General features: G+C 39.7%; 51 protein-coding genes, 1 pseudogene and 1 riboswitch (2 of these 53 running past the window's edge). Of the genes and pseudogenes, 28 read left to right on the forward strand and 24 right to left on the reverse strand.

Features of this window, described 5'->3' with window-relative positions; genetic code table 11:
- From WBW42_RS04055 to WBW42_RS04070, 4 genes are all read left to right on the forward strand, one after another.
- Positions 1–523, forward strand: partial view of a methyltransferase gene (locus tag WBW42_RS04055; RefSeq protein ID WP_002116028.1) — the 3' portion only. It extends 491 nt beyond the left edge of the window; 523 of the gene's 1,014 nt are visible here — the last part of the coding sequence; the start codon falls outside the window, past its left edge; it ends in the stop codon at positions 521–523.
- Positions 524–544: 21 nt separating this feature from the next.
- Complete coding sequence (locus tag WBW42_RS04060; RefSeq protein WP_014207587.1) at positions 545–2,005, forward strand: amino acid permease; 1,461 nt, start codon at positions 545–547, stop codon at positions 2,003–2,005.
- Between the two features lie 266 nt (positions 2,006–2,271).
- A complete protein-coding gene (locus WBW42_RS04065; RefSeq protein ID WP_005064298.1) occupies positions 2,272–3,477 on the forward strand; it encodes an RtcB family protein in 1,206 nt (401 codons plus the stop codon).
- A gap of 3 nt (positions 3,478–3,480) precedes the next feature.
- Positions 3,481–3,639 carry a hypothetical protein gene (locus WBW42_RS04070; RefSeq protein WP_002116121.1) on the forward strand — a complete coding sequence of 53 codons (159 nt, stop codon included), beginning with the start codon at positions 3,481–3,483 and terminating at the stop codon, positions 3,637–3,639.
- Positions 3,640–3,763: 124 nt separating this feature from the next.
- On the opposite strand, the gene omp38 is transcribed toward WBW42_RS04070, so the two are convergent.
- Positions 3,764–4,804, reverse strand: coding sequence for an outer membrane protein Omp38 (gene omp38 / locus WBW42_RS04075; RefSeq protein WP_002116311.1), 1,041 nt, complete (start codon positions 4,802–4,804; stop codon positions 3,764–3,766).
- 379 nt (positions 4,805–5,183) lie between these two features.
- Here omp38 and WBW42_RS04080 point away from each other — a divergent pair, with 379 nt between their 5' ends.
- From WBW42_RS04080 to WBW42_RS04090, 3 genes are all read left to right on the forward strand, one after another.
- Positions 5,184–5,699 (forward strand): GspH/FimT family pseudopilin, encoded by a 516-nt coding sequence (locus tag WBW42_RS04080; protein WP_017400271.1) that lies wholly within the window; start codon positions 5,184–5,186, stop codon positions 5,697–5,699.
- A gap of 108 nt (positions 5,700–5,807) precedes the next feature.
- On the forward strand, positions 5,808–6,983 hold the full coding sequence (locus tag WBW42_RS04085) for a thiolase family protein (RefSeq protein WP_014207591.1): 1,176 nt from the start codon (positions 5,808–5,810) through the stop codon (positions 6,981–6,983).
- A gap of 129 nt (positions 6,984–7,112) precedes the next feature.
- On the forward strand, positions 7,113–7,556 hold the full coding sequence (locus WBW42_RS04090; RefSeq protein WP_005072758.1) for a VOC family protein: 444 nt from the start codon (positions 7,113–7,115) through the stop codon (positions 7,554–7,556).
- A 51-nt stretch (positions 7,557–7,607) separates the two neighbouring features.
- Here the strand turns inward: WBW42_RS04090 and WBW42_RS04095 are convergent, their stop codons facing one another.
- The 6 genes from WBW42_RS04095 to WBW42_RS04120 all read right to left on the reverse strand — a co-directional run bounded on the left by WBW42_RS04095 (position 7,608) and on the right by WBW42_RS04120 (position 15,418).
- Positions 7,608–7,961 (reverse strand): DMT family transporter, encoded by a 354-nt coding sequence (locus tag WBW42_RS04095; RefSeq protein ID WP_002116446.1) that lies wholly within the window; start codon positions 7,959–7,961, stop codon positions 7,608–7,610.
- Positions 7,962–8,043: 82 nt separating this feature from the next.
- Positions 8,044–8,529 carry a DUF934 domain-containing protein gene (locus WBW42_RS04100; RefSeq protein WP_017385604.1) on the reverse strand — a complete coding sequence of 162 codons (486 nt, stop codon included), beginning with the start codon at positions 8,527–8,529 and terminating at the stop codon, positions 8,044–8,046.
- Positions 8,522–10,165 (reverse strand): nitrite/sulfite reductase, encoded by a 1,644-nt coding sequence (locus WBW42_RS04105; protein ID WP_005064287.1) that lies wholly within the window; start codon positions 10,163–10,165, stop codon positions 8,522–8,524. The genes WBW42_RS04100 and WBW42_RS04105 overlap by 8 nt, the downstream gene beginning before the upstream one ends.
- Before the next feature lie 166 nt (positions 10,166–10,331).
- Positions 10,332–12,737, reverse strand: coding sequence for a glucose/quinate/shikimate family membrane-bound PQQ-dependent dehydrogenase (locus WBW42_RS04110; protein WP_005064285.1), 2,406 nt, complete (start codon positions 12,735–12,737; stop codon positions 10,332–10,334).
- A gap of 174 nt (positions 12,738–12,911) precedes the next feature.
- Positions 12,912–14,144 carry a carbohydrate porin gene (locus WBW42_RS04115; protein ID WP_075383779.1) on the reverse strand — a complete coding sequence of 411 codons (1,233 nt, stop codon included), beginning with the start codon at positions 14,142–14,144 and terminating at the stop codon, positions 12,912–12,914.
- Between the two features lie 155 nt (positions 14,145–14,299).
- A complete protein-coding gene (locus WBW42_RS04120) occupies positions 14,300–15,418 on the reverse strand; it encodes a CaiB/BaiF CoA transferase family protein (RefSeq protein ID WP_032056692.1) in 1,119 nt (372 codons plus the stop codon).
- A gap of 210 nt (positions 15,419–15,628) precedes the next feature.
- Between WBW42_RS04120 and WBW42_RS04125 the strand changes: the two genes are divergently transcribed.
- The 5 genes from WBW42_RS04125 to WBW42_RS04145 all read left to right on the forward strand — a co-directional run bounded on the left by WBW42_RS04125 (position 15,629) and on the right by WBW42_RS04145 (position 21,467).
- Positions 15,629–16,639, forward strand: a complete 1,011-nt coding sequence (locus tag WBW42_RS04125; RefSeq protein WP_002116561.1) for an AraC family transcriptional regulator — start codon at positions 15,629–15,631, stop codon at positions 16,637–16,639.
- A gap of 169 nt (positions 16,640–16,808) precedes the next feature.
- Positions 16,809–18,014 (forward strand): acetyl-CoA C-acetyltransferase, encoded by a 1,206-nt coding sequence (locus WBW42_RS04130; protein WP_032056693.1) that lies wholly within the window; start codon positions 16,809–16,811, stop codon positions 18,012–18,014.
- An 18-nt stretch (positions 18,015–18,032) separates the two neighbouring features.
- On the forward strand, positions 18,033–20,168 hold the full coding sequence (locus WBW42_RS04135) for a 3-hydroxyacyl-CoA dehydrogenase NAD-binding domain-containing protein (RefSeq protein ID WP_032056694.1): 2,136 nt from the start codon (positions 18,033–18,035) through the stop codon (positions 20,166–20,168).
- A 165-nt stretch (positions 20,169–20,333) separates the two neighbouring features.
- Positions 20,334–20,591 (forward strand): hypothetical protein, encoded by a 258-nt coding sequence (locus tag WBW42_RS04140; protein WP_001280981.1) that lies wholly within the window; start codon positions 20,334–20,336, stop codon positions 20,589–20,591.
- A 15-nt stretch (positions 20,592–20,606) separates the two neighbouring features.
- A complete protein-coding gene (locus WBW42_RS04145; RefSeq protein WP_032056695.1) occupies positions 20,607–21,467 on the forward strand; it encodes a patatin-like phospholipase family protein in 861 nt (286 codons plus the stop codon).
- 29 nt (positions 21,468–21,496) lie between these two features.
- Here the strand turns inward: WBW42_RS04145 and WBW42_RS04150 are convergent, their stop codons facing one another.
- Both WBW42_RS04150 and WBW42_RS04155 read right to left on the reverse strand, forming a co-directional pair.
- Positions 21,497–21,916 carry a GNAT family N-acetyltransferase gene (locus tag WBW42_RS04150; RefSeq protein ID WP_002116394.1) on the reverse strand — a complete coding sequence of 140 codons (420 nt, stop codon included), beginning with the start codon at positions 21,914–21,916 and terminating at the stop codon, positions 21,497–21,499.
- Positions 21,917–21,928: 12 nt separating this feature from the next.
- Positions 21,929–23,140: a class I SAM-dependent methyltransferase gene (locus WBW42_RS04155; protein WP_032056696.1), complete on the reverse strand. Its 1,212-nt coding sequence runs from the start codon at positions 23,138–23,140 to the stop codon at positions 21,929–21,931.
- A 128-nt stretch (positions 23,141–23,268) separates the two neighbouring features.
- Here WBW42_RS04155 and trhA point away from each other — a divergent pair, with 128 nt between their 5' ends.
- Together trhA and WBW42_RS04165 are read left to right on the forward strand one after the other, a co-directional pair.
- Positions 23,269–23,910, forward strand: coding sequence for a PAQR family membrane homeostasis protein TrhA (gene trhA / locus WBW42_RS04160; RefSeq protein WP_032056697.1), 642 nt, complete (start codon positions 23,269–23,271; stop codon positions 23,908–23,910).
- 132 nt (positions 23,911–24,042) lie between these two features.
- A complete protein-coding gene (locus WBW42_RS04165; protein WP_002116183.1) occupies positions 24,043–25,353 on the forward strand; it encodes an MFS transporter in 1,311 nt (436 codons plus the stop codon).
- A gap of 65 nt (positions 25,354–25,418) precedes the next feature.
- Here WBW42_RS04165 and WBW42_RS04170 read toward each other — a convergent pair whose 3' ends face one another.
- A complete protein-coding gene (locus tag WBW42_RS04170; protein WP_002116535.1) occupies positions 25,419–25,862 on the reverse strand; it encodes a hypothetical protein in 444 nt (147 codons plus the stop codon).
- A 131-nt stretch (positions 25,863–25,993) separates the two neighbouring features.
- Positions 25,994–28,714, reverse strand: a complete 2,721-nt coding sequence (secA, locus tag WBW42_RS04175; RefSeq protein ID WP_032056698.1) for a preprotein translocase subunit SecA — start codon at positions 28,712–28,714, stop codon at positions 25,994–25,996.
- 405 nt (positions 28,715–29,119) lie between these two features.
- On the opposite strand from secA, the gene WBW42_RS04180 reads away from it, so the two are divergent.
- The 3 genes from WBW42_RS04180 to WBW42_RS04190 all read left to right on the forward strand — a co-directional run bounded on the left by WBW42_RS04180 (position 29,120) and on the right by WBW42_RS04190 (position 31,373).
- Positions 29,120–29,770 carry a peroxiredoxin gene (locus WBW42_RS04180; protein ID WP_005309671.1) on the forward strand — a complete coding sequence of 217 codons (651 nt, stop codon included), beginning with the start codon at positions 29,120–29,122 and terminating at the stop codon, positions 29,768–29,770.
- 215 nt (positions 29,771–29,985) lie between these two features.
- Entirely contained in the window at positions 29,986–30,798 is an 813-nt protein-coding gene (locus WBW42_RS04185; protein WP_005804695.1) for an MBL fold metallo-hydrolase, read from the forward strand.
- Positions 30,795–31,373 (forward strand): dual specificity protein phosphatase family protein, encoded by a 579-nt coding sequence (locus WBW42_RS04190; RefSeq protein WP_032056699.1) that lies wholly within the window; start codon positions 30,795–30,797, stop codon positions 31,371–31,373. Before WBW42_RS04185 ends, WBW42_RS04190 begins: the two co-directional genes overlap by 4 nt.
- Before the next feature lie 29 nt (positions 31,374–31,402).
- Here WBW42_RS04190 and WBW42_RS04195 read toward each other — a convergent pair whose 3' ends face one another.
- The 5 genes from WBW42_RS04195 to WBW42_RS04215 all read right to left on the reverse strand — a co-directional run bounded on the left by WBW42_RS04195 (position 31,403) and on the right by WBW42_RS04215 (position 36,688).
- Positions 31,403–32,422, reverse strand: a complete 1,020-nt coding sequence (locus WBW42_RS04195; RefSeq protein WP_032056700.1) for an SPOR domain-containing protein — start codon at positions 32,420–32,422, stop codon at positions 31,403–31,405.
- Complete coding sequence (folC, locus tag WBW42_RS04200) at positions 32,413–33,699, reverse strand: bifunctional tetrahydrofolate synthase/dihydrofolate synthase (RefSeq protein ID WP_032056701.1); 1,287 nt, start codon at positions 33,697–33,699, stop codon at positions 32,413–32,415. The genes WBW42_RS04195 and folC overlap by 10 nt, the downstream gene beginning before the upstream one ends.
- The gene (gene accD, locus WBW42_RS04205) at positions 33,696–34,592 is read right to left on the reverse strand and encodes an acetyl-CoA carboxylase, carboxyltransferase subunit beta (protein ID WP_002116475.1); all 897 of its coding nucleotides are present in this window, start codon (positions 34,590–34,592) and stop codon (positions 33,696–33,698) included. The genes folC and accD overlap by 4 nt, the downstream gene beginning before the upstream one ends.
- Positions 34,589–35,392: a tryptophan synthase subunit alpha gene (gene trpA / locus WBW42_RS04210; RefSeq protein WP_002116163.1), complete on the reverse strand. Its 804-nt coding sequence runs from the start codon at positions 35,390–35,392 to the stop codon at positions 34,589–34,591. The genes accD and trpA overlap by 4 nt, the downstream gene beginning before the upstream one ends.
- Positions 35,393–35,638: 246 nt before the next feature.
- Positions 35,639–36,688 carry an AraC family transcriptional regulator gene (locus WBW42_RS04215; protein WP_005804700.1) on the reverse strand — a complete coding sequence of 350 codons (1,050 nt, stop codon included), beginning with the start codon at positions 36,686–36,688 and terminating at the stop codon, positions 35,639–35,641.
- Positions 36,689–36,809: 121 nt separating this feature from the next.
- On the opposite strand from WBW42_RS04215, the gene WBW42_RS04220 reads away from it, so the two are divergent.
- Positions 36,810–37,685 (forward strand): metal-dependent hydrolase, encoded by an 876-nt coding sequence (locus WBW42_RS04220; protein ID WP_032056702.1) that lies wholly within the window; start codon positions 36,810–36,812, stop codon positions 37,683–37,685.
- 8 nt (positions 37,686–37,693) lie between these two features.
- Here the strand turns inward: WBW42_RS04220 and WBW42_RS04225 are convergent, their stop codons facing one another.
- From WBW42_RS04225 to WBW42_RS04240, 4 genes are read right to left on the reverse strand one after another with little or no spacing between them, the layout of a single operon-like run.
- Entirely contained in the window at positions 37,694–38,689 is a 996-nt protein-coding gene (locus WBW42_RS04225) for a DUF2804 domain-containing protein (protein ID WP_498478395.1), read from the reverse strand.
- Between the two features lie 37 nt (positions 38,690–38,726).
- On the reverse strand, positions 38,727–39,239 hold the full coding sequence (locus tag WBW42_RS04230) for a DUF1543 domain-containing protein (protein WP_032056704.1): 513 nt from the start codon (positions 39,237–39,239) through the stop codon (positions 38,727–38,729).
- Between the two features lie 9 nt (positions 39,240–39,248).
- Entirely contained in the window at positions 39,249–40,478 is a 1,230-nt protein-coding gene (gene trpB, locus WBW42_RS04235; RefSeq protein WP_002116129.1) for a tryptophan synthase subunit beta, read from the reverse strand.
- Positions 40,453–41,121, reverse strand: coding sequence for a phosphoribosylanthranilate isomerase (locus WBW42_RS04240; RefSeq protein WP_032056705.1), 669 nt, complete (start codon positions 41,119–41,121; stop codon positions 40,453–40,455). The genes trpB and WBW42_RS04240 overlap by 26 nt, the downstream gene beginning before the upstream one ends.
- 126 nt (positions 41,122–41,247) lie before the next feature.
- A riboswitch (cobalamin riboswitch) is annotated at positions 41,248–41,454 on the forward strand.
- 24 nt (positions 41,455–41,478) lie between these two features.
- On the opposite strand from WBW42_RS04240, the gene WBW42_RS04245 reads away from it, so the two are divergent.
- From WBW42_RS04245 to WBW42_RS04255, 3 genes are all read left to right on the forward strand, one after another.
- Positions 41,479–43,329, forward strand: a complete 1,851-nt coding sequence (locus WBW42_RS04245) for a TonB-dependent receptor plug domain-containing protein (protein WP_080776812.1) — start codon at positions 41,479–41,481, stop codon at positions 43,327–43,329.
- Positions 43,330–43,424: 95 nt separating this feature from the next.
- Positions 43,425–44,003, forward strand: a complete 579-nt coding sequence (locus tag WBW42_RS04250) for a cob(I)yrinic acid a,c-diamide adenosyltransferase (protein WP_032056707.1) — start codon at positions 43,425–43,427, stop codon at positions 44,001–44,003.
- A gap of 74 nt (positions 44,004–44,077) precedes the next feature.
- Positions 44,078–44,791 carry a glycerophosphodiester phosphodiesterase gene (locus WBW42_RS04255; RefSeq protein WP_032056708.1) on the forward strand — a complete coding sequence of 238 codons (714 nt, stop codon included), beginning with the start codon at positions 44,078–44,080 and terminating at the stop codon, positions 44,789–44,791.
- A 28-nt stretch (positions 44,792–44,819) separates the two neighbouring features.
- Here the strand turns inward: WBW42_RS04255 and WBW42_RS04260 are convergent, their stop codons facing one another.
- The gene (locus tag WBW42_RS04260; protein WP_032056709.1) at positions 44,820–45,353 is read right to left on the reverse strand and encodes an META domain-containing protein; all 534 of its coding nucleotides are present in this window, start codon (positions 45,351–45,353) and stop codon (positions 44,820–44,822) included.
- A 208-nt stretch (positions 45,354–45,561) separates the two neighbouring features.
- Between WBW42_RS04260 and WBW42_RS04265 the strand changes: the two genes are divergently transcribed.
- The 3 genes and pseudogenes from WBW42_RS04265 (at position 45,562) to WBW42_RS04275 (ending at position 48,926) form a co-directional block, all read left to right on the forward strand.
- Positions 45,562–46,734: an acyl-CoA desaturase gene (locus WBW42_RS04265; protein WP_017385625.1), complete on the forward strand. Its 1,173-nt coding sequence runs from the start codon at positions 45,562–45,564 to the stop codon at positions 46,732–46,734.
- A 99-nt stretch (positions 46,735–46,833) separates the two neighbouring features.
- Complete coding sequence (locus WBW42_RS04270; protein ID WP_032056710.1) at positions 46,834–48,276, forward strand: protein adenylyltransferase SelO; 1,443 nt, start codon at positions 46,834–46,836, stop codon at positions 48,274–48,276.
- A gap of 68 nt (positions 48,277–48,344) precedes the next feature.
- Positions 48,345–48,926: pseudogene (locus tag WBW42_RS04275) on the forward strand (L,D-transpeptidase family protein).
- A 70-nt stretch (positions 48,927–48,996) separates the two neighbouring features.
- Here WBW42_RS04275 and WBW42_RS04280 read toward each other — a convergent pair.
- Positions 48,997–49,683: a response regulator gene (locus tag WBW42_RS04280; RefSeq protein WP_002116101.1), complete on the reverse strand. Its 687-nt coding sequence runs from the start codon at positions 49,681–49,683 to the stop codon at positions 48,997–48,999.
- Positions 49,684–49,704: 21 nt separating this feature from the next.
- Positions 49,705–51,363, reverse strand: coding sequence for a sensor histidine kinase efflux regulator BaeS (gene baeS / locus WBW42_RS04285; protein ID WP_032005542.1), 1,659 nt, complete (start codon positions 51,361–51,363; stop codon positions 49,705–49,707).
- A 132-nt stretch (positions 51,364–51,495) separates the two neighbouring features.
- On the opposite strand from baeS, the gene WBW42_RS04290 reads away from it, so the two are divergent.
- The 3 genes from WBW42_RS04290 to WBW42_RS04300 all read left to right on the forward strand — a co-directional run bounded on the left by WBW42_RS04290 (position 51,496) and on the right by WBW42_RS04300 (position 55,914).
- Complete coding sequence (locus WBW42_RS04290; RefSeq protein ID WP_032056711.1) at positions 51,496–51,873, forward strand: hypothetical protein; 378 nt, start codon at positions 51,496–51,498, stop codon at positions 51,871–51,873.
- A 289-nt stretch (positions 51,874–52,162) separates the two neighbouring features.
- Entirely contained in the window at positions 52,163–53,965 is a 1,803-nt protein-coding gene (locus tag WBW42_RS04295) for an acyl-CoA dehydrogenase C-terminal domain-containing protein (protein ID WP_005804712.1), read from the forward strand.
- A 167-nt stretch (positions 53,966–54,132) separates the two neighbouring features.
- Positions 54,133–55,914 carry an acyl-CoA dehydrogenase C-terminal domain-containing protein gene (locus WBW42_RS04300; protein WP_032056712.1) on the forward strand — a complete coding sequence of 594 codons (1,782 nt, stop codon included), beginning with the start codon at positions 54,133–54,135 and terminating at the stop codon, positions 55,912–55,914.
- 70 nt (positions 55,915–55,984) lie between these two features.
- Here WBW42_RS04300 and WBW42_RS04305 read toward each other — a convergent pair whose 3' ends face one another.
- A complete protein-coding gene (locus WBW42_RS04305; RefSeq protein ID WP_080776831.1) occupies positions 55,985–56,863 on the reverse strand; it encodes a LysR substrate-binding domain-containing protein in 879 nt (292 codons plus the stop codon).
- Between the two features lie 123 nt (positions 56,864–56,986).
- Here WBW42_RS04305 and WBW42_RS04310 point away from each other — a divergent pair, with 123 nt between their 5' ends.
- Positions 56,987–57,671, forward strand: partial view of a glutathione S-transferase family protein gene (locus WBW42_RS04310; protein ID WP_032056714.1) — the 5' portion only. Its footprint extends 26 nt past the window's final position; the window shows 685 of its 711 coding nt (coding positions 1–685); the start codon lies at positions 56,987–56,989; its stop codon lies beyond the right edge, outside the window.

The following is a 57,671-nucleotide window of genomic DNA, read 5'->3' on the forward strand; positions in this document are numbered from 1 at the left end:
GCTTACGATTTGTGCCCTTCCCGGTGTATTTAGTCAAAATCATCTAGATGTCGGAACTGCTGTTTTACTCCCTTATCTTAATCAGGTGAAATCAGGTAGAATTGCCGACTTCGGGTGTGGTGCTGGAATTATCAGTTGCTATTTGGCAAAAATAAATTCAAGTAATATTATTCATGCCCTAGATATTGATGCTTTCGCTTTACGGTCAACGGAAATGACTTTTAGTCGAAATGGAATAGGTTCAGACCAGTTGAGATTGCAGCCTGTTACAGGAATTGCAGACGCTCCAACAGAACTCGATGCCATTGTCAGTAATCCCCCTTTTCATCAGGGTATTCATACCAACTATGATGCAAGTGAAGGACTCTGCCAGAACGCTAAAAAACATTTAAAGGCATCAGGTGAGCTATGGATTGTAGCAAACCGTTTTTTAAACTATCCGATCTTAATTGAGAAGCACTTTGGTCAGTGCCAGATTAAAACTGATCATCAAGGCTTTAAGGTGTTATATGCCTGTGCATAACAAACTATGTAAGGAATCTCCATGAGCGAAACACATGCTCCTGAAAAACTCCAGCGTAAGCTTGGGGCTCGTCATCTGAATATGATCGCCATTGGTGGTTCCATTGGTACAGGCCTCTTCCTTGCTTCTGGATCAACCATTGCAAACGCTGGCCCTGGTGGAGCGCTACTCGCCTATTCACTCATTGGCATTATGATTTACTTCTTAATGACCAGCTTAGGTGAGCTTGCAACTCACACACCAACATCCGGTGCCTTTTTTACTTATGGCAGTCGTTATGTCGAAGAAGGCTTTGGTTTCGCTCTAGGCTGGAACTATTGGTATAACTGGGCAATTACGGTTGCATTCGAACTTGTTGCGGTTCAATTTATTATGAAGTTCTGGTTCCCTGATATTCCAGGGTTCTATTGGAGTGCCCTGTTCCTTATCGTTATCTTTCTGATCAATGCCATGACAGTAAAGGGATTTGGGGAAAGCGAATTCTGGTTTTCGATGGTTAAAGTAATTGCGATTGTTGCATTTATTATTATTGGCTTAGCCATGATCATCAAGATTATGCTAACTCCAGGTGTTGCAACCTTTGGTAACTGGACCTATAAAGAGGCACCTTTTGTAGGCGGTTTACAAGCCATGATTGGTGTAGCAATGATTGCCGGATTCTCTTTCCAAGGAACCGAAATGGTTGGGGTTGCTGCAGGCGAATCAAAAGATCCAAAGAAGACAATTCCACTTGCAATCAAACAGATTTTCTGGCGAATCTTATTATTCTATATCCTCTGTATTTTCATTATCGGCACTCTGATTGCCTATGATGACCCGAATTTACTGCAAGCAGCTGCCACTGAAGATATCGCACTATCTCCATTTACATTGCTTTATGAAAGAGTAGGTTTTGCTTTTGCTGCGAGTTTAATGAATGCTGTCATTCTTACTGCTATTTTATCAGCAGGTAATTCAGGCATGTATTCCTCAACTCGTATGTTGTTTAAAATGGCTCAAGAAGGCCGTGCACCAAAGTGGTTTGCAAAACTCGATGGTCGTGGCGTTCCAATGAACGCGCTATATGCAACGACGTTTATTGCTGCATTCTGTTTCTTAACGACATTTATTGGTGAAAAACAAGTATTTAACTGGCTACTCAATATGTCGGGTATGTGTGGTTTTATTGTTTGGTTAGGAATCGCGATTTCACACTATCGTTTCCGTAAAGGATACATTGCTCAAGGCTATAAATTAGAAGATTTAGCATATCGTGCCAAGTTTTTCCCATTTGCACCTTGGTTTGCATTTATTCTCTGTTCAATCATTATCTTAGGACAGAACTACCAAGCCATTTTAGGTGGAAAAATTGATTGGTTAGGCTTACTTTCAACTTATATTAGCTTGCCACTGTTCTTGATCATTTGGTTAGGTTATAAGTGGAAAAATAAAACCAAATTGATCTCTTACGATCAAATGAACGTCAAACCTGAGCAAGATTAAAACTGGTCATTAAAGTAAATCAAAGATCAAAAGCTTGATCTTTGATTTAAAAAGCGTAAAATGCCGTTCAGATTTTCAACGGCACTTTTAAATAAGGAGGACATCATGCCATTAGTACAAGGTAAAACAGATTAAATAATTTGGCACGATGTCAGCTCACGGACAAGTGTACAAATTCACACCACTTGTCCGAATGCTTAAACTTAGAACCTAGCATTCGCTAGGTTTTTTTATGCCTATTCGGACGGAAAAATAAGAGAAAAATTATGGGCATACAAAAAATATTAAACAAGGAGGCACTCTATGGTGTCCCTGTTAAAATTTTCACTCAAGATATAGATAGTGAAAGTATAGAACAACTCAAAAAAATGGCTCAGCTGCAATTCATCTATTCTCACATTGCAGTTATGCCTGATGTGCATGTGGGTAAAGGCGCTACTGTAGGTAGTGTTATTCCAACCAAACACGCCATTATTCCTGCTGCTGTAGGAGTTGACATTGGATGTGGGATGAATGCAATTCGCTTGAGTTTAAAGGCTTCACAATTACCTGATAACTTAAGTCGTTTGCGTGATGCAATTGAACGTAAAGTCCCTGTTGGCTTTGCTTTGCATAAACAAGTCAAAGCGAAAGCTTCTAGCATTATTCCACTTGAAAAATGCTTAGAACCAATTATCAAAAAGCATCCTGGTCTTGTCCGAATGCTTCGACAATTTGATGCAACATGGCAAAAGCAACTTGGGACTTTGGGTGGTGGTAATCACTTTATAGAGTTATGTATTGATGAGAATCAAGACGTATGGGTAATGCTACATTCAGGTAGCAGAGGGCTTGGTAATGTTATTGGTACTTACTTTATTGAGTTAGCCAAAAAAGAAGCTCAGCATCGCTTTGGCCATGTTCCTGATAAAGACTTAAGTTATTTTGCTGAAGGCTCAAAAAGTTTTGATGATTATGTAGAAGCTGTAGAGTGGGCACAAGAATATGCTTTTGAAAACCGCAAAGAGATGATGCGATTAATTTTAGAAGCGATCCGCCCTCCTCTCCCTTCTTTTCAAATGACAAAAGAAGCGATTAATTGTCATCATAATTATGTAAGCCGTGAAACACATTTTGGCGAAAATCTATTGATTACCCGAAAAGGTGCAATTAGAGCAGGCTTAGATGAGTTAGGTATTATTCCAGGTTCAATGGGAGCACGATCTTATATCGTTAAAGGCAAAGCAAATCCTGAATCATTTTGTTCTTGTTCTCATGGCGCTGGTCGCAAGATGAGCAGAAGTAAAGCAAAAGTTCTTTTTAATCAGCAAGATCTTATTGAACAAACCCAAGGTATTGAATGCCGTAAAGACAGTGGCGTTGTCGATGAAATTCCAAGCGCCTATAAAGACATTGATGAAGTCATGGCGAATCAGTCAGACCTCATTGAAGTCGTTCACACACTTAAACAAGTTTTATGTATTAAAGGTTAAAACATGAAAATTAAAGAAATGTCAAAAATCAAAGTCCGTAATCAAGTGGCTCTTTCCCCTTTACTTCACAAAGGTGGAATACATGAAACAGAGAAACCTCGTGCTCAACATCGTAGAGATAGACAAGACGCTAAACAGCAATTGAAGAAAGGTGTTTGGTAAATAATTTAAACCAAGATCGAAAGTAATTATTATTAAGGAGACATAGAAATGACTAAATATTTTAAAAATCGCAATAAAAAAAGCGACTCTAACGAGTCGCTTTTTTACTGTTCAAAAACTCAAATTATTGAGCTTGTTGACCAGGTTGAACAACTACAGTACGGCTACCAGTGATTGTCGCGAATACACGACGGTTCATAGCACGACCTTCTTTAGTTTTGTTGTCAGCAATCGGTTGATCCCAAGCGAAGCCTTGAGTAGACAAACGAGATGCATCAACGTTGTATTCGTTTACAAGAGCTGATTTAACAGAGTTAGCACGAGCTAAAGATAAACGTTCGTTCAATTTACGTGGACCAGTGTTATCTGTGTGACCTTCGATACGTGCAGTAGCGTTAGGGTATTCAGTTAACTTCTCAGCAACTTTAGCGATTTCTGGTTTGTATTGGTCTTTGATATTTGATTTGTTAGTATCAAAGAACACGCGAAGTTCCATGTTAAGATCTTCAGTTAACTCTTGTGGTTGTGGAGCAACTGGAGTTGGTTCAACTGGAGCAACTTCCACTACAGGAGCAGCAGGCTTCAAGTGACCACCAAGAACTACGTTCAAACCAGCAAGAGCTGTATAGTTCCAGAATTTTTCGTCAAAGTTATAAGTACCACGAGCTTCTGTACGAAGAGATAAAGCATCATTCAAGCGGTAGAAAGCACCTACACCTGCGTTACCTAAAGTACCTTCTTCGCCATCATGATATGCTAAACGAGCATCATCAAACTCATATTTGTAGTGACCAGCACCTAACAATACATATGGCTTAATTTTGCTGTCATAGTTTTTTGTGATTAAATCAGAAGTAACATAGAAATTACCATTGATTTGTTTTTGTTTGTATTCACCGTAGTTAGGATCTACATCACCTTTAACTTGGTTATATTCAGCTTCGAAACCTAACCATGGTGTTAACTCAATACCAAGAGCTGCACCAACGAATAAATCGTCTTGTAATTCAGGTCCGTTAGTTAACTCGCCTTTGTCACCACCATTGTTGTGTTGGCTGTCTTGGAAAGTGTAACCAAGCAATAATGGAGTAACAGTTACGCCAGCATTAGCAGCAGCTAATGGAGCAGCGACAAGCATAGCAAGTGCAATACGACTCAATTTCATGGATATCCTCCAGAGATAACAATTGTTGTTCAAGCTCAGCCTAAATTTATTGGCCCCTGAGATATTTTCACCCCAGTATTATTTTTAAGCTATTCACATTTGAATCATACAAACACTTGATAGACTTTCCAAGTGCTTGATAATTTTAATCAAGTAAATTATTGACAAAATTACTTACAATTTCCGTTGTAATTCGGTAATTTTTCACTCAACTAGCAAATATGAACAACTTCTTTCTTTCGCTTACGGTGATTTTACCAGTATTCTAGCATCCTGATAACCTTTATTTAATTTTGTGTTTCCTCACTATAAAAATCATTATAAATCATTGATAGAAAGCATAAAATCAAAATACCTATTTATATATTAAGGAATTTTAATGTTTAAATCTCCCGGTTTCACGTTGTTGGAACTCGCTATAACGCTCGCAATTCTTATGATTATGGCCACTATAGCGCTTCCTTTATATCATCAATTTATGGCTTCTGTAGAATTAAAAAATTCGTCTCGACTACTCACAATTCATATACAAAAAGCCAAATACGACGCAATTCTACGACATAAGAGTGTCGTACTTTGCCCAAGTGTTGATTTGTCTACATGTAATAGTAACTGGGATACAAGTCTTATAAGCTTTGTAGACACGAATCAGAATCTACAAAGAGAAAATAATGAAGAAGTATTAACCAATGTTGAATTTGCTCATCGCTACGGTTCTTTAAAATTTCAAAAGTTTGGAAAAAAACTAAATAGTATTGTATTTCAGGGCGACACAGGACTCCCACGCGAATCTAACGGCACTTTTACTTACTGTTCTTATAACCAGCTTAAAAACTTTAAATTAATTCTCAGCAAAATGGGACACACCCGTTTAGAAGACCTTAAAAATTGTTAGAACTCTACAGTCTAATGCAGAAGATATCTCTCTTTGATTTTTGCAATATACTGCCTAGGTTTTAAACATTTCTTATTTTGAGATTAAGAACAATCGGAGATTACAACAATGACTGACATCGTAATTGTAAATGGTGCTCGTACTGCCATGGGTGGTTTTCAAGGATCACTATCAGGACTTACAGCGCCTGAATTAGGTGCGGTAACGATTAAAGAAGCAATCGCACGAGCAGGTTTACAGCCTACTGATGTCGAAGAAGTTATTATGGGTTGTGTACTGCCTGCTGGCCTAAAGCAAGGCCCAGCACGTCAAGCGATGCGTAAAGCTGGCTTACCAGACTCTACAGGTGCAGTAACGATTAACAAGCTTTGTGGTTCTGGCATGAAAGCTGTTATGCAAGCCGCTGATATGATTAAAGCAGGTAGTGCTGAAGTTGTTGTTGCCGGCGGCATGGAGTCTATGACAAATGCACCTTATGTTTTACCAAAAGCACGAGCTGGCTACCGCATGGGCCATGGTGAAATTAAAGATCATATGTTCTTTGACGGGCTTGAAGATGCTGAAACTGGGCGTTTAATGGGTTCTTTTGCTCAAGATATGGCAAATACTCGTGGCTATACACGTGAGCAAATGGATGACTTTGCGATTCGCTCTTTGAAACGTGCTCAAACAGCAATTACTGAAGGTTATTTCAAAGACGAAATCGTTCCAGTTACCGTACCTAGTCGTAAAGGTGATGTCGTTGTTGATCAGGATGAACAACCTTTAAATGCCAAGATTGACAAGATTCCTTCACTCAAACCAGCTTTTGCAAAAGACGGTACGATTACCGCCGCAAATGCAAGTTCTATTTCGGATGGTGCGTCTGCATTAGTATTAACTTCAAGTGAAGTTGCAGCACAGCGCGGTTTACAACCACTTGCGAAAATTATCGCGACAGCATCAAACTCTCAGCATCCTTCAGAATTTACGATCGCTCCAGTTGGTGCTATTGAAAAAGTTCTTAAAAAAGCGGGATGGAATGCTCAAGACGTCGATCTTTGGGAAATTAACGAAGCTTTTGCTATGGTTACAATGTGTCCAATTGATGATTTCAAACTTGATGCAGAGAAAGTGAATATCAATGGCGGTGCTTGTGCACTAGGTCACCCTGTAGGTTCTACGGGCTCTCGTATTATTCTTACACTTATTCATGCACTGAAACGTACTGGCGGTAAAAAAGGTATTGCTGCACTCTGTATTGGTGGTGGTGAAGCAACAGCGGTTGCAATTGAACTCATTTAATCCAAATTCATTATTTTAAAATCCCACTTCGGTGGGATTTTTTATGAAAAAACTACAAAAAATGACCCACAAAATCACTTTTAAGTTTTAACTTATTCCTTTAAACGAAAACAACAATGGACAATAACAATGCAACTCAATCACTATCTCAATTTCCAAGGTCAAGCAGAACAAGCCTTTAACTTTTATAAATCAGTATTTGGTGGTGAATTCGGTATGTTAAGCCGTTATGGTGATATGCCAGCGCCTGAAGGTGTGACCTTATCGGAAGCCGACAAAAATCTGGTTCTACATGTTTCTTTACCAATTAATGAGTACACTGTGCTTATGGCCTCAGATACAAATGATCAGTTTTGTGCCCCTAACAGCGTTTTTACCCAAGGAAATAATCACTATATCTCGATCAACCTTGAAAAAGATGAGCAAGAAAAAGCAAAACAACTTTTTGATGCTTTATCTGTTAATGGTCAAATTGAAATGCCTTTAGAAAAAACGTTCTGGGGCGCATTGTACGGTGCTTTTACCGATCAGTTCGGTATAAAGTGGATGGTTAACTGCCAGCTCGATACCTAATATGTTCAATATTTAGCCCTTATAGAGATACTTAATATTTCTATAAGGGCTTTAAACATCGATATTGGAATATTGCGCAATAATCATTAAGCCTACAGTAATAAAACCAATTCCCACCCATCCTGCCACATCGATATTCTGACCAAGAAAAATCTTTGCCAAAAAAGCTGTTGCTAATACACCTATCCCAGACCAAAGCACATATAAGATTCCAGCTTGCATATATTTCAAAGCAATAGCAGCGCATGCAAAAGAAATAATATACAAGACCAGAGCAATACCCTGAGCTGTTTTATTGACTAAGCCATTCCCCTTAGCAGAATAAAATGTTGAGAGTACATCTGTCGCAATAGCAAAAAGTAGCCACCAAGCACCAGGATTTATTTTTGAAATTAAACCTAACATTGTTGTTCTTCAGTTGAGTCATTTAAAAATTATTCATAAAAAAAAGCTGAACCTGAGTTCAGCCTTTATATTTAAAAACTATTTAAGCGCCAGTTTGATAACTTGCTTGAGGTACGGCTGTTGAAGCTTGGTACGGGTTGGTAAAGTCTTGCAAACCAGCTGCCGCTTCTTGCACATCTTTACCTTCTTTAATCACAAAACTATCAAAACCTGAACGTTTTAAATAGTTTAAGACATCCTTAAACACATCACCAGTTGCACGCAACTCACCTTGGAAACCTTGACGACGTAGTAGTGCAGCGAATGAATAACCACGACCATCACCAAAACCCGCAAACTCAATGAAGATTGCATCAAGTTCATTTAATGGAAATGTGTGCTCTTCAGGTGAATCATTTACAGTCACATACAAAGCTTTTTTGCCTTGAACGTTAGCTAATTGATCGAGTTGAGCTGTTGTTACAACAACATCACCTTGGGGAATAACACCATCTTCAGCAATGATTTGATAAGTATTATCTGTAATCGTGCCATCTTTATAAAGCACTGGTAGAGCTGTATTAAGCATATGCACGCTCCTTAAATGGTTGAATTCCTACACGGCGATATGTATCAACAAAACGCTCACCTTCAGTACGTAGATCAAGATAAGTATTCAATACTTCTTCAATAACATCAGGCACAGCATCTGCTGCAAAAGATGGTCCTAAGATGTCACCGATCGATGCATCATGGTCTGAATTACCACCTAATGTAATTTGGTAGAATTCAGCACCTTTCTTATCTACACCTAAAATACCGATGTTACCTACGTGGTGGTGACCACAAGCATTCATACAACCAGAAATATTTAGATCCAAATGACCAAGATCATAAACTTTGTCTAAGTCATCAAAACGACGTGTAATCGCTTCAGCAATTGGAATTGATTTCGCATTTGCAAGTGAACAGAAATCACCGCCTGGGCAACTAATGATATCGGTAATAAAGCCGATATGTGCACGCGCCATATTTTGTTGTTCAAGCGCTTGCCATACATCGAACAAATCTTTTTGAGGTACATCCGCCAAAGCAATGTTTTGTTCGTGAGTCGTGCGAAGTTCACCAAACGTATATTTATCAGCAAGATCTGCAATAAAATTCATTTCTTCGGTGGTCATATCACCCGGTGCGATGCCTGCACGTTTTAAAGAAATCGTAACAATACGATAGCCCTTTACTTTATGTGCATGCGTATTGATGTTGAACCACTGTTTGAATTTTGGATGCTCAGCAAATAAAGCTGTGAAGTCTTCATCTGCTAAATCTTGGTAAGCAAATGGAGTGAACTCTTCATCCAGTTTTTTCAAGATTTCTGGCTGAATCTTTAATGCTTCACGTGTATGTTCAAATTCAGCTTCAACTTTTTGTGCAAACACTTCAGGAGTTAATGCCTTAACTAGAATTTTGATACGCGCTTTATATTTGTTATCACGACGGCCATGCAAGTTATAAACACGTAAAACCGCTTCTAAGTAAGCAATTAAATCTTCACGTGGTAAAAACTCACGAATCACACTACCGATGATTGGGGTACGGCCTAAACCACCACCAGCCATAATTTTATAGCCGATCTCGCCTGCTTCATTACGCACGATATAAACACCAATATCGTGGAATGCAGTTGCCGCACGATCTTTTTCTTCAAGTGCAGAAACAGCAATTTTGAACTTACGTGGCAAGAATGCAAATTCTGGGTGGAATGTACTCCACTGACGAATCAACTCACATGTTGGACGTGGGTCTGCAATTTCACCAGCAACCACACCTGCATATTGGTCAGTTGTCGTGTTACGAATACAGTTACCACTGGTTTGAATGGCATGCATTTGTACAGTTGCAAGTTCAGCCAAAATATCTGGCACATCTTCAAGCGCAGGCCAGTTCAACTGGATGTTCTGACGTGTAGATACATGTGCATAACCACGGTCATAAGCAGTTGAAACTTCAGCAACTTTACGTAATTGTTTAGAATTCATTAAGCCATACGGCACAGCTATACGCAGCATAGGCGCATAACGTTGCACATATAAACCATTTTGCAAACGTAATGGACGATATTCATCTTCAGAAAGTTTGCCAGCTAAATAGCGTTCTGTTTGATCACGGAACTGAGCAACTCGTTCATTAACCAGCTGCTGGTCGAAATCGGTATATAAATACATGGCGTATGGCTAGTAGATTCATTATTAAGGCGGATAGCATAGCGAGCTTTTATTCATCAATAAAATGCTTTTTTTGCATATTTAATAACGGTTTTATTGATAAGCTTTAATATAAATCGACATAAAAAAAGCCCGGATAAATCCAGGCCCTTTCTATAAAAGCTTTTTATTTGTTATCTGGTAAGGCATAAGCCACTAAATAGTCGCCCATTTTCGTACCAAATGAACCATGACCACCAGCCATGATTACAACATATTGCTTACCATTGATTTCATAAGTCATTGGTGTTGCTTGTCCACCTGCTGGTAAACGCGCTTCCCAAAGTTTCTTACCGTTAGTAACGTTAAACGCACGTAAGTAGTTATCTTGAGTTGCACCAACAAACATGACATTACCGGCAGTAGAAATTGAACCACCTAAACCAGGCACACCAATTTTCACAGCTGGTAACTGGAACAAGTTCGGCAAGCTGTCACGGATTGTACCAATACGTTTTTTCCATACCACTTCATGAGTTTTCAAATCAACGCCAGCTACATAGCCCCAAGCCGGCTGTTTACAAGGTAAACCAAGCGGAGATAAGAATGCGCTAATTTCAACACCATAAGGTACGCCGTACATCGGTTGTACGCCCTGCTCAGTTCCCGCACCTTTTGCAGTTTGTGCACGGTTTGGATCAGCAGGAATTAAACGACTGACGAATGGCAGACCAATCGGGTTCATTACAGCAACCTGACGATCAGGGTTAACTGACATACCGCCCCATTCAAACACACCTAAGTTACCAGGGAAAACTAAAGTACCGTTTTCAGATGGTGGCGTATAAATACCATCGTAATTTAGACGTTTGAAAGATACACGACACATGAGCTGATCAAGCATAGTGGCACCCCACATGTCTTTATCAGTCAATTTATCTTGTGGCGCCAAGTTCAAGTCAGAGAATGGCTGAGTTTTTGAATAGAACTCACCTTTAGTTTGTGGTCCACGTTTAACTGTTTGTGGAACTGGTTTCTCAGTTACAGGAACAATCGGTTGGCCATTACGGCGATCAAGCACAAAGGCATTACCTGTTTTCGTCAATACATAGATTGCAGGAACAGTTTGGCCAGCTTTGTTTTTGATATCAGCTAAAGATGGTTGAGATGGTACGTCCATATCCCATAAATCGTGATGGGTTGTTTGGAAGTTCCACACTAATTTACCAGTAGAAGCATTAATCGCTAACATTGAGTTTGCATAACGCTCTTTCAGCTCGGTACGGTCACCCCCCCAGATATCTGGTGTACCTACACCTGTTGGTACATAAACAATATCAAGTTTGGCATCGTATGCTAAAGGTGCCCACGCATTTGGTGAGTTATGAACAAAAGTAGTACCTTCGCCCGGCATTGCATTTGGATCTGCTGCGCCAGTATCAAATACCCAAAGAAGTTTACCAGTGTTAACGTCGTATCCACGAATCACACCAGATGGCTCTTTATTTGAGTAGTTATCTGTTACAGAACCAGCAATAACAACAGTTGAACCAGTCACAATACCAGGAGATGTTGGGTTATAACCGCCTGGATAAGCATATGGCATGAACTCTTGTAAGTTCACTTGACCATTTTGACCAAAGTCAGTACATGCTTTACCAGTGTCAGCATTTACAGCCACTAAACGGCCATCGTTGACTGGTACAAATACCTTACGTGGACATTGTGTAGAGCTAGATTTCTTGCTTTGAAGACTCGTTGCAAACTCAGTTGTGTTGTTTGCATCGTAATACATCACACCACGACAAGTTAAATGCTGGAACGATTTATCCGTTTTAAGTTTCGGATCAAAACGCCATTTTTCTTTACCTGTAGCAGGATCAATCGCAATTAACTGCTGGTGAGCTGTACAGATAAACATGTTGTTACCGATTTTAATCGGTGTAACCTGATTGGTCGTTTCGCCAGAGTCGTTATCTGTCTTAAGATCGCCAGTACGTAAAGTCCAGGCAACTTTCAAGTCTTTTACGTTTTGATCATTGATCTGTTTCAATGGAGAATAACGCACGCCTGCTTGAGTACGACCATAAGCTGGCCAATCGCTTTCCGCAACACCAGGCACGGCTTGAGCTGTTTCTGGTTGAGGTGTTTTGATTTCACCATTAATTTCTTGCGGATCATTGAAAATAGAATAAACCATCAACACGATTGCAATTGCTAAAGTTGAAGATAAGGCAACTTTACTTGATCCAAGGTTGTTGATTCCACGAGTTACAGCCGGAACCAATAACCATAAACCAAGAATACCTAAAATATCTAAACGTGGTGCAAGCGCCCAAAAGTCTGTTCCAACTTCCCAGACACTCCAGATAATAGTTCCTAGCATTAATGCAGCATAAACCCACAAAGCAGTAGAAGCACGCTTGTAGAGTTGCCATGCAACAATGAGGAGTAATACTCCAGCTATAATGTAGTAAATTGAACCGCCTAATGTAGCGAGCCAAATACCTCCAATTAACAGGAATAACGCCAGTAACCCAATAATAATTACGGTAAAAGTCGTTAAACCTGATCTTGAAGTAGGTTGATTCATAAACCACCTCTTATCAATCATCATTTTTATAGGAAAGATGTGCCAAGAACCTTATAGAAAAATGGCATCACCAATACATCTAAAACAAATTCAGGCATCAAGAAAAAACGGAAGGTCAGGATAATTCAATCAATGATTTAGCCCTCGACAATCCGTTTTTCGGAGTAATTACGCTTAGAATGCAGTTGAGAATTTAATACCGCCAACCCAAGTGTTATCACCATTTTTTAATGCACCAACATGACGAACATATTGCACATTTGGACGAATAGTTAACCAGTTAGTGGCATGAATACCGTAGTAAAGCTCGGTATTGTATTCGGTGTCATATTCTTTAGTTTGAACATCGTTCCAATCATCATTGATATGGATACGAGCCACACCGAGTGCCAACTCATCTTGAGGACGTTGATTGAGCAAACCTTTATAGACCAAGCCTACATTTTGCATGTTATCAATTTTGTTGGTATCAGAATCGTGGAAAGTCAGGTTCACAAAACCTGTCAAACCGCGATCTGTTTGATCAGCAGGCTGGAATAATTTTTGTTTTGCAGTTACCCACACCCCTTGTTTATGAGATGTTTGGGCCTTATTCGTAATTTCTTCAGCGTCAGCAGTGCTGTAGTAATAACCTAAACGGTATTCACCAGCCATACTTTGAGCGCCTAATTTAGGTGACCAAACTACTTCGGCAGGAATAATTGCACCGTGAGAACCATCAGTACTTAAGTTAAAACCTTTGCCTCGATCCAAATTTTCTGGGTTGTATTCATATACACCAATTTGGGTATATAAGTCAGGTTGCAAGTTATATTTAACACGCATTGCCCATTGGCTTACTGGCCAGTTATACCACTGATCACCCACCCAGTTACCGACTTGTGAACCACAAAGGGCCAAGTTCTGGAAATCACAGTCAAAACTGTTAAAGTCTTCACCTTCACCAAAACGACCGACTTTCACATCTAACTTCTGATCAAGGAATTTCTTCTTGATCCACAAATCTGTTAAACGCCAAGTTTGTTCACGCCCCCACACTTCTTGTACTGAGCTTAAGTGCCCTGCTAAAGCTGGTGAATGTTCAGAAAGCGACTGCCCATCACGATAAGTTAATGTGATTTGAGCTTCAGTATCTTGCCAACCTAAAATTTTATTTAGGTCAAAATGAGTTCCTAGTGCAAGTTGCCCCGTATAAGCACTACCATGCGTAGACGTATTTTTTGAATCTAAAATACCGGCATATTCGCCGGTATATCCAAAAGAAAAATCATAACCTTGTGCTTGTAACGCGGTGCGTTGACCGTTCCAATCACCCAACATCCAAGGACTATTTGGGTCGAATGCAGCAGCAGCTTGTGCATGCTGTATAAAAAGAGTAATTGATAAAACGGATAAACAGGAAGCCATCAAGGATTTATGTGTTTTCATGTTTACATACCTTTTATGTCTTTGTTTATAAAGGGTACGCTAATTTTATGTAAAGAAATTATTCAAAATGTTAATCGATTGATTAATCTAATAATAATCTTAATACACATTGTACGAAAAATAGCCCCAGCTCTTTACCACTGCCCTTCACCAAGTTTTTGACCTATAAAGGAATATCTCATTTTCGATCTTGAAAACTTAATTGGACAAGCCAATTGTGGTTCTGTATCCGCTGTATTATTTTGCAAAGGTACATCCACAATCCATCCACGTTCTTGTGCTAAAGGCGAGTTTAAGGACTCAGTTAGGCTTAAAACAGGTTCTACACACACATCAAGATTTGCAAAAATTTCATGCCATTCTTTAAATGATTTCGTTTTAATTTTCTCTTGAATGGCTTGTTTAACTTCTTGTCGGTCTTCGACATCTAAGGAAGCACCTTTTTGTAATAATAAAGGCAATTCAAGCGCCACTGATAAACCAGACATAAATTGTGGCTCAAGACTACCTATTGAAAGATAACGACCATCTTGAGTCATATAATAGTCATAAAAAATACCGCCATTGAGCATGCCATGCTCTGGTGCCTGTTCAACCTGTGCAGCAAGTGTCGCTGATGCGGCCATACTATTGAGGCTAGCAACACAATCGGTCATGGAAATATCAATATATTGTCCCATTCCACTACGTCCACGTTCGACAACCGCCGCTAAAATTGCAATGACCGCATGAAGTGAACCACCTGCAATGTCTGCAACTTGAATACCGAGTGGTGGCGGACCACTGTCTTGTCGGCCGCTATATCCAGCAATACCTGCTAAAGCTAAATAGTTAATGTCATGCCCAGCTCTGTCTTTATAGCTCCCTGTTTGTCCATAACCTGTAATTGAACAATAAATGAGACGTGGGTTAATTTCGGCAAGTGTCGCGTAGTCTAAACCGAGACGACGCATAACATCAGGTCGGAACTGCTCTATGACAATATCAAACTCAGAAATTTTGGCTTTAATCAGATCAATACTCGTCTTATCCTTTAAATCCAGAACAATCGACTGTTTATTTCGGTTTAGATAACTATGTGCCGTTGCTTGACCATTTGCATATGGTGGCATGATTCGGATTAAATCAGGACGTGATGGAGATTCGATATGGATGACTTCTGCTCCCATATCGGCCAAATACATTGTGGCAAAAGGTCCAGGTAAGAGCGTCGAGAAATCGAGAACTTTAAGTCCATTTAATGCTGTCGTCATCGTATTTTTAACCACTATTATTCGAATTTTCTTTTATATTAGTTAAGCAAATATACTAAAACAATGTCATGTTCAGCCATTTACCTTGATCATTTCGGCAATTTAACATGTAAAAAGTGCTTTTACTCTGTTGTAAATCGCCAATTTATTTTTTTAGACGGTCATTTAGGTCAATTTAAAGTGAACATCAAAGAGACTGAAGGATTCAATATGAGTCGCGATACGATTAGCATCCACTTCGTGAATGCGGCTTTGACAGGCGTAAAACGCCTTGGCATGGATGTTGAAATGCTCCTTTCACATGTGGGTATTGAAGCGGAATTATTACGTCAACCTAAAGCTCGAATCTCACCAGAACAATACACTCGTTTTATAAAAATGTTGTGGATGGTCACACAGGATGAACACGTTGGATTTGACGTACAACCGCGTCGTCTGGGCACTTTTGCCATTATGTGTCAGTTGATTATTCACGCAAAAACATTGGGCCAAGCCCTTGAACTGTCATCTCAATTCTACAAATTATTTGGCGATGAATGGTCTGTAACTCTAGAGCGTGACAAACATGAAGCACGCCTAGTTCCCCTCATTCCAAAAACTTTAGATCCAGACCATTTCATTACTGAAAGTATGCTTATGATTTGGCACGGTCTAGCATCATGGTTGATTGAACGCCGCTTGCCATTAGAACGTGTTCATTTTAGCTATCCACGTCCTGCACATGCAGATGAATATGATGCATTATTTTTTGCACCAGTTATGCAGTTTGATGCACCGCGTACTGAAATTACCTTTGCAGCTGATTATCTTGATTTACCAATCCGCCAAGATGAGAAAACGCTAGAAGAATTCTTAAAAGCAGCACCTGCTCAGCTTTTAGTAAAATTCAAAAACACCAACTCGCTAACTTCTCGTATTCGTGAAGTACTTAAAAGCCAAATTGGTGAAGAAATGCCAACGCTTAATGACGTTGCATCAATGTTGTATTTATCTCCGCAAACTTTACGCCGCCGCTTGGCTGCCGAAGGTAAAAGCTACCAAGGCGTAAAAGATGCTTTACGCCGAGATGCTGCGATTCACTTGTTACTTAACCCAGAATTAACACTTGAAGACGTTGCTCAACAAGTTGGTTTTAGTGAAACCAGTACGTTCCACCGCGCATTTAAAAAGTGGACGGGTGTAACTCCTGGCCTATATCGCCAGCTACATGGTTATCACTAACTCTTAAATCTCTTTAGTTTCACATTTAGCCCAAGTTCAACTTGGGCTTTTTTGTATTTCTATTGGCAAAAATCATCACCTGACTGGTGCGCTTATCGTCATTGCGTTGCCTTTTAAAACCAGTACACTCAAAACACAACAAAGTTTAAGTAATAAAAAAGGAACTGTTATGAGCGAGGCTTATATTATTGATGCCATTCGCACACCACGCGGAAAAGGAAAAAAAGATGGCTCTCTTTACGAAGTAAAACCAATTACCTTACTCACCACCTTATTAAATGAATTACAGCAGCGCCATCAACTCGATACGTCTAAAGTCGATGACATTGTTTTGGGCTGCGTAACACCAATTGGCGATCAAGGTGGTGATATTGCCAAAACTGCAGCGATTGCAGCAGGTTGGAATGATGATGTTGCTGGGGTGCAAATCAATCGCTTTTGTGCATCAGGCTTAGAAGCAGTCAATATGGCAGCAATGAAAGTCCGCTCTGGTTGGGAAGATTTAGTGGTTGCTGGTGGCGTTGAATCAATGTCACGCATTCCAATGGGTTCTGATGGCGGACCATGGGCTCTAGATCCAGAAACAAATCTTAAGTCATCATTTGTTCCACAAGGTATCGGCGCTGACCTCATTGCAACCCTAGATGGCTATAGCCGTGAAGATGTTGATAATTTTGCTGTAAAGTCACAACAAAAAGCGGCAGCAGCTCAATCAAATGGTTATTTCAATCACTCAGTCGTACCAGTAAAAGATCACGCAGGTGTGGTGATTTTAGATAAAGATGAATTTATTAAAGGCAATACCACACTCGAAGGACTAACGAAGCTCAACCCAAGTTTTGAAATGATGGGCCAAATGGGCTTTGATGCAGTCGCTTTACAAAAATATCCAGAAGCACAAAAAATAAATCATGTTCACCATGCAGGTAACTCATCAGGCATTGTCGATGGAGCAGCTGTAGTTTTATTAGCTTCTGAAAAAGCGGTAAAAGAACAAAACTTAAAACCACGGGCTAAAGTTTTAGCGACCGCACTGGTTGGTACTGACCCAACCATTATGCTGACTGGCCCTGCGCCTGCTGCACGTAAAGCTTTAGAAAAAGCTGGGCTTACGATTGATGATATTGACCTATTTGAAGTCAATGAAGCATTTGCGGCAGTTGTTATGCGTTTTATTAATGAGCTCAATGTCCCTACTGAAAAAGTCAACGTAAATGGTGGTGCGATTGCTTTAGGTCATCCATTAGGTGCAACAGGTGCCATGATTTTAGGTACTTTACTTGATGAGCTTGAACGACAAGATAAAAAGCGCGGTTTAGCGACGCTCTGTGTTGGCGGTGGGATGGGTATTGCCACCATTATTGAACGCGTATAAAAATTAGGGATATAAAAGATGAGTGCAATTCAATACGAAAAACATGCCGACAATATTGTCATTTTAACGCTTGATTCAACTGGTCAATCTGCGAACACTATGAATGCTGAGTTTCGTGACTCGCTTGATGAAGCAACTCAGAAACTTAAAGCAGAAACAGAACTTTCAGGTGTTATTTTCCGCTCGGCTAAAAAAACTTTCTTCGCAGGCGGCGATCTAGATGAACTAATTCAAGTTCAGCCTGAGCATGCAACTGACTTTTTCAATATGGTTGAGAAGTTAAAAGGTCATCTAAGAACGATTGAGACACTAGGGATTCCCGTGGTTGCAGCATTGAATGGCACGGCACTTGGCGGTGGTTGGGAAATCGCCTTAAGTTGCCATCACCGTATTGCAATCAATGACCTGAAAAGCAAATTTGGCCTACCAGAAGTCACTTTAGGTTTGTTACCAGGCGGCGGCGGTATTGTGCGTATGGTACGTCTCCTCGGACTTCAAAATGCGTTCCCATTTTTAATGGAGGGCAAACAGTTCGGTGTTGATAAAGCAAAATCTTTAGGCTTAATTCATGACACTGCCGAAAATGAGCAAGAACTTTTAGATAAAGCAATTGCTTGGATCAAGGCCAATCCAAAATCTCAGCAGCCTTTTGATGTGAAGGGTTATAAAATTCCAGGCGGTGATCCAAAAACTCCAGCAGTTGCACAAGTTCTTGCAATTGCACCAGCCATGTTAAAAGACAAAACCAAAGGTTGTTACCCTGCCCCTGAAGCAATTATGGCTGCCGCTGTTGAAGGTGCTCAAGTCGATGTCGATACTGCTCTGCGTATTGAGTCTCGCTACTTTACTCAGCTTACCACAGGCCAAATTTCTAAAAATATGATCGGCACTTTCTGGCATGGTCTAAATGCAATTAAGTCTGGTGCGAGCCGCCCTGCCGACGTTGCAAAATGGCAAGCCACGAAAGTGGGTGTTTTGGGTGCAGGCATGATGGGTGCAGGGATTGCATATTCAACAGCCATAAAAGGCATTCCAGTTGTACTTAAAGATGTATCTGTTGAAAATGCTGAGAAAGGCAAAGCATATTCACAAAAGCTCTTAGATAAACGTGTATCACAAGGCCGCATGACCTCAGAAAAACGTGATCAGGTTTTATCGCTCATTACGGCTACAGCTTCTGCTGAAGACTTACAAGGTTGTGATTTAATTATTGAAGCTGTATTTGAAAACCAAGAGCTCAAAGCTAAAGTCACTCAAGAAGCCGAGCAATATCTAGCATCTAACGGTGTGATGGCATCAAACACCTCAACCCTACCAATTACGGGTTTAGCTCAAGCAAGTAAGGATGATAAAGCTTTTATCGGTCTGCATTTCTTTAGCCCTGTCGACAAAATGCAGTTGGTTGAAATTATTAAAGGTAAAAACACCTCCGCAGAGACGCTTGCCAAAGCTTATGACTTTGTACAACAAATTGGAAAAACACCGATTGTTGTTAATGATAGCCGTGGTTTCTTTACCAGTCGTGTGTTTGGTACGTTCATTCAAGAAGGTATGCGCCTGCTTGCTGAAGGCGTCCACCCAGCGCGTATAGAAATGGCTGCACTGAAAGCGGGTATGCCAGTTGGCCCCCTCGCTATTCAAGATGAAGTATCTTTAACATTAACCGAACATGTTGCCAGTGAAGCACGCAAAGCTCTTCAGGCCGAAGGAAAAGATTTACCTAAAACTTCTGTAGATGAAGTGGTTCACACCATGATTCATGAGTTAAACCGTAAAGGTAAAGCTGCTGGAGCTGGTTTTTATGAATACCCTGAAAATGGTAAAAAGCATCTATGGGAAGGCCTAAACCGCTGGAAAAAAGAACATGATATTTCTGAACAAGATATGATTGATCGCATTCTGTTTGTACAGGCCTTAGATACTTTACGTTGTTATGAAGAAGGCGTACTGGAGTCTGTAATTGATGCCAATGTCGGTTCTATCTTTGGGATTGGTTATGCACCTTGGACTGGAGGAGCAATTCAATTCCTAAATCAGTATGGTACTGATAAAGCACAAAAACGCGCAGAAGAATTGGCTGCCAAATATGGTGAACGTTTTACACCACCAGCTTTACTAAAAACTAAAGCTGAGCAGAAACAAAATATTCAGTAACTTAGTCCTATTGAATATTTAAAAAACTGCATAAACCTTACCCATATAAATATATTTTATTTATATGGGTTTTTCTTTATGACCTTTAAGATTTCAGCCCCCTGCCTAAATATGCTATAAATAGACTTCATTTTTGTGCTTCTATAGCACATTCGAGAAATTCTTATGTCCGATAAAAATTCTTCCGAGTCAGCAATTTTAGGCTGGAAATTTGTTCTGATCGTTGGTGTTTTAAGTGCGATTTTCCTTGGCTTTTTCTATTTAGCAATGAGTAATGAACCTGACTATATGCCAGGTGCACAGCGCAAAGCTCAACAAGAGCAAATGCAACAAAAGGCTGAACACTCTACAGAGCAACATGCTCAACATAGTGACAACATGCCTGAAATGGATATGCAAGAACATAAGCAATCAACTCAGTAATCAGATATTTTTCAAATGACAGATTTTTCCCGCAACGCACTGGTTGTAGAAGGTGGAGGCATGCGTGGTGCCTTTACCAGTGGTGTACTTGACGCGTTTTTACAACAACAGTTCAACCCATTCGATTTATATGTTGGTGTATCGTCTGGTTCAACCAATGTCGCCAACTATCTGGCAGGCCAGCAAGGCCGCACGCTAACCTTTTATATTGATCATTCACTGCGTCCTGAATTTATCGATTACAAGCGCTTTTTTAAGGGCGGCGATTTACTTGATTTAAAATGGATGTGGGAAATTGGTGAGCAAGAGCATCCTCTTGATCAACAGAGTCTTTTTGCCAAAAATCCTGATTTTTATATGGTGTTGACGCATGCTAAAACAGGCCATGCAGAATATCTTCGTGCGGGTAAAGATAATTTGCTAAATGCGCTTCGTGCTTCTAGCTCAATTCCAGTTTTAACGCGTCATCCCGTCGATATTATGGGTGAACCTTATTTTGATGGTGGTGTTGCAGATGCCCTACCCGTTCGCTGGACGGCTCAGCAAAGTGGCGTAAAAAAACTGTTAGTTTTACGTACTCGTCCGAAAAACTATTTCAAAGCAAGTAGTCGAGGTGATCAATTCCTCGCAAAATATGCGTTTAAACATCATTATGGTTTCGCTAGTAGCTTGCGTAGCCGCTGTGATCGTTATAACGCTTCGGTCGATTTTGTTCGTGGTCAAAACTCAGACCAGCAAATTTTAGAAGTGTGTCCACCGCCTCTTAAAAATATGGCTGGCCGTTTAACTACCAATCCAAAAAAGCTTCGCTACAGTTATGAAGTCGGTTTAGAAACAGGTCTACAGGCAATTGAAAGTTGGAATGCAATGAAATAAATTAAAATTGAGATTTCTAAAAAGAAGTCTCAATTTAACTCTAAGACCATATCAATATGTGGAATGCCACAGTCCTCGTAAACTTCGCCTTGTGCTTTAAAACCTAAAGCTTCGTAAAAAGTGGTTACATAAGTTTGCGCTGAAAGCTTTAGGTAAGGCAGTTTATGATGACGCGCATATTCAATAATATGCTGCATTAAAATTTTACCAATACCCTGCTTTCGATAAGGCATTAAAACAGCAACACGCCCTACGCTATGCTGCGGCAACAAACGTGCTGTAGCGATAGGCTGCTCTTTGTCATAGACAATAAAATGTAGAACTGTGGCATCCAAGTCGTCCCATTCATCTTCAGGTGCAATTCCCTGTTCTCGGATAAAGACTTGTTCACGGATGTATTTCGCATCTTGCTCAAGCTGTTCCCAACCACCCTCTACAATTTTATACATCCATTCACCTTCCTAGCACTTGCAGCCAATATTTTCGATCGGCAACTGATCTTGTAACAACAATTCCAGCGTTTGTTTTTTAATACCATACATTTCTTTCAATGCTTGGATTTGAGCCATAATCTTGGCGTCAGGCTGTGAAACGTTTTTGCGTTTTGTCGCCAAAATCATTTTATTTTTGCTGGTATGTTCAAGCGATACAAACTCAAAAACTTTGGTTTCATAACCATACGCTTTTAAAAGTAAAGCACGTAAAGTGTCAGTCAGCATCTCAGCTTGTTGTCCAGCATGAATACCAAACTGTAGCATTGGTTGTAAAACTTCTGGGCTATGTAATTGAGGGCGTAACTCTTTGTGGCAACATGGCGCACACATAATCATCGAAGCGTTTAAACGGATTCCAGTATGAATAGCAAAGTCAGTCGCAATATCACACGCGTGTAAGGCAATCATTACATCCAGCTTTTCCGGTTGATAACTACGAACGTCACCTTCAAAAAAGTCTAAGTGGTTAAAATGCACTTTGTCTGCAACGTTCTGGCAAAATTCCACCAAATTACGGCGCAGCTCTACACCAGTAATCAATGGTGTTTTCTGCTGTTGTTGCAGATAATCATACAATGCAAAAGTTAAATAACCTTTACCTGATCCAAAATCGACAATGCGTAACTCTTGTTGAGATGCATCAATCTGTTCATAGGCACTCGCAAAAATTTCGATAAATTTATTAATCTGTTTCCATTTACGAGCCATGCTTGGAATAACTTGGGCTTTCTCATCAGTAATACCCAGCTCTTTTAAAAATGCATTGCCTTGCTGTACATAGCGCTGCTTTTCACGGTCATGTGCCTGAACCGTTTGTGTCGTATTTACTGCCTGCTTTTTACCCATATTTAATATGGCTTTTTTCTTATTTTTTTTAAGTTGAATTTCTTGAGTGGTTGAAAATAAGTTTGCTTGCTTACACTGTGTGATTAATTGCTCAATCTGTTGCAAACCTTCTTGAAATGAATAGTTTTTAGTCACATCTTGGGTCGTATGATGGTATAGAGCTGAAAGCTGTTTTTGTCCATGTAGCTCTACAACACGGAAAGTGATTTTTTCCAGTTGCGCCAACTCTCCCTTATATTGGCTCAAGATCAAACGCTCAAAAGCTTGTTGGTCAAGCATTTGCTTGATTTCATAAAAGAATTGCTGTTCTTGCTCAAAGGAGAAAACCGACACGGATATACCTAAAAAATGAAGACTCATATAAAATAGAAGTTTAAAGGGTCTAGGATTAAAAATAAAATAACTTTACGACTGTTTTGTATTTCTATACATTTGTATTTTTAATCAAAAAAATTAAAGTTATGAGTAAATCTGTGTTGGAAACTTACGATCCAAAAGAAGAACTATTTAATGCCTATAGTCATGGTGCTGGTGTTGTTATGGCAGTTGTAGCTTCTATCTTTTTAATTATAAAGGGATCTTATCTTTCTATTGCTCAGTGGGTAGGTTTATGGGTATATTCATTTAGCCTAATTTTAGTTTTTACCAGTTCTACACTTTATCATTTTGCTCAAACACAAAACCTACGCTACTGGTATAAAAAACTCGACCATACTGCTATTTATTATTTAATTGCGGGAACATATACCCCATTCTTAAGCATTGCTATACCTACACAAAAAGCTCATATTTTACTTATTGCTCTCTGGAGCATTGCTGCAATTGGTACACTTTTCAAGTTAGTTTTTATTCATCGTTTTCAGAAAATTTCGCTACTTGCTTATGTTCTTATGGGTTGGCTTGCTGTTTTTGTTATGGATGATATGCGCACCTATCTGAGTAAAGACGCGTTGATTTTGTTAATTATTGGCGGATTAGCTTATACGGTTGGAGCATTGTTTTACGCGTTAAAAAAGGTAAGATATACCCATGCGATCTGGCATATTTTTGTGCTTTTAGGTGCAGGGGCACATTTTCTTGCAATCTATTGGTACGTAGTTTAGTCCATTTTTCACTCATATTCAGTGATCCTGAAAGAGTCATGGATGATGTTCTTTCACGCTATTCTTTGAGAAAAATACGTCTTTAAAAAGAGTAGCTATTAAAAATAAATTTTAACGGATATAAGGACTTATATGGAGTCAACTTCTGCGACTGCTGCTCCTGTAGTAGCCACTAATTCAAAAACACGAGTTTTGTTTGCAAGCTTAGTCGGTACAACTATTGAGTTCTTCGACTTTTATATCTATGCAACAGCTGCCGTGATTATCTTTCCTCACCTATTTTTCCCAGCTAGTAGTGGCAGTGCCGCAGTCTTACAATCTCTGGCAACCTTTGCAATTGCCTTTATTGCTCGTCCTATCGGTGCCGCATTATTTGGCCATCTAGGAGATCGTATTGGTCGTAAAGCCACATTAGTTGCAGCTTTATTGACCATGGGTATTTCAACCGTATGTATTGGTTTACTTCCGACTTATGCTCAAATCGGGATTGTCGCACCATTACTATTAGCTGTTTGTCGTTTAGGACAAGGACTAGGCTTAGGTGGTGAATGGAGTGGCGCAGTATTATTAGCGACTGAAAATGCCCCAGAAGGTAAAAGAGCATGGTACGGCATGTTTCCGCAACTAGGTGCTCCAATTGGCTTTATTCTGGCAACAGGTTCATTCTTATTATTGAGTGCAGTTATTCCTGAGCAAGCATTCATGCAATGGGGTTGGCGTATTCCATTCATTGCCAGTGCTGTATTGGTCATTGTTGGCTTATATATTCGTTTAAAACTTCATGAAACTCCAGCTTTCCAGAAAGTCTTAGATAAGCAAAAAGAAGTTAATATTCCATTTAAAGAAGTTTTAACCAAACATACAGGTAAGCTTATTCTTGGTACAGTTGCAGCAATCTGCACCTTTGTTGTGTTCTATCTTACTACCGTATTTGCCTTAAACTGGGGAACCACTAAACTGGGTTATGCGCGTGGAGAGTTTTTAGAACTTCAATTGTTTGCCACACTTTGCTTTGCCGCATTCATTCCTTTATCGGCTATTTTTGCAGAAAAATTTGGTCGAAAAACAACTTCTATTGGCGTTTGTATTGCTGCTGCGATTTTCGGCTTGTTCTTCTCTAGTATGTTAGAGTCTGGAAATACTTTAATCGTTTTCCTTTTCTTATGTACTGGCTTGGCAATTATGGGCTTAACATATGGTCCAATTGGTACAGTTCTTTCTGAACTTTTCCCAACTTCAGTTCGATATACAGGTTCAGCATTAACTTTTAACTTGGCTGGTATTTTTGGTGCATCCTTTGCCCCACTGATTGCGACTAAGCTTGCTGAAACTTATGGTTTATATGCAGTTGGTTATTATCTGACTGCTGCATCACTTTTATCATTAGTTGCGTTCTTACTCATTCGTGAAACAAAAAATGATGATGTAAATAATCAGATTTAAAGTTTTAAAGACACCCCCATAAAAAAGCCAGTTCAATTTGAACTGGCTTTTTATACGTATATGAATTAGTTCATTGATGCAGGATTTGCTGGAGCAACACTATTTGTTGCAGCTGGCGCTGTTACATTGCTTGCTGCAACTGCTGCTGGTCCTGCTACAGCTGCTTCACCGATTAAAGCAACTTTTGCTTTTTCTTGGCTTTTTGCAGAGAGAGCTGGGTTGCTTGCCACAATTCGATTAATGTTTGCTGAGTTTGCCGGAGCAATCGCTGTAGTTTGTAAGATAATTGGGCGATTACCTGTGTTACCCAACGTATAGCGAATACCTGTACGTGGACTAATCACTGTAGTATTTTCTTGCTTCACTACAGCTTGAGCCGAAGTTGGGCCTTTTGCTGCAAGTACTTTGTCAACCGTTGTCGTTTGAGGGGCTGAAGCTGCTTCTGCTGCAAAAACAAAACTTGGTACAGCAAGAACAGTTAAAAATAAAGGTTGTAATACTTTTTTCATTGTCTTTCCAACATACACTCTGGATGAGAAGTAAATAGCATTTAATGCTTAAAACTGCAAACATTATTCACAGGCTTACTACAAACATAAAAAAAGCAGAACAATTGTTCTGCTTTTTTTGAGAAGGCAGATTAGATCTTACCGTGACATTGCTTATATTTTAGTCCTGAACCACATGGGCATGGGGCATTACGGCTTTCTGGAACAGGGAAAGCTTGCTGATCGGCAGACTCGTTCATGGTTTCTTGAGAAAGTGTAACTTCACCAGTTAAACCATCTACATCATCATGTTCAAAAGAAAGCTTCATTGATTCAGCTTGCTGCTGTTGTTGAGCTTCCATTTCTGCAAGTTCTTCTGGTGTTGGGATATGTACACGAGACAAATCAGTCACAACATCAGTTTTAATAATACCCAACATGTTTACGAACAGGTTGAAAGCTTCTTTCTTATATTCTTGCTCAGGGTTCTTTTGCGCATAGCCACGTAAGTGAATACCTTGACGCAAATAATCCATTGCAGCCAAGTGATCTTTCCAATGGCGATCAAGAGAGTTTAAAACGAAATGGCGCTCAAGCATTGCTGCAGATTCATCACCCATTTGAGCACGGCGCTGACGATAACGCTCAATCACTTCATCACTAATACGCTCAACCAAACCTTCTTCATCTAAACGACGATCTTGGTCTAACCATTCCTGAACTGGTAGCTCAATACCTAAATCAATACGTAAAGCATTTTCTAAACCTTCCACATCCCACTGGTCATGAATTGACTCTGGTGGAATAAAGTTAGCAATCATGCCTTGCATCACTTCACGATGCATTTCTTCAACATATTCTTTTAAGGTATTTTCAGCTAATACTTCATCACGTTGAGAATAAATGATCTTACGCTGTTCATTATTCACATCATCGTATTTCAATAAGTTCTTACGAATATCGAAGTTACGCGCTTCAACTTTACGCTGAGCATTCTCAATCGAACGGCTCACCATTTTATGTTCAATCGCTTCGTCTTCTTTTAAACCCATCGCGCGCATCATACCAACGACACGGTCACCTGCGAAAATACGCATCAGGTCATCTTCAAGAGATAAATAGAAACGAGAAACACCAGGGTCACCCTGACGACCGGCACGACCACGTAACTGGTTGTCAATACGACGTGATTCATGGCGTTCAGAACCAATGATATGCAAACCACCTGCTTGCAATACATCTTCATGGTCTTGTTCCCATTGCGCTTTTAGACGTGCTTCATCTTCTGCAGTTGGGTTCTCAAGTTTGGCAAGTTTCGCTTTCCAGTTACCACCCAAGATAATATCCGTACCACGACCAGCCATGTTAGTTGCAATCGTTACTGCATTCGGGCTACCCGCTTGAGCAATAATGTCAGCTTCACGCTCATGTTGTTTTGCGTTCAAAACTTCATGATGAATACCAGCTTGCATTAACTTAGAAGATAAAATTTCGCTGGCTTCAATGGTTGCTGTACCAATAAGAATTGGAGCAACACCCTGCCCACGAATATTCATAATTTCTTGAATAATCGCGTTATATTTGCCGTTACGGTTTAAATAAATTAAATCGTTTTGGTCGTTACGAATCATTGGACGGTGAGTTGGAATAATCACAACGTCAAGACCGTAAATTTCTTTCATTTCCGCAGCTTCAGTATCAGCAGTACCTGTCATACCTGAAAGCTTTTTATAAAGACGGAAGTAGTTCTGGAATGTTGTTGTCGCTAAAGTTTGGTTTTCAGGCTGAATTTCTAAGCCTTCTTTTGCTTCAACAGCTTGATGCAAACCTTCTGACCAACGACGACCCGGCATCGTACGGCCCGTATGCTCATCGACAATAACCACTTCACCATCATGAATGATGTAGTGAACATCACGTTGGAATAGGAAATGTGCACGAATGGCAGCAGATACATGGTGAACAAGGTTTAGGTTTGTTGCTGAATATAAGCTTTCGCCTTCAGCCAACAAGCCCATCTGAATAAGTTCTTGTTCAACAGTTTCATAACCAACCTCGGTCATTTCAACTGAACGCTGCTTTTCATCAATCCAGAAATGCCCACCATCTGCAACTTTTTCTTCTTTTTGCGGATGTAATTTAGGAGGAATCGTATTGATTGCAGAATACAGATGCGAAGAGTCTTCACTTTGACCAGAAATAATTAATGGTGTACGAGCCTCATCAATTAAGATGGAGTCAACTTCATCGATAATGGCATAGTGCAAACCACGTTGTTTCTTTTCTGCTAAAGAAAACACCATGTTATCACGTAAGTAGTCAAAACCGAATTCGTTATTGGTACCGTAAGTAATATCTGCAAGATAAGCTTCCGCTTTTTCTGACGGACCTTGCATTGAATAAATCGTACCAATTGATAGACCCAAAAATTCAAATAATGGGCGGTTCAATTCGGCATCACGCTGTGCCAAATAATCGTTCACAGTAATGACATGTACACCTTGGCCACTCAAAGCGTTTAAATAACACGCCAGAGTACCCATAAGGGTTTTACCTTCACCGGTACGCATTTCGGCAATCTTACCTTCATGTAAGGTAATACCACCGATTAACTGAACGTCATAGTGACGCATACCCATCACACGCTTAGCAGCTTCACGACAAACTGCAAACGCTTCTGGAAGTAATTTATCTAAACTTTCGCCATTATTATAACGTTGTTTGAATTCTGGAGTTTTTGCAGATAAGTCTGCATCGCTTAAAGCTGATATCGTCGGCTCGAGCGCATTGATTTGCTCAACAATTTTGCGCATGCGTTTGAGTTCACGCTCATTTTTTGTACCGAAGATACCTCCGATCAGACTTGCCAACATGGATAAACTCTCTAAATCTTGCTTGGTCAAATGAATAAACTTTTTCTCAGTCGTTTATTATGGTGCCAGAAATTTGAAGTACAAGGGGTTTGCACAAAACCCCTAAAAAAAATCTGATAGTTAGACGAATGGTTTTTCATTCATCTAATCTCCCTTAATGTGCCGAGCACCAAAAACACACCATTAACGCTCATCTATTAAGCATAACTTCCGAGAAATCTAATTTAGCAAATTTACCTTAAAGTTACATTGATTAAGCACTTAAAATAATGAGTTTTAGTCATATATATTTACACTTATATAAAAATTTCATAATAAAATATAAAAACAATAATTTTAATCATAAAGTAAATGCTGCATATTCATTCAATCGAATAACAAATTATGAGCAATTGAGGAAATATCATGACACTACGATTAGGAGACACTGCCCCCGATTTTCAACAAGAATCGAGCGAAGGCCCAATTAATTTTTATGATTTTTTAGGGGATAGTTGGGGAATCTTATTTTCACATCCAGCCGACTATACGCCAGTATGTACAACAGAGTTAGGTTACACAGCAAAATTAAAAGATGAATTTACGAAGCGTAATGTTAAAGCGATTGCTTTGTCTGTAGATGATGTAGAGTCTCATAAAGGTTGGATCAACGATATTAATGAAACACAAAACACAACTGTAAACTTTCCAATCATTGCAGATAAAGATCGTAAAGTATCTGAGCTCTATGGCTTCATTCACCCTAATGCCAGTGAAACTCTAACAGTGCGCTCATTAGTGATTATTGATCCTAACAAAAAAGTTCGCTTAATCATTACCTACCCTGCTTCGACGGGCCGAAATTTTAATGAAGTCTTACGTGTTGTGGATTCATTACAATTAACAGATAAACATAAAGTCGCTACGCCTGCGAACTGGCAGCAAGGTGAAGATGTCGTGATTGTGCCATCACTTAAAGATGAAGAAGAAATTAAACAACGTTTCCCTAAAGGTTATACGGCTGTTAAACCTTATTTACGCCTCACGCCACAGCCTGAAAGCAATAAAACCGACTAAAGGTTTTATTGCTTGCAAGACAAACGCAGTGCGTAGGCAAGCATCTGAAAAATTCCTTACAAGACAAGCGAAGCGCGTAGGCACATTTAGATTAAATATCACACCCGAAAAAGTCATCCGTAGTGATGGCTTTTTTATTTATGTATTGAATACTCATGGTTTTTATTGTTTAGATCAGTTATAACTCGAAACGATTTGGTAAAAAAATAAAAATCATGATCTATAAAATTCATCATTTAAAGTGTGGCAGTATGTGCCCAGTTTGTGCCCCCTTATTTGGACAAAAAGGCTTCCGAGCTGAGGTAATCTGTCATTGTCTTTTAGTTGAAACTGATCGAGGCTTAGTGCTTATCGATACTGGCTTTGGCTTGCAAGATTACTTACATATGAAGCAGCGCCTAGGCTCATTAGTTAAACGCTTAGGCAATATTGAGCATAATATTGAATTTAGTGCGATCCAACAAATCCAAAAGCTCGGGTTTAGTCCCAAAGATGTACAGCATATTTTTGTCACTCATCTTGATTTCGACCATGCTGGTGGTATCTCAGATTTTCCTCATGCCACAGTTCATGTTTTAGCAGCAGAATACAACGCTGCCCAACTTCCAAATTTTAAAGGCAAACTTCGCTATAGAACCAATCAATATAAAGATCATCGGTATTGGAACTTCGTTGAATATCAAAAAGGTGAAGCATGGTTCAACCTCGAAAAAGTTAAAGGTTTTCCGCTGTTTCAAGATGAAATTTTAATGATACCGCTGTTAGGACATACAGCTGGACATTGCGGGATTGCCATAAAGCAACAAAATCAATGGGTATTATTTTGTGGAGATGCCTACTACTCACACCTAGAGTTAAACCCTAAAAATAAATTAAGATCACTTGGTCTGGTGGAAAAAACATTTGCAGAAGATAATGAAAAGCGTCTTTTTAACCTCAAGCGTTTACAGCATTTAGCTCAACATGAACCCAAGATTGAAATAATTTGTGCTCACGACCCTGATGAGCTGAAACGGTATCAAAAATGAAAAAATTATCGCTCCTTACACTTGTCATCTGTATAAGTTTACAAGGGTGTATGCAGCACGAAAGTATCGCCCATGAGCATCGACCACAAGATTGGGGAAGCTTAGTTTCTCAGACTCATAACTTTTATCAAATTAGTAATGATGTTTATCGCAGTGAACAACCTGATACAGCAATGATTTCTGAATTAAAGGATCATCAAATTGGAACGATCATTAATTTAAGAGCCAAAGACGCAGATAGTTTAGTTTTTAAAAATGAAAATTTTAATCTTGTACATATTCCTATCAACACTTGGGCAATTGACCGACAAGATCTCTTAGAAGTCATGCAACAAATCAAAATTGCCAAGCAGAATGATCAGCGCGTTTTATTGCACTGCTACCATGGTTCAGATCGTACAGGGGCCAGCGTTGCCATGTATCGCATTATTTTTGAAAATTGGGCAATTAATGATGCGGTTAAGGAAATGAAACAAGGGGGTTACGGTTATCATATTATTTGGAAGAACATTGACCGATTATTTACACCTGAAAATGTAAGATGGATTCAACAGCAACTGTCGAATCCATCTTAGTGACATCTTGAGTGGAATTTTTAATTTGGTTAACGTTGGTCTAACGGTACCCAGTCAATCACCCACGCTGATTTCATGTTTAAACTTGAATCAGAAGTAATTTTCTTACGCGCAGCATCTGCTGTATCACGGTCTTTTGCAGGTCCAACCATAATACGAATACCCTTACTGGTTGGGCTTGTAGTGACCTTATAGCCTTTAGCTCGTAATTTAGAAACAACTGCATCTGCATTGGCTTGGTTAGCAGCCAAAGCGACTTGAACCATCCACTTTTTATCGCCATTTTCAAGCAGCTCACGCGCTTTTTCAGCTTCAGCTTTTTTCTCAGCTTCTGCTTGGCGTTTCGCTTCTGCAGCTTTCTTGTCTGCTTCTGCTTGGCGTTTCGCTTCTGCAGCCTTTTTATCAGCTTCTGCCTGTCGTTTAGCTTCAGCTGCTTTCTTGTCTGCTTCCGCTTGACGTTTTGCTTCAGTTGCTTTTTTGTCTGCTTCTGCCTGTCGTTTAGCATCAGCCGCTTTCTTGTCTGCTTCTGCTTGGCGTTTTGCTTCAGCAGCTTTTTTGTCTGCATCTATTTTTGAAGTATCAGTTGTTTTATTCACCGTATTGGTTTGCTGGTTTTTAGCTTTCGCCTCACCCACTAACTCCGGTGGAATATTATCTGAACTTTCTTGAGCCGCTGTACGGCGCGCATTAATAGCAGCGTACTCTGCTGCAGCTTTACGAGCAGCATCAGCTTCAGCTTGCTGCTGCATTGCTAAGAACTCAGCTGCACGTGCTTCTTGTTCAGCAACGGCCTTTTCACGCGCACGACGCTGTTCTTCTAGCAAACGTTTTTCAGTTTCAACATCAACCGCAAGCGGTTGTAGTTGTACCATTTGCCCTTCAGTTGTCTGTTTTGGTTTAGTTTGAGTTTTTGGCGATGTGGATGCGGATGGTTGAGCTTCAACCTGTTTTATTTCCTCATTTCCTTTTAGAAGCAATGCTGCCAATAAAACACCACCTCCTAGTAAAACAACGCCACCCATCCAGCGTTGTTTGTTATTCATTGACATTCTTCCAAATACTCCCAAATCGCTTCTAAAGTATGAAACGAACCACAGGCCAAAATCAGCTGATTGTTATTTGTTTGCTCAAGCGCTGATTTAAAAGCCTCTTTGATATTGCCATATTGTTGTACTGTCTGGCCTTGCAAGGCATCATTGAGTTGCTGAATCGGTGCAGCACGCGGCACATTCAATTCAGCAATTTTCCAATGTAAAACAGTAGGTTTCAATAAATCGACTACTGATTTTATATCTTTATCTGCCAGCATTGAAAATACTGCGACAACTTCTGTGTACTGTTTATTGTATTCTAAGAAATTTCGCAATTGCTTTAACAAAAATTCAACACCATGTGGATTGTGCCCAGCATCAAAAATGACCGTCTTCCCATCCACTTGACGCTGTTCAAAACGTCCAGCTAAGCGAGCAGATTGGATACCTTTTTCTAATGCTGACTGAGAAATCTCAAGTCCACTATTTAAAATGGCCGCAACCGCTCCTGCAATATTTTCAATCGCTAATGTACCTAAAGGAAGTTTTAAAGTGGTTCCTTCCGAAGCAAAGTACCAGTTTTGTCCATCTTCTGCGAGCTTATAAAAATAATCACGATTAACGGTATATAAGTCTGCTTGTGAACTTTGTGCTTTATCTTGAATTGCTTGCGGCAATGGTTGCTCACCCGCGAAGATAACCGGAATATATGGACGAATAATGCCTGCTTTTTCAAAAGCAATTTTTTCGACGGTATCGCCTAGCCAATCTGTGTGATCTAGGCCAATATTAGTAATTACTGCAATGTCGGGATCAATCACATTGACAACATCTAAGCGTCCGCCCAGACCAACTTCAAGCACCCATACATCACATTGTTGTTGTTTAAAAATAACAAAAGCAGCCAAAGTGGTTGCTTCAAAAAAAGATAAGCTTAAATCACAATCGCGACGAGCCTGATCGACTTGAACAAAAGCATCAATCAGAATTTGATCATCGACTTCTACCCCACCTAATTTAACTCGCTCATTAAAGCGATAGATATGCGGTGACTGATATAACCCAACTTTATAACCTTGTGCGTTTAATATCGCAGCCAGTGTGGTTGTGGTTGAGCCTTTACCATTCGTTCCGGCTACTGTAAAAACTTTAGCATGAGGCTGAGTTACACCCAGCTTTTCTGCAACAGGAATTACACGTTCCAGACCAAGATCTATCCCTGTAACGTGAACATGGCTCCAATAATTGAGCCATGTATCTAAAGAGTCTATTGAAAGTGGAGCTTGTTGGTTCAAGGTAAGTTCATCAATTTCGATACAAGTCGAGATACAGTATCACGTAAAGCATGACGATGAACAATCTGATCGATTACACCATGATCAAGCAAATATTCAGCACGTTGGAACGGTTCTTCAAGAGTTTCACGTACAGTCTGCTCAATTACACGCTTACCAGCAAAGCCAATCATCGCTTTAGGTTCAGCAATATGAATATCACCCAACATTGCTAAAGAAGCTGTTACACCACCATACACAGGATGTGTTAACACAACGATATATGGTAAGCCAGCATCTTTTAATTTTTGAATCGCGGCAGAAGTACGCGCCATTTGCATAAGCGACAACATACCTTCTTGCATACGCGCGCCGCCAGAAGCTGCGAAACAGATTAATGGCTGACGTTTTTCAATTGCAAGCTCGGCGGCCTTTACAAAACGGTCACCGACAACTGTACCCATTGAGCCGCCCATAAAGTCGAACTCAAAAGCACATGCAATCATATCTACGCCATTTAAGTTACCTTGCATGGCAATTAACGCTTCCGTTTCACCAGTTTTGCTTTGCGCTTCACGCATACGATCTGGATACGGTTTAGAGTCAACAAACTTTAATGGATCTTTTGCAGTAAATTCTTGACCCAATTCAGTTACAACATTATCAAAGAACCAGTTCAAGCGGTCACGAGCTTTCATTCGTAAGTGTTCATCACATTGCGGACAAACATATGCATTGAAAGAAATTGCTGTACGTGTCACTAGTGCATGACATTCAGGACATTCAATCGTTGGCTCAGTAAATGTTGCTTTGAGAATTTGTTGCTCATCTGCGACTTCAATACCTGGAACCGGACGTTTTGTCCATGGTGTCGAAGGGCTAAGAACTTTCCCTGGTTTCACTTCTTGATTCATACTAACTCATCGAGCGCTGCTCGAAGCTCCTTGACTTTACTCACCGTCTGTTCAACAGCGTCATCCGCTGCCAACGTTGCAAAATTTTTAACGAAAGCACTACCTACAATCACGGCATCAGCAACGTTACCCATTGCTTTTGCTGAGGCGGCATCACTAATACCAAAACCAACACCCACTGGAATATTAGTGGCATTTTTGATTTTTTGAATACGCGCAGCAGCTTCTGCCGTATCAAGTGTTGCTGCTCCAGTTACACCCTTAAGTGAAACGTAGTAAATAAAACCACTTGCCTGATTTGTCACATGTTGAATGCGTTGATCTGTAGAGGTTGGCGCAAGTAAGAAAATTTGGTCCATATCATGTTGTTTCAACACAGCACCAAACTCTTTTGACTCTTCTGGTGGTAAATCCACAAGTAATAAGCCATCTACACCACATTGTTTCGCATGAGAAACAAACTTCTCGTAACCAATCACTTCAACCGGATTCAGATAACCCATTAAAACAACAGGTGTTTCCTGATCCTGCTCACGGAACTCTTTTACCATGTTGAGTGCATCCAACGTGTTAGTCCCTGCTGCAAGCGCACGTTCAGCTGCAAGCGCAATTACCGGACCATCAGCCATTGGATCTGAAAATGGTAAGCCAAGCTCAATGACATCTACTCCTGCCGCAACCATTTTATGCAGTAACGGAACCGTTACTTGTGGCTGTGGATCACCCGCCATAACATAAGATACAAGCGCTTTACGTTGTTGGGACTTAAGCTTTTCAAAACGGGTGGCAAGACGTGACATAGGGTTGTGCTTTCCTTGAATTATTTAAAATTGAGGAGTTGTTTGTAGAAATACAAGAACATCGCATTTTAACGCTATTTTTTGTCCATTGAACAGGTCTAACGTTATGGCGATATTCGATTGTATGATTCATACAACCCATGGTGTACATTTATCAATATTTTGAAACTTTTCTCAATGATCAAAGCTTCCTATTTTCGAGCCATTATTAGATCGTCGACTGACCAAAAATTAACCACATAAAGCTTATTTCTCAATATTTTTATTGGCGAGTTGTAACTCCCTTTTGCGCGTAAGTAAAGTTTGTCCTGTCAAATTTTTATGAGCCCGTGCAAGTGCCGACTGATCCGAATATCCCAACTGTTCAGCAATTGTGGTGAGGCTTTCATTCTGGTGAAGTAATATTTCACAGCGTTTCATGCGTTCAGTATCTAAAATTAATTTAAATGAAGTATTTAATGACTGTAATTGACGCTGCAAGCTTCGTACTGAAATATTCAACTCGATGGCAATATCCTCTATTTTCGGGGCTTGTTGCTTGTGTTTGAAATATTCATGAACAATCCAATGTATTTGCTGAGCTAAATCTGTATGTATTTTCCGCTGAGCCAATGCCTCTTCTGCTTGTTTCACTAAAAGTTGCATTAAGCTAGGGTCTGCATGTCGAGGGCGAACATTCAATCCCTCACTTGCAAAAGTTAATGCATAGTAAGGTTGCTCAAATGATAATTTACATTGAAAGAAACGCTGATAGTGAACTAATGGACCACGTGAACGGTGCACGAACTCAACATGTTGCAAGAGAAAATCATGAAAAGGAGCAATTTGTTTAGCAAGCTGCACCATAGCAGCTAAAGTCAGCTCACAAAGTATGATATTACTGGCATCAACTAACGGCCAATACAAACGAATGTTAGAAGCATCTTGCTCAACTTGCATAGGTACGACTTGCTCACCGTCAATCACGAGACGATGAAATTTCATGACATATTCAAGAACCTCTGCAAAGCTGCCACTTCGAGAAGCCATGTATCCCAGTACACCAAAATTGGCAGGTGTAATACAAGTTGCCATTTCTAGGGCTAAATTAGAAACTTGTAGACGAGACTCTGTCAGCTCTAAAAGTTCAAGAAAAAAGTTTAAAGAAGATTGAGCATCAATAGATGAAGCTAAAATATTTTGAACTTGACGGGCCTGAACATCTGTAAGGTTTAATGCCTGCCAATCGATTCCTTTTTCTTTTAGATAAGTATTCCACAGATAAAAATAACCATTTGAAATCGTAAAATCCTGCATGGCTCATCCTTTTTTTAATGCCATCTTGTCGCAAACTGTATAAAAATTGGCAATAACTGTCAAAACAAAGCCGACTATTGGCGACATACTAATGAACATGTTAGATGCGAGAAATAAAAATATGAACGCACATGTTTCTTATCAGGTTGAGCCAGTAGTTCGTAAAGATCTGGATTTTCATTTAAACGAAGCACCTCGCTTTTGGTTTAATAATGATCCTTTTTTGACTCGTATGTTTGATGCGCTCAGCTTAACCTTTCCAGATGGAGAGCGTTATTTTATTGAATGTGTCCGCATGTTCCGAGACAAAATTGATGATCCCGAACTACAAAAACGGGTTGCGGACTTTATTAAACAAGAAGCTCAACACGGTATTGCTCATGACAAAATGAATCAGCTCATGAAAGAGCAAGGCATGCCTGTTGACCAGTTCACAGCTACACTAAAAAGAATTTTTCGTTTTGAACTCACCAAACGTTCACCGCAATACAATATTGCAATGACGGCAGCAGCTGAACATTTAACAGCGTTAATGGCGGAAACTTTTTATAGCAATAAAAAAACTTTGGAAAATGCTCACCCCTATGTTCGAGCGCTATTCGCGTGGCATGCCATTGAAGAGATGGAGCACCGCGATGTTGCTTTTGATGTCATGAAACAAGTAGGTGAAGTTCCTGAGTCGACTCGTCGTTTTGTATTAGTTCTTACGACAGTACTGATGTTTGGCTTTACACTTTACCGCACGAATATCATGTTGAAATGTGATGGCTTTAGTTCCAGAGAAAGACTATTAATGAGCCTTAAAGGCTTACCATGGTTCTTTGGCAAAAATGGCACATTAACCGCTATGAAAAGCCAATATTTAGATTGGTTTAAAAAAGATTTCCATCCAAGTCAGCATCCGGTCATTCGTCAATATCCTGTTTGGATTGAAACACTTGAAAAGACCAATGATCCTATTGCAGCTGGTGAAGCATTTTGGCAAGCAGGTTTATAACCTGCTTGTTACCATTTTGCATAATGTTGTTCTAGTAAACCGTATTGCTCATTGCAATTGATTATATCGGTTGCCTCATGCTCAATTGTTCCGCTAATTTTAGCTTGCCACTGGTTAAACTGACTACCAATCATTCTTAAATTAATATTTTCGTATCGGCACCAACCAATATGCACTTGGAGATTAAGTTTTTGATCTAGAGAGCTAATTTGCCAAAGTTCATCATTTACTTTTTCAAATAAAACATCAGTCAGTGGAAATAAAACTCCGTTAATCCATAAGCAATTTTCATTACCAAAGCTTTCATTCACACCAGAAGCTAAATTTAAACCGATACGTCGCCCTTGCTCATCCCAAAAATTACATGAAAGCCAGAACCAAGCTGTTTCACGTCGCAAAAAACCGCAGGTATCATCTAAGGATGCAAATGTCTTTTCATCAAATTGTACGACTTGGTTTTGCTTATTAATAAACATTCCCTCTACAGCCAATGTGGTCTGCTTTTGGGTATAAGTCCAACCATTGATGCCAGTTGGTGTACACAAACTTAATATATCGGTTCCAGCACAAAAAATACGAGCGCTGAGTTGAATCTCACCATATTTGGTCACTCGGATATATCGCACACCATTGGCATGCTGGATATCAAACTGATAAGGAGATTTAGAAAAATAACTTTGATTAAATAAGGGCTGTTCATCAAGGTAGGTTTTATGCCCCAAAGGCTGAATGGCATTCCACTCAATAACCTGCCCTGTTTCATGGTCATAAATATAGAAAAAGCCATGCCCGACCCAGCCGATATCTGCAATAGCCAGACCAATACTATAGTGTTTATGTTGAATGCCGCAGAATTTAAATTTTTTATATTTTAATTGCTTACGCCAGCCTTTAAGGACCTTACCGTAAGGGGTTTTATAAATATAATGTTGTACGTGAATGGTTGACGGTACAGATTCAAAACGCCCGTAGCGAGGCTGTCCATTTTCTTGAATTAAATCCATTTACCCACTTCCATATGAATATTAGATTTCAAATGACCTATACCACGGTCAAATACGTATTTTCCCAAATTGTTTCAGCAAAACCGCCTTTTATTAAATGAATATAGCGCCCTGCTACACAATCTATCGCTAAGCAGTCATCAATATCAATAACTCGATCTGTATGTGCTTTTTGCCACTGCCGATCTATAAATTGTTTACCTAATTGTTTGGCAACTACCGCATTGGGCGCAACCACAAACTCATAACGGTGAAGTTCACCGAATTCACTTGCATTATATCCACCTAGATTAATTAAATATAATTTTAAATCATCTGGTTGTGGAGCAGCGTCTGTAAAGTGAATTTGATAATTTTGTCCTTGAGAGCTAACGCCAGAGAGCTTGGCCCAAGCATCAATATGCAATCCTTGAGCCTCACCAAACCAAGCCTGTTTAAGTTGAGGATAAACTTCTTCCAAAGTATCTCCTACAGCCATGACAACATCATGAACTTCGGTATTAGCGCGTGCATGACGCCCGCCTAACATTACCATAAACAAACTTGGCATTTTTTCCTCTTACATTTCAACCATTTCTACGCCATCAATGCGTGCAACTGTCATTAAATCTTTGTCACCACGACCTGAAACAGTCGCAATAATAATCTGATCTTTAGACATCGTCGGTGCAAGCTTAGACACATAGGCCATCGCATGAGAGCTTTCAAGTGCAGGAATAATCCCTTCGATTTTGGTTAAATCACGAAAACCTTGCAAAGCTTCTGTATCATTAATCGGCACGTATTCTACGCGCTTCATATCTTTCAAGAAGCTATGTTCAGGACCGACACCCGGATAATCAAGGCCCGCCGAGATACTATGTGTCTCAATAATCTGGCCTTGTTCATCACTCATCAAGTAAGTACGGTTACCGTGCAATACACCCACATGACCCGCATTTAATGGCGCAGAGTGTTTACCAGTTTCAATACCAAAACCAGCTGCTTCAACACCATACATTTTCACGTTGGCATCGTTTAAGAATGGATAGAACAAGCCCATTGCATTTGAACCACCACCTACACAGGCAACTAATGCATCTGGTAAGCGACCTGCTTGTTCCAAAATCTGTTTACGTGCTTCACGACCAATAATCGACTGGAAGTCACGAACGAGTTGAGGATATGGATGCGGACCTGCAACTGTACCAATCACATAGTACGTCGTATCAACGTTGGTTACCCAGTCACGCATCGCTTCGTTCATGGCGTCTTTCAGCGTTTTAGAGCCGCTTTGTACAGGAACAACTGTAGCACCCAACAAACGCATACGATAAACGTTCATCGCTTGACGCTTAACGTCTTCAGCACCCATATAAACAACACATTCAAGACCTAAACGTGCTGCAATTGTTGCTGTTGCTACACCATGCTGCCCAGCACCAGTTTCGGCAATAATACGTTTTTTACCAGAAAGCTTTGCCAATAACGCCTGACCAATCGTATTGTTTACCTTGTGTGAGCCTGTATGGTTCAAGTCTTCACGTTTAAGGTAAATTTGCGCACCACCTAACTCTTTTGACCATCGCTCAGCATAATAAAGTGGACTAGGACGACCTACATAGTAGGCGAGGTCACGGTCGAATTCTGCCAAAAACTGTTCATCATTTTTCATGCGGGAATAGAGATTTTCTAAATCTTCTAATGCCGCCATTAAAGTTTCTGACACAAAACGTCCGCCATGGATACCGAAATGCCCTGCAGCATCTGGGTACTGTGTATAGTCAATCACATTGTTTTGCTGATCCACGTTGGACTCCTTGCATAAATCGTTCAATGAGTTGTTGGTCTTTTATACCTTTTGCGGACTCTACGCCTCCGCTCACATCTACTGCAAAAGCACCGGTAGTATGAATAGCGTCAATGACATTGTCAGGGGTTAAACCACCTGCCAAGATTAAGGGAATATCAAGTTTTGGGAATTTAGACCAGTCAAACTGATGTCCTGTGCCCCCTTTGAGCTCAGGATGCCACGCATCGAGCAATACAGCACTGGCACCAGCTGCCTGATATTTTTGAATTTCAGCAACTACATCCAGATCAGGTTTAACCTGAATCGCTTTATACCAGCGACGTTTACAATGGCGAGCAATTTCCTGACATTGTTCTGGAGTTTCATCGCCATGTAGTTGTAATACATCTAGGGGAACACAATCAAGTACATCCTGAATTTCAGCAGCACTCGTATTTACAAACAAACCTACCATTTGTACATAAGGTGGAATTACTTTTGCTAATTCTTGGGCCTGTTCAACCGTTACATGTCTTGGACTTGGCGGGAAAAAAACAAAACCAATCGCATCTGCTCCAGCAGCAACAACTGCCTGAACATCTTGAATGCGAGTAATTCCACAGATTTTTGCTCGTGTACGTTTTTGGTTTGATGGGCTCATGATCTGCCTAAACTACAACCATTTCTTAAAATAAGCGCCATTGTAATGCAATTTTTGTCCCTTGCGTAAAAGTTCTCAGGGAATTGCTCCAAATGACATTGTATGAAGTAAATCGCCACTTTATACTGCGTAAAATTGGAAGCAAGTGTAAGCAATTCATGCTTTAGGGAAGCTGGTGAAAGTCCGGCACTGCCCCCGCAACGGTAACAATGTAAAGCATATTTTTTAAGTCGTTCTCGACTTACACCACTGCAGTGATGTGGGAAGGTGAATATGTCCATAAATTAAATATGGCGCTGAAGTCCGGAGACCTACTTGTTTCATCTATCTACCCGATCATTCACGTGGGGTGAATGTATGGAGCATGTTATGTCTAAGTCTTTTCAACCTACTCGTCTGGTAGGGGCTATCGCTATTGCGATGGGGTTTTCACCTGTTATTTTTGCTGAAGATACAACGAATGTAACTCAGCTTGATCCAATTGTAGTGACTGCTTCAAAAAGTGCTGAAAAAGCTAGTGAGGTTCCGGCGCGTATTTCAGTAATTGATGAAAAAACAATTGAACAGAATCCATTACTAAACGTTTCAGATATTATTCAACGCGATCCTTCTGTTTATATAAAACAAAGCGGTGGTCTAGGTCAGATTTCTGAAATTTCACTTCGCGGCACTAAATCAGTTCATACATTAGTTCTTAAAGATGGCGCTCGTTTAAATAGTCAAAATGAGCTTGGTCCATTATATCCGGCATTTTTAGATACAACAGATGTTCAACAAATCGAAATTTTAAAAGGGCCGGCATCTGTTCAATATGGTAGTGATGCGATTGGTGGTGTCGTCCAGTTAATTTCTAAAAAACCAGAGAAAACAGGAGCTGAGCTAACTGGTATTTATGGTGAAAATAATACTTATAAGACTATTGTTAATGCCAATCTCGTGACTGACCAAGGGTTCTATGCACAAGTAGGTGGGCAACGCTTAGAAAGTGATGGAACACGTATTTTTGAAAGCCAGCCAGAAAATGAAAAAGCCGGTTATGATCAAAAAGGCTATCACGCTAAAATAGGTTTCTTCCAAGAAAACTTAATAGATGCTTCTGCTTCAATTAGTGAAAATAAAGGCACTAACGTTTTTAGTAATGACTACATAACCAATACAGCACAACGTCAGTTCGAAAATCGAGTTATTAACACTAAAGTTGCTTATAATATTTTACCTGATCTCATCATTAATGCACACTATGCAAATGTTCAGGATAAACAAAATGTTCCTGCTTATGGCTCATATTACAATACTGAAAATAATGAGAGTGATTTAAACCTGAAATGGAAATTCACTCCAAACCAAAATATTTTAGTTGGTGCTACCTATAACGATGCAAATTATAAAAGTAATACCATTCTTAACTCAGATAAAAGTGTAAATAGCACAGGGTATTATTTACAGCATCAACTCAAAAATGATCTTTTTGACACCCAAATCGGTGTTCGTTTAGAAGACAACCAACGCTTTGGTACTCATACTGTTGGACAAGGTGCTATACGCTATCATTTCTTACCTAATGCTAGTGTATATGCAAATATCGGCAGTGCTTTCAGAGCTCCGACCTTAAATGAACTATATTCTCAATGGGGAGGCAATGAGAACTTAGCCCCAGAAGAAAGTACTTCTTATGAAATGGGTATGAACTACGATCTTACATCAAATGTGAGTACTAATTTTTCTGTTTATCATACAAAAATTAAAGATCTTATCGCCTACAATGCTGGTACTAATACAAATATAGCTAAAGCAAACTTTACAGGTGGTGAAGCTGGAATTAAGTGGCGTCAGGATGATCTTTTCTTGTCCACTGAATATGCTTACGTAAAAACAGAAAATGAAAAAGATAATACAGAAATTGCCTACCGTCCTCGCCAGACTCTCACTATAAGCACAGGTTTAGAAAATGCAGTATATGGAATTAGTGCTTCATTAATTGCTCGAGCGAAATCTTATGCAGACTCAGCCAATTCTATGCGAGTGCCTGGTTACGCGACTGTGGACTTAAATGCTTACTGGAATATTATTCCTAACGTGAAAGTATTTACCAATATTCAAAACGTAGGTGATGTTCAGTATCGTGAAGTATTAAATACTTATCCTTCAAATGACTGGTATGTTAATACAGGCCGTCAAGCTTCTGTTGGGGTCACTTTCCGTTATTAATTTCTCACGCCAACTATAAAAATATTTTCTTAACTCCAGTTTCGGGGTAATGTTCTGACCGACATTATCCCTTTTTTATGTTCAGGATATCCATCATGGGACACCGTTTAAGCAAAATCTATACACGCACAGGCGACTCAGGTACAACAGGTTTAGGCGATGGTTCTCGTGTTGCCAAGGATGATTTACGAATTACAGCACTTGGTGATGTTGATGAACTCAACGCCATTATTGGGGTACTTCGTGCTCAAATCACAGATAGCCAAGTAAATGATAAGGCTGATTGGGATAAAAGCTTAAGTCTGATTCAACATTGGCTTTTTGATTTAGGTGGAGAGGTTTGTATTCCAAATTACAATCTACTCCAGCCGGTTTGTATTGAATTTCTTGAAAAAGAAATTGACCGTATGAATGAAGACTTACCGATGCTTAAAGAGTTTATCCTACCGTCTGGTTCTTTATCTTGTAGTTATGCTCATCAAGCCCGTGCCGTTTGCCGCCGTGCAGAACGATCGCTCATGTCAGTACAGACTCGTGATCAAAATATTCAAGCTACAGCACTCCAACTTTTAAACCGTCTATCTGACTGGTTATTTGTCGCATCACGCGCTTTACAGCGTGCTGAAGGTGGCCAAGAAGTACTTTGGCAAAAAAATATTAATGAGATTATTTAAAAATAGATTAGATTAAACATGGTCTCTGCTCTTTTTAAAGAGACCATAGTCAAAATATTTCATAGAAGAAAATTATGCGCATTATTGGTCATCGTGGTGCACGCCGAGAAGCTCCTGAAAATACACTTGGTGGGTTTCAGCACATAAAAAATTTAGGTATTCGTGGTGTCGAATTCGATATTCGTCAGCTTCAAGACCAAGAGTTAGTTGTTATTCATGATGACAATTTTTTGCGTACAGCTGGAGTCGATCAAATTGTAGAGCAATCGACTTTGGCTCAAGCGTTGTCATTCGATCATCGGCAAGGCTGGCCCAATTGGCCAACTTCTGAACCAACACCGACCCTTACAGGTGTTTTAAACTTACTTGATAATTTCGATCATATTGAAGTTGAAGTTAAAGCTGTAAGAGATATGGCATTGGCCGAAAAGCTCGTTCAAAAACTCGAGACGGAATTACATGGTTTTGAGAAAGTCGTCACCATCACAAGTTTTGATCTTCAAATTTTAACAGCCTTACGCGATATCAACTCTCAATTTAAACGTGGATTGTTAGTTGAACTTCCTATTGGGGCAACAGCAATTGAACTCGCGCATCAATATGGGTGCGGTCATATTGGTTGGCACGATCAGCTGGCGACAGATGAAATGATCCAACTATCACATCAAGCTGGTTTGAACATTAGTGTGTGGACAGTCAATGATGTAGAAAGAGCAAAAAGACTGCGTGATTTAGAGATTCAGGGCTTAATTACAGATATTCCAACCACGATGTTAGAAGCCCTATAAATATAAAAAAGGTGGTAAAAACCACCTTTTATTTCTTTTGTGCCTGAATGAGGCGCTGACCACTCTGGTCAAGTAGATATAGCGTATTACCTACGAGTTGGAAGCGTTGAATACGTTGCAAAGCATCTACCAGCTCTGCTTCTTGAGCCAAAGCACCATCACAGCTTGAATGGCCTGCATTTACTTGCATATCAAGTTTTTGCTGACTGAAATTAAATGTATAACGGCCAAAAACAGCATTACAGCCAGTATGTCCCGATACTGTTTTGACTGCTGAGTTCAGTGAAAGAGTGGGCCATTGGTTAAAGAATTTTGCCTTATGACCACTGATCTGAGTGATCTGCCAATCAATATCTTGAATGCCATCTGGACTCACTCTCTTTTTTACAACAGGTGCTTGAGTCTGGTGTACTGTTCTTTTTGTTTGAACTTTTTTCGTAGTTTGTTCGGGTGCACTTTGACATGCGGCTAATACAAGACTGACTGTGACTAAGACACACTTCAATGATAATTTTCTTGAAATATCAATGCTGTTCTTTTTTTTCAATCGTTGTACGTTCATTAAACAACTTCTCCTGCTTGAAAAACTCTTTGACATAGTTTAATTCTGTTACGGTTCTTTCAATACATCTGTACAATAATGCTAGTGATTCTCACTAAGCACGTGCTAATATGAAGGATAGAATAGCAATATATCTTGATGATTGGTTTTGCTATGTCGTTTTGTCTTTGTACCTTGTTTCACAAGGATTCTAGGAGCGCTGCCGGATATGACTTCCGCCCCACTCAAAGCCCCAATTAACTGGACCGCTAGCATTACCTTAATTGGTTTACCAATTCTTGCCGCAATCATAATCCCGATTTATGCGTATTTTTATGATTTTAGTGTAAGCGCATGGGTAAGCTTATTTTTTCTTTTAGCTCTAAGTAGTATGGGGATTACTGCTGGTTACCATCGCCTTTGGGCTCACCGAGCTTATGAAGCGTCGTTACCGCTTAAAATTCTTTTAATGATCGGTGGAACATTTGCCGTACAAAATAGTATTTTGTTCTGGGCATCTGGTCACCGTACTCACCATCGACATGTTGATGATGTTGATGAAGATCCGTATTCAATTGAGCGTGGTTTTTGGTATGCCCATATGGGTTGGATGATCCGCGATCATTCACCATCTGAGCCAGACTTTAAAAATGCACCAGACCTACTCAATGATAAATTGGTCATGTTCCAGCATAAATATTACGCGCTACTTGTAGTTGCAGTTCATGTTGGTATTTTAGGTTTAATCGGTTGGGCAACTGGCGACCTATGGGGTGTAGTCCTTCTAGGTGGTCTCTTACGTTTAATCATTAGCCATCAAGTTACATTCTTTATTAACTCGCTTTGCCATATGTTTGGTAAACGTCCTTATACAGACGAAAACTCAGCACGTGATAATTTCTGGTTAGCTATTGCCACTTGGGGCGAGGGTTACCACAACTATCACCATATCTTCCAATACGACTATCGTAATGGTGTGAAATGGTGGCAATATGACCCAACAAAATGGTTGATCTGGTCATGTTCTAAAATTGGTTTAGCTAAAAATTTACGTCGTATTCCAAGCTTTAATATTAAAAAAGCAGAACTGGCGATGAAATTTAAATACGCTGAACAAGACCTCGCTATTTATGGTCATGATGTAAATGCAGACATTACTCAAATGAAGCAACGTATTGCACAAGAGTACGAAGCATTTACACATACATTAAATGATTGGGCAAAACTTAAAGAACAAGAGTTACAAGCTAAAAAAGCAGCAATGGCTGAAAAGATTCATAGAATGGATCATAAGCTTAAAGTTGATTTCCAATTGCTTGAACACCGTTTAAGTCATCACCGCGAATGCTTAGAAACACTTATGCGTAGTGTTAAAAAGAATACCAATGTGGTGTCAGACTAAAATAAATTCTGATCTAAAATAGCTCTTTCGGGAGCTATTTTTATGCCTGCTTTTTAACTGTGTTATAGTGAAATCCGCTCTCTCTATTTTGCTAAGCCTATGCAGTTTAATCCGCTCTACCCTTCACTTCCGTCTAAATTATTCCATGTTCAGCAACCATCACCTTTACGGGGTGCAAAAGCAGGACATTTTAACAGTGCTTTGGCTAATGAGCTGCAATGGTCAGAAGACGATAAAAATGCATGGGTTGAGATCTGTAGTGGACAGCGCACATTCCCTGAATTTCCGTCTCTTGCGATGGTCTATGCTGGCCACCAATTCGGACAATGGGCAGGACAACTCGGCGATGGACGTGGTTTACTAATCGCACAAATACTGAATACAAAGGGCCAAACCATCGACCTTCATCTCAAAGGTGCAGGTCCTACGCCTTATTCAAGAATGGGAGATGGACGAGCAGTATTACGTTCTGTGGTCCGTGAATATTTAGCAGGACATGCTCTAAATGCTTTAGGCGTCGCATCTAGTCATGCAGTCGGTTTTACAACCTCGGCTCAAGGTGTACAGCGTGAAAAACTAGAGTTAGGCGCAATGCTACTTAGAACATCTGAATGTCATATTCGTTTAGGACACTTCGAATGGATTAATCAATATGCGCCTGAATTGCTACCAGAATTCACTCAAAAATGTATTGAATGGCATTATCCAGAATGCTTAGAAACTGAAAATCCAATTTTATCCTTTGCCAAAAAGGTAGTTGAACGTACTGCAATTATGATTGCGAAATGGCAATTGGTTGGCTTTGCTCATGGCGTAATGAATACCGACAACTTAAATATTACTGGTTCAACACTCGATTTTGGGCCATATGGTTTTATGGAGCGATTCCGCCCCAACTGGATCAACAACCACTCAGATTATCAAGGCCGTTATACTTATCAAAATCAGCCAAGCATAGGCCATTGGAATTTATGGACGTGGTTAAATAACTTGATTCCACTTGCTGAACCTGAACAAAAAGATAAGTTCAAAGAAGAGTTAGCACGTTGCTTAGAACAATTTGAACCAATCTTTTTAGAACACTATGGACAAGGTTTATGTCAAAAAATGGGACTTCCCCATTTCCACAAAGACAGCCTTGATTGTAGTTTTGCGTTTTTAAGAATCTTACAAACTGAACAACTCGATTACACTCAAAGTTTTATTCGTCTTCAAAATAAAGAATATAAAGCTTTACGAGATGATTGTCTTGATATTCGACAGTTTGATGAGTTTCTTAGCCAATATCAAAATATTCGTGAACTTCAAGATATTAATGAGCTGGATGCGAATATGCAAAAAGCAAATCCAGTTTATATTTTGCGTAATCACATGGCGCAGCGTGCTATTGAAGCAGCTGAACGAGATGATTTTAGTGAAGTAGATCGTTTGTTTAAGCTACTTAATCAGCCATACACAAGACAACCAGAACTCGAACAACCACAAGATTTAGGTCCGTTACCAAGTGATGTTCCAGATGTAGCAGTGAGCTGTTCATCTTAATATTAAAAAACTAAACTCTCTTAAGCCACTTAGCTTAAGAGAGTTTCTTACACATCAAAGAATAATATATGAAAATTAAACCCCTCATTATTTGTACATTTCTTATAGTTCCACTGGGAATCGCTTTTTATAATTATGAAAAATATTTACCGACTTTTACGTCAAGCCATCAAGCCCTCTCAAATGAAGAGATCCAAGAAATAATCAAGACCAAGCCTGTTACCTCAATTGAAGTGTTTAAAAACCAACGCCTACTTCTGCTCAAGAGTAATCAGGACGTGATTCGGCAATATCCGATTCGTCTCGGCTTTAATCCCAAAGGACATAAACATTTTGAAAATGATGGTAGAACACCTGAAGGGATTTATTCTATAGATTAGCGAAACTCACAAAGTGCTTACTATAAATCTTTGCATATTTCCTATCCCGATGCGAAAGATATTGCTTATGCCAAGCAACATAATCAACCAACAGGAGGAGATATCATGATTCATGGATCTGTTCCGAAATCATTACTCTCGATGCCTTTTAGCTCGACTTATATGCCCCATAAGGATTGAAAGTTAGGATGTATCGCGGTTAGAAATGTAGATATAGATGAAATTTGGCAATTAGTACCCAATCATACCAAGATTATAATTTATCCATAAAATCTTTAAAACTATCCACATTTTCTGTGGATAACATTGTGGTTATCCACAGAATAACTTTTATGAAGACTTACTCCTCAGGATATTCGAAGCGATAACCTACACCATAAACTGCTTGAATCCACTCATGACGGTTACCAGTTTCTGCTGCTTCACTAATTTTTCGGCGCAAGTTTTTGATATGGCTGTCAATCACACGATCGGCAACATCAAAGCTGTCTGGATTAATATGATCCAATAATTGTGCACGTGAATAAACTTGCCCCACATGCTCTAAAAATAGCTCAAGTAAGCGAAATTCGGTTGGCGTTAAGCTCAACGATTTTTGTTGATACCAAATTCTTTGTTGTGCTTTATCAATTCGGAAAGAATCATTTTGCTCAGGCTCTGCTTTACGCTCTAAACGGCGTAGCACAGCTTGTACACGAGCAACTAACTCTTTTGGACTAAATGGTTTACATACGTAATCATCAGCGCCCATGTTAAGACCTAATACTCGGTCAATTTCTTCGGTACGGGCAGTGACCATAATAATCGGTAAATCTGACTGTTCACGAACTTTACGGCAAATCGTTAAACCATCCATTCGTGGAACCATTAAGTCCAGAATCATCAAATTTGGTTTACGTTGCTGGAAACTCGCATAGGCATCTTGACCATCATGAAACATACTTACTTCAAAACCGGCAGCTTCAAGATAATCACGCACCAAATGCGCCAATTCGACTTCATCTTCAACCAACATCACATGTTTCATGAGATATTTTTCCTTTTATATTTAACTCTGCTTTTTAAAAGTAAGTACACAACGTAAACCACCTAATGGTGAATGTTCAAAACTGAGTGTACCACCAAGCGCCTGCGCAATCTTACAAGACAAAGCTAAGCCCAGCCCTGTTCCACCTGTACTACGCGTACGCGAATCATCTACGCGATAGAAACGTTCACCTAAACGGGATAACTGCTCATCACTTAAACCATAAGGACTATCATCGACATACAAAGTCCACTCTTGAGGATTCTGACTTGTATGAATATGAATTTTGCCACCTGTTTCTGTGTAACGAATACTATTACTAATTAAATTAACAATAATCTGTTTAAAACGGTCACGGTCTAATAATAGCGGAGAACTTGTTCCTTCAACTTGAATTTCGAGACCAGCCTGCTCAAGTTTGGGTTTAAAGTTTTCAACTTCTTGTAGTACCACTTCCCATGGATTTACAGAGCTCAAATAACACTTAAGCTGCTGAGCATCTGCCTGCGCCAAGTCTGCAAGGTCTTGGGTCAATTTTTTCAAGCTTGAAACCTGACGCATCATTGCATCTAAATGTTCAGGAGTTGCTTTTCGAATCCCGTCTTGCATCGCTTCAATTTGTGCTTGCAATACAGCCAAAGGCGTTTTTAATTCATGAGAAGTATCTGCCACCCATTGACGTCGTGACTCTTCATGCTGATGTAAAATCTCTGCCAAATGGTTCAACTGGGTTGATAAATCACCTAGCTCATCATTTCGCTTAATGACCACTTGGTGTTGATAATTTCCTTTGGTTAATTCATTGGTTGCATTTAATAAACGCTGAATTGGCTTTTTAAAATAAGTCGCCATTAACAGTGCTGCAACTAAACTTGATAGTAAGGTTAAAGCATAGATTAAGAGTAAATAACGCTTTTGATTACTAAAAAAATTAATACTCAAAGCATCTTCTTTATCTAAAACAGGCTTTAAACCTAAATATCCCACGACTTTATTGTTTAAAATAATCGGGCGAAATGACATTTGATCTGAAGAAGGCGGTTCACCTACCACAAACTGGTGCTGTGCATCATATAGAGATAGACGCGAACTCAATCCTAAACGGTCTGGTAAAGCGATAAAACGTTTCTTCCCATTTTGGGTTTCAATATCTTTTAAGCTTCCCTTCTTTGATTTATTTTTATCATCACTTGGACGAAACTGGTTTGCACTTAAAGGGAAACGTAATCCTTCAAAAGGTTGATACTGTGAAGGTAAATTTTGCTCGAGTGCTCTTAACTCTTCATCACTAAAAATAGTATTTTTATTTGTCGGTGCAACTTGCGGTGAAATATTAATAAGGGCATGTTCATCGAAAGAATGCTGCTGTATGGCAATGTCATATTGGCGACGGAGCCACCACTGCGAAAGACGATCGTAGTCATCGGGAGCCGCGGTTCCTTCGATTTGTAAAATCTGTGCCTGAATCGCATTCCCCCAATCATGGTACACCGTATAGACATCGCCAAGATTGGTAATGAGGCGGTCTAGTTTCTGCATTTCAACGTCAGCCACATATTTGGCAAAGTTCTTTTGCATGGTCCAGTGCAAAACGCTCAAGCTTGCAGTCGCAATAAGCAATGTGGTGAGCAAGACTGTCAAAAATAACCGTAATGCAATGGGAACACGTAGAACGTTCAAAAGCACTCTCTCATTTTTACGCTATATTTTGCATTGTAACCAACAACGAAAAGAAAAACTCTCCATTGTTTCTACATCTTTATTATCTAATCTTTAAGCCATCAGAAAACACAACATTAAAGGGCTTTAAATATGAAAATGACGGCAAAAATTGCATTATTCAGTGCGGCAATTGTAACAATGGGAAGTTTGGCTGCGTGTCAATCGACAACTCAACCACCTAAACCAGAGCATGGAATGATGCAAGATGGCCCACGTGAGGGTCACCACCGTATGAAGCACCGTGAGTTCACTCCAGAACAAAAAGCTGCATGGGAACAGCACCGCGCAGAACGTCAAGCTCGCTTTGAACAAATCCAAAAAGCATGTGATGGTAAAGCGAATGGACAAACAGTAAATGTTCAAGTTGGAGATAAGACACTTGAAGGTACTTGTAACCTTCGTTTTGAACCAAAGCGCCCTCAACCACCAGTTAACGCTCCTGCTCCAGTACCAGCCCCAGCAAAATAATTCTAAAAATCATAAAACAAAAGGCGCCTATAGGCGCCTTTTGTTTATACATAAGTGTTTACGATTTTGACTATTTGTATCATATAAACATAACCAAAAGTATTTACACTCAAAGCACTTACATAGTTTCAGCATTTTTTTCTTGACTTTGCAGTCACAAAGTAAAGGTCCTGAGGTGCTTGTACAGTTATGCAAGTTGTTGCACGATGTAATAGTCCAAGGTGCCTCATGGCACATTATCATAGATTAAGATTATAACTCTGGTTTCACCAGTATTGAGGAACCCGATATGCCACAATACAAAGCGCCCTTACGTGATATGCAATTCGTTTTGCATGAATTATTAAATGCTGAAGAACACTATGCAAAATTACCTGATTTCCAAGGTAACGTAAGCCGTGAATTGGTTGATCAATATTTAGAAGCTGCGGCGGATTTCTGTGAAAATGAACTTTCTCCTTTAAACCAAGTTGGCGACCGCGAAGGTTGTACTTGGAATGATGGCGTAGTCACTACTCCAACAGGCTTTAAAGAAGCTTATCAAAAATATATTGAACTTGGCTTTCCGTCTTTATCAGCAGAAGAACAATACGGTGGTCAGGCCTTACCTAACTCTTTAGGTATCGCAATTTCTGAAATGGTAGGTAGCTCTAACTGGGCATGGGGCATGTACCCAGGCTTGTCTCACGGAGCTGTACGTACATTAGAACATCACGGTTCTGATGAACAAAAAAATACTTATTTACCAAACCTTGTTTCAGGTGTTTGGACAGGTACGATGTGCTTAACTGAGTCTCATGCAGGTTCAGATTTAGGTATTATCCGTACTAAAGCAGAACCAAACGCAGATGGTAGCTATGCAATCTCTGGCGAGAAAATCTTTATCTCTGCTGGTGAACATGACATGGCTGAGAATATCATCCATATCGTTCTTGCTCGCCTACCTGGTGCACCCAAAGGTACTAAAGGTATCTCATTATTCATCGTTCCTAAATTCAATGTAAATGCAGATGGATCTATTGGCGAACGTAATGCGGTACGTTGTGGTTCTATCGAACACAAAATGGGTATTCATGGTAACGCAACTTGTGTCATTAACTTTGACCAAGCTAAAGGTTACTTGATTGGACCTGAAAACCGTGGTTTGAACTGTATGTTCACCTTCATGAACACAGCACGTATTGGTACTGCTGTTCAAGGTTTAGCAGCGTCTGAGTCATCTTTCCAAGGTGCGTTGACTTACGCGAAAGAACGTTTAGCAATGCGTTCACTTTCTGGTCCTAAAGCTCCAGAAAAAGAAGCAGATCCTATTATCGTTCACCCTGCTGTTCGTAACATGCTTTTAACTCAAAAAGCGTTTGCTGAAGGCGGTCGTGCCCTTGTTTACTTACTTGCTCAATACGCAGATATCGTTGAAAAAGGCGAAACTGAAGAAGAGCGTAAGTTTGCTGACAACATCTTGTCTTTATTGACTCCAATTGCAAAAGCATTCTTAACTGAAACAGGTTCTGAATCTGCTAAGCACGGTGTACAAGTCTTCGGTGGTCATGGTTTTATTTCTGAGCATGGCATGGAGCAAATCGTACGTGATACACGTATTGCTTGCTTGTATGAAGGTACAACTGAAATCCAAGCACTTGATTTGTTAGGTCGTAAAGTATTGCAAACTCAAGGTGCAATGCTACGTGACTTCACTAAGATCATCCATAAATTCGTAGAAGCAAACAAAGACAACGCTGCTATGAAAGAATTTGTTGAACCGCTTGCGGCGCTTAACAAAGAATGGGGCGATCTTACTATGCAAATCGGTATGCGTGCGATGCAAAACCCAGATGAAGTCGGTGCTGCTGCTGTAGATTACCTATACTTCGCAGGTTATATCACTTTAGCTTACCTATGGGCTCGTATGGCGCTTGTAGCACAAGAGAAATTGGCAGAAGGTACAACCGATGTTGACTTCTACAATGCGAAAGTAACTACTGCTCGTTTCTACTTCAAGAAAATCTTGCCACGTGTACGTTCTCACGTAGATGTGATCGCTGGTGGACTAGATCCATTAATGTCATTAGACGCTGAACATTTCGCTTTCTAACCATAGTTAGTTGCGATATGCAATGTTAAAAAACAAAAAAGGACTGCTCAGTTTTGACGGTCCTTTTTTTATAAAATCAATGATAAATTTACACTTTAAATTCCATATCCATTTCGTTTTACAGGATATCTAGCACAGGCCAATGTGCACAAAAAAGGTGAACGATTATGCCAATTTACAATGCTCCTTTAGCTGATATGAAATTCATCTTAAATGATGTATTTAAAGCAGAACAATTTTGGCAGTCTAATGAGAAACTCGCTCATGTAGATGCTGCAACAGCTGAAGCAATTTTAGAAGAAATGGCTAAATTTGCTCAGAACGTGACTCATCCATTAAACCGTACCGGTGACGAAGAAGGTGCTCGCTATGAAAACGGCGAAGTATTCACACCAGCTGGTTTTAAAGATGCATTTCGTCAATATGCAGAAGGTGGTTGGATTGGATTAGGTGCCGATGAAGAATGGGGCGGTCAAGGCATGCCAAAAATGCTCACCGTTCTTTCTGATGAAATGTTATTTGCGACTAACCCATCTTTCATGCTTTACCCGCTACTTTCAGTAGGTGCTGGTATGGCTTTAAGCAGCTATGCATCTCAAGAACAAAAAGAAACTTATTTACCTAAGATTTATTCAGGTGAATGGTCAGGTACCATGTGCTTAACCGAGCCACATGCAGGTACTGACTTAGGTATTATCAAAACTAAAGCAGAACGTAATGAAGACGGTACATATAACATTACCGGTACTAAAATTTTCATTACTGGCGGTGACAACGATTTAGCAGAAAACATCATTCATTTGGTACTTGCTAAAACTCCAGATGCCCCTGCTGGTTCACGTGGTATCTCGTTATTTATCGTACCGAAATACCTTGTAAATGAAGATGGTTCTTTAGGCGACCGTAACCATGTTGGCCCAGGTTCTATTGAACATAAGATGGGTATCAAAGCATCTGCAACTTGTGTGATGAACTTTGATGGAGCTAAAGGTTACCTCGTTGGTAAAGAAAACGAAGGCCTTGCTGCAATGTTCGTGATGATGAACTACGAACGTTTATCAATGGGTATTCAAGGTTTAGGTGCATCTGAATTTGCTTATCAAAATGCTGCTCAATACGCGACTGACCGTTTACAAGGCCGCAGTGCAGCTGGTGTTCAATCACCAAATAAACCTGCTGACAGCATTTTAGTGCATGGTGATGTACGTCGTATGTTGTTAAATGTACGTGTCAATAATGAAGCATCTCGTGCATTTGCAGTCTATGTAGGTCAACAACTAGATATTACTAAATTCTCAACTGATGCAGCAGCAGTGAAAAAAGCCAATGACCGTGTTGCGCTTTTAACTCCAATTGCAAAAGCTTACCTCACAGATACAGCCTTCCAAGCAACTTTAGATGCTCAAATGGTATTTGGTGGTCACGGTTACATCCGCGAATGGGGTATGGAACAATGTATTCGTGACCTTCGTATTGCTCAAATCTACGAAGGAACCAACGGCGTTCAATCTCAAGATTTAATTGGTCGTAAAACCATTAAATGTGGCGGTGCATTCATTGCTGAATACATCACTGAAATCCGTGACTTTGCAAATGACCTAGACACTGACTTGAACTTCATTAAAGATGCAACTTTAGATGCTGCAACTGAAATTGAAGCAATCACTCAGTTTATTATTGAGCAAGCTGCTGAAAATGTAGAGTTCCCGAACTCAGCTGCGGTTGATTATTTACATGCGGTTGGTTTACTCAGCTTCTCATACATGTTTGCAAAAATTGCTGCCGCTGCTAAAGATAAGTCTGGTGATTTCTACCAAAACAAACTTGCTTTGGCTCAGTACTTTGTTGAACGTATCTTGCCGGATATTGATGCACGTATTGCTAAAATCAAAGCTGGTTCTGACTTAATTATGGGCTTTAGTGAAGATTACTTTACAAATCAAGCTTAATTAAGTTCTTTATAAAAACGCCTGAATAATCAGGCGTTTTTTATTTCTAATCATAAAAGATAGATAACTTTTACGTTTTTAATTTCTCGACCAAGAAGTCGGCTGTAATATTGACACTGGGTAAAAGCCCTCGTCTTGTCAGCATCAATAAACTTGTCGTTACGCTACCAGCAGACCAATCTGGCAAAACATGAATTAAGCTGCTCTCAGATAGTTCATTCATACAAAAAGTTTCAGGTAAAAGCGTAATACCCAATCCCCTTTTTGCAGCCCCCTTTAAAATCTCTGACTCATTTGCTACAAAGCGGATGTTTGGACGTACTATCTCTTTCTGACCATTTATATTTTGAAAATGCCATGGATTCATTTGCAATTCAGGCCATATACCTTCATGTTTAAGCAAATCTTCTGGTGTATGTATAGGAGCCGATTTCATTAAGTAGGTAGGCGCTGCAACAGCAATGATTTTATCATTTTTAAGCACACGTTGAATTAATCCAGAATCCGGCAATGGTTGAAAATGACTACGGATCACAATATCAAAGTTTTCACTCATAACATCAACGTAACGATCAGTTACCTCTACTTGTAATAACAGCTTAGGATAACGTTCTGCAAGTTCAGGCAAACAATCAGATAGAAGATACTGAGCAATGGGTACAGAAGCACTGAGCCTGACTACACCACTTGGCTCTTGTTGTTGTATTAATAAATTTTCTTCTGCGTAACGAAACTCATCTACTGCATTTTTGGCATGGTGATAAAACAGTTTTCCTGATTCGCTTAAGACAAAACTACGTGAACTACGATGAATTAACGTTAAGCCCAGCTTATTTTCTAATATTGCAACACGCTTACTAATAGTTGATTTAGGTAAATTGAGCTGTTTAGCTGCGGCAGAAAATCCTTGATGCTCTACAGCAACAACAAAGAGATAAACATCATTCAAGTTTTGTCTAAGTAGCATTCTTCAATGTCCATATATGTAGACAATAAGTTTCATAATACATGACTACTAGAAACTTTTCTGTCGACTTATGATGATTTTACACATCAAAAAAGAGTAATCATCATGTCAACTTTCACTTTATTTTATGGCGTACCTTCTGGATGCTCATTTGGTTCAATAGTTGCATTGGAATGGTCAGGTTTACCATATCAACTCTGTAGAATCGAGATGCCAGCTCAATGCAACACCGAGGAATATCGCAGAATTAATCCAATGGGTGAAACGCCTGCACTGCTCTACGATAATGGTAAAGTTTTAACGGAAAGCATGGCTATCTTGAACCATGTCATGGCAAAAAGCCTGAATGCGGCTTTTCATTATGAACAAGGAACAGAACAATTTAATCTCTTTAATCAGAAACTAGCTTTTTTGAATACGACTTTATTCAATGCATTTAGCCCACTCTGGTATAGTCTTGAACACTCTTCATCAGAAAGTAATAAACAAGCATTACGTGAATATGGAGCAGTCCAAGTTAAAAAAGCATTTACAGCTTTAGAAAATAGTCTGATAAATCAAACTTGGCTAATGGGCGATCAATTGTCTTTTGTAGACGGATACTACGCAGGTATCGCACGATGGTTGAAATATCATAATGTTATTGATATTGATCAATTTCCAAACTGCAAACGACTTTATGAACAATTACAAAATGAGGCGGCGGTTAAATTTGCACATGCAATTGAACAAGAACAATCCGTAAAGAGTATAGGCAACTTTTTAGGTCATATTGCATTTGAAGATGTCA

It is taken from the genome of Acinetobacter sp. LT1 (genome assembly GCF_059800965.1).

Coding starts and splice junctions, on each gene's coding strand:
- WBW42_RS04295 (WP_005804712.1), top strand. CDS start 52,163: ATGCCACAATACAAAGCGCCCTTACGTGATATGCAATTCGTTTTGCAT.
- WBW42_RS04265 (WP_017385625.1), top strand. CDS start 45,562: ATGACTTCCGCCCCACTCAAAGCCCCAATTAACTGGACCGCTAGCATT.
- trpA (WP_002116163.1), bottom strand. CDS start 35,392: ATGTCACGTCTTGCCACCCGTTTTGAAAAGCTTAAGTCCCAACAACGT.
- WBW42_RS04270 (WP_032056710.1), top strand. CDS start 46,834: ATGCAGTTTAATCCGCTCTACCCTTCACTTCCGTCTAAATTATTCCAT.
- WBW42_RS04220 (WP_032056702.1), top strand. CDS start 36,810: ATGAACGCACATGTTTCTTATCAGGTTGAGCCAGTAGTTCGTAAAGAT.
- WBW42_RS04135 (WP_032056694.1), top strand. CDS start 18,033: ATGAGTGCAATTCAATACGAAAAACATGCCGACAATATTGTCATTTTA.
- WBW42_RS04090 (WP_005072758.1), top strand. CDS start 7,113: ATGCAACTCAATCACTATCTCAATTTCCAAGGTCAAGCAGAACAAGCC.
- WBW42_RS04250 (WP_032056707.1), top strand. CDS start 43,425: ATGGGACACCGTTTAAGCAAAATCTATACACGCACAGGCGACTCAGGT.
- WBW42_RS04245 (WP_080776812.1), top strand. CDS start 41,479: ATGGAGCATGTTATGTCTAAGTCTTTTCAACCTACTCGTCTGGTAGGG.
- WBW42_RS04180 (WP_005309671.1), top strand. CDS start 29,120: ATGACACTACGATTAGGAGACACTGCCCCCGATTTTCAACAAGAATCG.
- WBW42_RS04070 (WP_002116121.1), top strand. CDS start 3,481: ATGAAAATTAAAGAAATGTCAAAAATCAAAGTCCGTAATCAAGTGGCT.
- WBW42_RS04100 (WP_017385604.1), bottom strand. CDS start 8,529: ATGCTTAATACAGCTCTACCAGTGCTTTATAAAGATGGCACGATTACA.
- WBW42_RS04165 (WP_002116183.1), top strand. CDS start 24,043: ATGGAGTCAACTTCTGCGACTGCTGCTCCTGTAGTAGCCACTAATTCA.
- WBW42_RS04125 (WP_002116561.1), top strand. CDS start 15,629: ATGAGTCGCGATACGATTAGCATCCACTTCGTGAATGCGGCTTTGACA.
- WBW42_RS04225 (WP_498478395.1), bottom strand. CDS start 38,689: ATGGATTTAATTCAAGAAAATGGACAGCCTCGCTACGGGCGTTTTGAA.
- WBW42_RS04230 (WP_032056704.1), bottom strand. CDS start 39,239: ATGCCAAGTTTGTTTATGGTAATGTTAGGCGGGCGTCATGCACGCGCT.
- trhA (WP_032056697.1), top strand. CDS start 23,269: ATGAGTAAATCTGTGTTGGAAACTTACGATCCAAAAGAAGAACTATTT.
- WBW42_RS04255 (WP_032056708.1), top strand. CDS start 44,078: ATGCGCATTATTGGTCATCGTGGTGCACGCCGAGAAGCTCCTGAAAAT.
- WBW42_RS04240 (WP_032056705.1), bottom strand. CDS start 41,121: ATGAGCCCATCAAACCAAAAACGTACACGAGCAAAAATCTGTGGAATT.
- WBW42_RS04140 (WP_001280981.1), top strand. CDS start 20,334: ATGTCCGATAAAAATTCTTCCGAGTCAGCAATTTTAGGCTGGAAATTT.
- WBW42_RS04185 (WP_005804695.1), top strand. CDS start 29,986: ATGATCTATAAAATTCATCATTTAAAGTGTGGCAGTATGTGCCCAGTT.
- WBW42_RS04095 (WP_002116446.1), bottom strand. CDS start 7,961: ATGTTAGGTTTAATTTCAAAAATAAATCCTGGTGCTTGGTGGCTACTT.
- secA (WP_032056698.1), bottom strand. CDS start 28,714: ATGTTGGCAAGTCTGATCGGAGGTATCTTCGGTACAAAAAATGAGCGT.
- WBW42_RS04130 (WP_032056693.1), top strand. CDS start 16,809: ATGAGCGAGGCTTATATTATTGATGCCATTCGCACACCACGCGGAAAA.
- WBW42_RS04280 (WP_002116101.1), bottom strand. CDS start 49,683: ATGAAACATGTGATGTTGGTTGAAGATGAAGTCGAATTGGCGCATTTG.
- WBW42_RS04065 (WP_005064298.1), top strand. CDS start 2,272: ATGGGCATACAAAAAATATTAAACAAGGAGGCACTCTATGGTGTCCCT.
- accD (WP_002116475.1), bottom strand. CDS start 34,592: ATGAATCAAGAAGTGAAACCAGGGAAAGTTCTTAGCCCTTCGACACCA.
- WBW42_RS04150 (WP_002116394.1), bottom strand. CDS start 21,916: ATGTATAAAATTGTAGAGGGTGGTTGGGAACAGCTTGAGCAAGATGCG.
- WBW42_RS04195 (WP_032056700.1), bottom strand. CDS start 32,422: ATGTCAATGAATAACAAACAACGCTGGATGGGTGGCGTTGTTTTACTA.
- WBW42_RS04300 (WP_032056712.1), top strand. CDS start 54,133: ATGCCAATTTACAATGCTCCTTTAGCTGATATGAAATTCATCTTAAAT.
- WBW42_RS04120 (WP_032056692.1), bottom strand. CDS start 15,418: ATGACGACAGCATTAAATGGACTTAAAGTTCTCGATTTCTCGACGCTC.
- WBW42_RS04260 (WP_032056709.1), bottom strand. CDS start 45,353: ATGAACGTACAACGATTGAAAAAAAAGAACAGCATTGATATTTCAAGA.
- WBW42_RS04190 (WP_032056699.1), top strand. CDS start 30,795: ATGAAAAAATTATCGCTCCTTACACTTGTCATCTGTATAAGTTTACAA.
- omp38 (WP_002116311.1), bottom strand. CDS start 4,804: ATGAAATTGAGTCGTATTGCACTTGCTATGCTTGTCGCTGCTCCATTA.
- WBW42_RS04080 (WP_017400271.1), top strand. CDS start 5,184: ATGTTTAAATCTCCCGGTTTCACGTTGTTGGAACTCGCTATAACGCTC.
- WBW42_RS04145 (WP_032056695.1), top strand. CDS start 20,607: ATGACAGATTTTTCCCGCAACGCACTGGTTGTAGAAGGTGGAGGCATG.
- WBW42_RS04290 (WP_032056711.1), top strand. CDS start 51,496: ATGAAAATGACGGCAAAAATTGCATTATTCAGTGCGGCAATTGTAACA.
- WBW42_RS04215 (WP_005804700.1), bottom strand. CDS start 36,688: ATGCAGGATTTTACGATTTCAAATGGTTATTTTTATCTGTGGAATACT.
- WBW42_RS04170 (WP_002116535.1), bottom strand. CDS start 25,862: ATGAAAAAAGTATTACAACCTTTATTTTTAACTGTTCTTGCTGTACCA.
- WBW42_RS04060 (WP_014207587.1), top strand. CDS start 545: ATGAGCGAAACACATGCTCCTGAAAAACTCCAGCGTAAGCTTGGGGCT.
- WBW42_RS04105 (WP_005064287.1), bottom strand. CDS start 10,165: ATGTATTTATATACCGATTTCGACCAGCAGCTGGTTAATGAACGAGTT.
- WBW42_RS04115 (WP_075383779.1), bottom strand. CDS start 14,144: ATGGCTTCCTGTTTATCCGTTTTATCAATTACTCTTTTTATACAGCAT.
- WBW42_RS04110 (WP_005064285.1), bottom strand. CDS start 12,737: ATGAATCAACCTACTTCAAGATCAGGTTTAACGACTTTTACCGTAATT.
- WBW42_RS04085 (WP_014207591.1), top strand. CDS start 5,808: ATGACTGACATCGTAATTGTAAATGGTGCTCGTACTGCCATGGGTGGT.